The organism is Allobosea sp. 05L423 (genome assembly GCF_056397745.1).
The window spans coordinates 1-54,446 of the sequence record NZ_JBFTOA010000023.1; the positions used below are offsets into that span (position 1 = coordinate 1).

59 protein-coding genes (1 of these 59 running past the window's edge) are annotated in these 54,446 nt (G+C 67.1%); 27 read left to right on the top strand and 32 right to left on the bottom strand.

All coding sequences use genetic code 11. The features are described 5' to 3' along the window. From AC1DNE_RS26930 to tesB, 4 genes are all read right to left on the bottom strand, one after another. Positions 1-1,463, bottom strand: a 1,463-nt coding sequence (locus AC1DNE_RS26930; RefSeq protein ID WP_476841287.1) for a DNA translocase FtsK, incomplete at its 3' end; no start/stop codon positions are given. 225 nt (positions 1,464-1,688) lie between these two features. Next, complete coding sequence (locus tag AC1DNE_RS26935; protein WP_441473454.1) at positions 1,689-3,167, bottom strand: ammonium transporter; 1,479 nt, start codon at positions 3,165-3,167, stop codon at positions 1,689-1,691. 26 nt (positions 3,168-3,193) lie between these two features. Next, the gene (locus tag AC1DNE_RS26940) at positions 3,194-3,532 is read right to left on the bottom strand and encodes a P-II family nitrogen regulator (protein WP_441473455.1); all 339 of its coding nucleotides are present in this window, start codon (positions 3,530-3,532) and stop codon (positions 3,194-3,196) included. A 237-nt stretch (positions 3,533-3,769) separates the two neighbouring features. After that, a complete protein-coding gene (tesB, locus tag AC1DNE_RS26945; protein WP_476766977.1) occupies positions 3,770-4,636 on the bottom strand; it encodes an acyl-CoA thioesterase II in 867 nt (288 codons plus the stop codon). 120 nt (positions 4,637-4,756) lie between these two features. On the opposite strand from tesB, the gene AC1DNE_RS26950 reads away from it, so the two are divergent. Beyond that, positions 4,757-6,001, top strand: a complete 1,245-nt coding sequence (locus tag AC1DNE_RS26950) for a ubiquinone biosynthesis hydroxylase (protein ID WP_476766978.1) — start codon at positions 4,757-4,759, stop codon at positions 5,999-6,001. Between the two features lie 66 nt (positions 6,002-6,067). Here AC1DNE_RS26950 and AC1DNE_RS26955 read toward each other — a convergent pair whose 3' ends face one another. Beyond that, a complete protein-coding gene (locus AC1DNE_RS26955; protein WP_441473458.1) occupies positions 6,068-6,262 on the bottom strand; it encodes a Trm112 family protein in 195 nt (64 codons plus the stop codon). Positions 6,263-6,276: 14 nt separating this feature from the next. After that, positions 6,277-11,034 (bottom strand): NAD-glutamate dehydrogenase, encoded by a 4,758-nt coding sequence (locus AC1DNE_RS26960; protein ID WP_476841288.1) that lies wholly within the window; start codon positions 11,032-11,034, stop codon positions 6,277-6,279. Between the two features lie 258 nt (positions 11,035-11,292). Here AC1DNE_RS26960 and AC1DNE_RS26965 point away from each other — a divergent pair, with 258 nt between their 5' ends. After that, positions 11,293-11,841 carry a peroxidase-related enzyme gene (locus AC1DNE_RS26965; protein ID WP_441473507.1) on the top strand — a complete coding sequence of 183 codons (549 nt, stop codon included), beginning with the start codon at positions 11,293-11,295 and terminating at the stop codon, positions 11,839-11,841. A 354-nt stretch (positions 11,842-12,195) separates the two neighbouring features. Beyond that, a complete protein-coding gene (locus AC1DNE_RS26970) occupies positions 12,196-12,564 on the top strand; it encodes a DUF2794 domain-containing protein (protein WP_441473459.1) in 369 nt (122 codons plus the stop codon). 22 nt (positions 12,565-12,586) lie between these two features. Here AC1DNE_RS26970 and AC1DNE_RS26975 read toward each other — a convergent pair whose 3' ends face one another. From AC1DNE_RS26975 to AC1DNE_RS26990, 4 genes are all read right to left on the bottom strand, one after another. Then, positions 12,587-13,123, bottom strand: coding sequence for a GNAT family N-acetyltransferase (locus AC1DNE_RS26975; RefSeq protein WP_441473460.1), 537 nt, complete (start codon positions 13,121-13,123; stop codon positions 12,587-12,589). Between the two features lie 91 nt (positions 13,124-13,214). Then, a complete protein-coding gene (locus AC1DNE_RS26980) occupies positions 13,215-13,988 on the bottom strand; it encodes a Bax inhibitor-1/YccA family protein (RefSeq protein WP_441473461.1) in 774 nt (257 codons plus the stop codon). 219 nt (positions 13,989-14,207) lie between these two features. Next, on the bottom strand, positions 14,208-16,793 hold the full coding sequence (locus tag AC1DNE_RS26985) for an ABC transporter permease (protein WP_476766979.1): 2,586 nt from the start codon (positions 16,791-16,793) through the stop codon (positions 14,208-14,210). 2 nt (positions 16,794-16,795) lie between these two features. After that, positions 16,796-17,497: an ABC transporter ATP-binding protein gene (locus tag AC1DNE_RS26990; protein WP_441473463.1), complete on the bottom strand. Its 702-nt coding sequence runs from the start codon at positions 17,495-17,497 to the stop codon at positions 16,796-16,798. A 153-nt stretch (positions 17,498-17,650) separates the two neighbouring features. On the opposite strand from AC1DNE_RS26990, the gene AC1DNE_RS26995 reads away from it, so the two are divergent. The 4 genes from AC1DNE_RS26995 to AC1DNE_RS27010 all read left to right on the top strand — a co-directional run bounded on the left by AC1DNE_RS26995 (position 17,651) and on the right by AC1DNE_RS27010 (position 20,503). Next, positions 17,651-18,286, top strand: a complete 636-nt coding sequence (locus AC1DNE_RS26995; RefSeq protein ID WP_441473464.1) for an arylesterase — start codon at positions 17,651-17,653, stop codon at positions 18,284-18,286. A gap of 81 nt (positions 18,287-18,367) precedes the next feature. Beyond that, complete coding sequence (locus AC1DNE_RS27000; protein WP_441473465.1) at positions 18,368-19,423, top strand: aldo/keto reductase; 1,056 nt, start codon at positions 18,368-18,370, stop codon at positions 19,421-19,423. A 214-nt stretch (positions 19,424-19,637) separates the two neighbouring features. Further along, entirely contained in the window at positions 19,638-20,210 is a 573-nt protein-coding gene (thpR, locus tag AC1DNE_RS27005; protein WP_441473466.1) for an RNA 2',3'-cyclic phosphodiesterase, read from the top strand. Further along, a complete protein-coding gene (locus tag AC1DNE_RS27010) occupies positions 20,207-20,503 on the top strand; it encodes a 4a-hydroxytetrahydrobiopterin dehydratase (protein ID WP_441473467.1) in 297 nt (98 codons plus the stop codon). Before thpR ends, AC1DNE_RS27010 begins: the two co-directional genes overlap by 4 nt. A gap of 63 nt (positions 20,504-20,566) precedes the next feature. Here AC1DNE_RS27010 and AC1DNE_RS27015 read toward each other — a convergent pair whose 3' ends face one another. Continuing rightward, on the bottom strand, positions 20,567-21,229 hold the full coding sequence (locus tag AC1DNE_RS27015) for an RluA family pseudouridine synthase (RefSeq protein WP_441473508.1): 663 nt from the start codon (positions 21,227-21,229) through the stop codon (positions 20,567-20,569). Positions 21,230-21,386: 157 nt separating this feature from the next. Here AC1DNE_RS27015 and ftsY point away from each other — a divergent pair, with 157 nt between their 5' ends. The 4 genes from ftsY (at position 21,387) to AC1DNE_RS27035 (ending at position 24,606) form a co-directional block, all read left to right on the top strand. Further along, entirely contained in the window at positions 21,387-22,655 is a 1,269-nt protein-coding gene (gene ftsY / locus AC1DNE_RS27020) for a signal recognition particle-docking protein FtsY (RefSeq protein ID WP_441473468.1), read from the top strand. Positions 22,656-22,663: 8 nt separating this feature from the next. Beyond that, positions 22,664-23,293, top strand: coding sequence for a septation protein A (locus tag AC1DNE_RS27025; RefSeq protein WP_441473509.1), 630 nt, complete (start codon positions 22,664-22,666; stop codon positions 23,291-23,293). A gap of 189 nt (positions 23,294-23,482) precedes the next feature. Beyond that, a complete protein-coding gene (locus tag AC1DNE_RS27030) occupies positions 23,483-23,896 on the top strand; it encodes an MbcA/ParS/Xre antitoxin family protein (RefSeq protein WP_441473469.1) in 414 nt (137 codons plus the stop codon). Beyond that, entirely contained in the window at positions 23,893-24,606 is a 714-nt protein-coding gene (locus AC1DNE_RS27035; RefSeq protein ID WP_441473470.1) for an RES family NAD+ phosphorylase, read from the top strand. The genes AC1DNE_RS27030 and AC1DNE_RS27035 overlap by 4 nt, the downstream gene beginning before the upstream one ends. Before the next feature lie 96 nt (positions 24,607-24,702). Here AC1DNE_RS27035 and AC1DNE_RS27040 read toward each other — a convergent pair whose 3' ends face one another. After that, the gene (locus AC1DNE_RS27040) at positions 24,703-25,488 is read right to left on the bottom strand and encodes an SDR family NAD(P)-dependent oxidoreductase (protein ID WP_441473471.1); all 786 of its coding nucleotides are present in this window, start codon (positions 25,486-25,488) and stop codon (positions 24,703-24,705) included. A 116-nt stretch (positions 25,489-25,604) separates the two neighbouring features. Between AC1DNE_RS27040 and AC1DNE_RS27045 the strand changes: the two genes are divergently transcribed. Further along, on the top strand, positions 25,605-26,042 hold the full coding sequence (locus tag AC1DNE_RS27045; protein ID WP_441473472.1) for a YkvA family protein: 438 nt from the start codon (positions 25,605-25,607) through the stop codon (positions 26,040-26,042). A gap of 160 nt (positions 26,043-26,202) precedes the next feature. On the opposite strand, the gene AC1DNE_RS27050 is transcribed toward AC1DNE_RS27045, so the two are convergent. Then, the gene (locus AC1DNE_RS27050; RefSeq protein ID WP_441473510.1) at positions 26,203-27,177 is read right to left on the bottom strand and encodes an NADPH:quinone oxidoreductase family protein; all 975 of its coding nucleotides are present in this window, start codon (positions 27,175-27,177) and stop codon (positions 26,203-26,205) included. A 189-nt stretch (positions 27,178-27,366) separates the two neighbouring features. On the opposite strand from AC1DNE_RS27050, the gene AC1DNE_RS27055 reads away from it, so the two are divergent. The 4 genes from AC1DNE_RS27055 (at position 27,367) to AC1DNE_RS27070 (ending at position 30,241) form a co-directional block, all read left to right on the top strand. After that, entirely contained in the window at positions 27,367-27,978 is a 612-nt protein-coding gene (locus AC1DNE_RS27055; protein ID WP_441473473.1) for an invasion associated locus B family protein, read from the top strand. A gap of 13 nt (positions 27,979-27,991) precedes the next feature. Beyond that, positions 27,992-28,414, top strand: coding sequence for a GFA family protein (locus AC1DNE_RS27060; RefSeq protein ID WP_441473474.1), 423 nt, complete (start codon positions 27,992-27,994; stop codon positions 28,412-28,414). 102 nt (positions 28,415-28,516) lie between these two features. Beyond that, entirely contained in the window at positions 28,517-29,746 is a 1,230-nt protein-coding gene (rlmN, locus tag AC1DNE_RS27065) for a dual-specificity RNA methyltransferase RlmN (RefSeq protein WP_441473475.1), read from the top strand. A 3-nt stretch (positions 29,747-29,749) separates the two neighbouring features. After that, positions 29,750-30,241, top strand: a complete 492-nt coding sequence (locus AC1DNE_RS27070) for a hypothetical protein (RefSeq protein ID WP_441473476.1) — start codon at positions 29,750-29,752, stop codon at positions 30,239-30,241. A 48-nt stretch (positions 30,242-30,289) separates the two neighbouring features. Here the strand turns inward: AC1DNE_RS27070 and AC1DNE_RS27075 are convergent, their stop codons facing one another. Beyond that, positions 30,290-30,982, bottom strand: coding sequence for an acid phosphatase (locus tag AC1DNE_RS27075; RefSeq protein WP_441473477.1), 693 nt, complete (start codon positions 30,980-30,982; stop codon positions 30,290-30,292). A gap of 64 nt (positions 30,983-31,046) precedes the next feature. Then, positions 31,047-32,783, bottom strand: a complete 1,737-nt coding sequence (ggt, locus tag AC1DNE_RS27080; RefSeq protein WP_441473478.1) for a gamma-glutamyltransferase — start codon at positions 32,781-32,783, stop codon at positions 31,047-31,049. Between the two features lie 127 nt (positions 32,784-32,910). Between ggt and AC1DNE_RS27085 the strand changes: the two genes are divergently transcribed. The 3 genes from AC1DNE_RS27085 to AC1DNE_RS27095 are packed head-to-tail and all read left to right on the top strand — an operon-like array spanning position 32,911 to position 35,016. Then, entirely contained in the window at positions 32,911-33,513 is a 603-nt protein-coding gene (locus AC1DNE_RS27085; RefSeq protein WP_476766984.1) for a LemA family protein, read from the top strand. A gap of 40 nt (positions 33,514-33,553) precedes the next feature. Further along, complete coding sequence (locus tag AC1DNE_RS27090; protein ID WP_441473511.1) at positions 33,554-34,411, top strand: TPM domain-containing protein; 858 nt, start codon at positions 33,554-33,556, stop codon at positions 34,409-34,411. Next, on the top strand, positions 34,411-35,016 hold the full coding sequence (locus AC1DNE_RS27095) for a TPM domain-containing protein (protein WP_441473480.1): 606 nt from the start codon (positions 34,411-34,413) through the stop codon (positions 35,014-35,016). The genes AC1DNE_RS27090 and AC1DNE_RS27095 overlap by 1 nt, the downstream gene beginning before the upstream one ends. 21 nt (positions 35,017-35,037) lie before the next feature. Here the strand turns inward: AC1DNE_RS27095 and AC1DNE_RS27100 are convergent, their stop codons facing one another. The 11 genes from AC1DNE_RS27100 to acnA form a co-directional block, all read right to left on the bottom strand. After that, the gene (locus AC1DNE_RS27100) at positions 35,038-35,805 is read right to left on the bottom strand and encodes a DUF1223 domain-containing protein (protein ID WP_441473481.1); all 768 of its coding nucleotides are present in this window, start codon (positions 35,803-35,805) and stop codon (positions 35,038-35,040) included. 68 nt (positions 35,806-35,873) lie between these two features. Continuing rightward, the gene (locus AC1DNE_RS27105; protein WP_441473482.1) at positions 35,874-36,845 is read right to left on the bottom strand and encodes a lipid A biosynthesis lauroyl acyltransferase; all 972 of its coding nucleotides are present in this window, start codon (positions 36,843-36,845) and stop codon (positions 35,874-35,876) included. A 119-nt stretch (positions 36,846-36,964) separates the two neighbouring features. Further along, the gene (locus tag AC1DNE_RS27110) at positions 36,965-37,987 is read right to left on the bottom strand and encodes a zinc-binding dehydrogenase (RefSeq protein ID WP_441473483.1); all 1,023 of its coding nucleotides are present in this window, start codon (positions 37,985-37,987) and stop codon (positions 36,965-36,967) included. Positions 37,988-38,003: 16 nt separating this feature from the next. Beyond that, positions 38,004-38,288: a type II toxin-antitoxin system RelE/ParE family toxin gene (locus AC1DNE_RS27115; protein ID WP_441473484.1), complete on the bottom strand. Its 285-nt coding sequence runs from the start codon at positions 38,286-38,288 to the stop codon at positions 38,004-38,006. Further along, positions 38,285-38,527: a CopG family ribbon-helix-helix protein gene (locus tag AC1DNE_RS27120; protein ID WP_441473485.1), complete on the bottom strand. Its 243-nt coding sequence runs from the start codon at positions 38,525-38,527 to the stop codon at positions 38,285-38,287. The genes AC1DNE_RS27115 and AC1DNE_RS27120 overlap by 4 nt, the downstream gene beginning before the upstream one ends. 55 nt (positions 38,528-38,582) lie before the next feature. Beyond that, the gene (locus AC1DNE_RS27125) at positions 38,583-39,329 is read right to left on the bottom strand and encodes an SDR family oxidoreductase (protein ID WP_441473486.1); all 747 of its coding nucleotides are present in this window, start codon (positions 39,327-39,329) and stop codon (positions 38,583-38,585) included. Then, positions 39,326-40,606: a beta-ketoacyl-ACP synthase gene (locus AC1DNE_RS27130; protein ID WP_441473487.1), complete on the bottom strand. Its 1,281-nt coding sequence runs from the start codon at positions 40,604-40,606 to the stop codon at positions 39,326-39,328. Before AC1DNE_RS27130 ends, AC1DNE_RS27125 begins: the two co-directional genes overlap by 4 nt. Positions 40,607-40,618: 12 nt before the next feature. Then, positions 40,619-41,764: a beta-ketoacyl-ACP synthase gene (locus AC1DNE_RS27135; protein WP_441473488.1), complete on the bottom strand. Its 1,146-nt coding sequence runs from the start codon at positions 41,762-41,764 to the stop codon at positions 40,619-40,621. Continuing rightward, on the bottom strand, positions 41,761-42,225 hold the full coding sequence (locus AC1DNE_RS27140) for a 3-hydroxyacyl-ACP dehydratase FabZ family protein (protein ID WP_441473489.1): 465 nt from the start codon (positions 42,223-42,225) through the stop codon (positions 41,761-41,763). Before AC1DNE_RS27140 ends, AC1DNE_RS27135 begins: the two co-directional genes overlap by 4 nt. A 153-nt stretch (positions 42,226-42,378) precedes the next feature. Next, a complete protein-coding gene (locus AC1DNE_RS27145) occupies positions 42,379-42,660 on the bottom strand; it encodes an acyl carrier protein (RefSeq protein ID WP_038358122.1) in 282 nt (93 codons plus the stop codon). Between the two features lie 204 nt (positions 42,661-42,864). Next, positions 42,865-45,564 (bottom strand): aconitate hydratase AcnA, encoded by a 2,700-nt coding sequence (gene acnA, locus AC1DNE_RS27150; RefSeq protein WP_441473490.1) that lies wholly within the window; start codon positions 45,562-45,564, stop codon positions 42,865-42,867. Between the two features lie 219 nt (positions 45,565-45,783). Here acnA and ccmA point away from each other — a divergent pair, with 219 nt between their 5' ends. Next, on the top strand, positions 45,784-46,407 hold the full coding sequence (ccmA, locus tag AC1DNE_RS27155) for a heme ABC exporter ATP-binding protein CcmA (protein WP_441473491.1): 624 nt from the start codon (positions 45,784-45,786) through the stop codon (positions 46,405-46,407). 172 nt (positions 46,408-46,579) lie between these two features. Further along, positions 46,580-47,248: a heme exporter protein CcmB gene (gene ccmB / locus AC1DNE_RS27160; RefSeq protein WP_441473492.1), complete on the top strand. Its 669-nt coding sequence runs from the start codon at positions 46,580-46,582 to the stop codon at positions 47,246-47,248. Here ccmB and AC1DNE_RS27165 read toward each other — a convergent pair. Continuing rightward, positions 47,236-47,478, bottom strand: a complete 243-nt coding sequence (locus tag AC1DNE_RS27165; protein WP_441473493.1) for a hypothetical protein — start codon at positions 47,476-47,478, stop codon at positions 47,236-47,238. The two genes, ccmB and AC1DNE_RS27165, sit on opposite strands and share 13 nt — an antisense overlap. A 305-nt stretch (positions 47,479-47,783) precedes the next feature. On the opposite strand from AC1DNE_RS27165, the gene AC1DNE_RS27170 reads away from it, so the two are divergent. Genes AC1DNE_RS27170 through AC1DNE_RS27180 form a run of 3 tightly spaced genes read left to right on the top strand, consistent with a single transcriptional unit; the run spans position 47,784 to position 49,314 of the window. Continuing rightward, complete coding sequence (locus AC1DNE_RS27170; RefSeq protein WP_441473494.1) at positions 47,784-48,542, top strand: heme ABC transporter permease; 759 nt, start codon at positions 47,784-47,786, stop codon at positions 48,540-48,542. Beyond that, the gene (ccmD, locus tag AC1DNE_RS27175) at positions 48,539-48,724 is read left to right on the top strand and encodes a heme exporter protein CcmD (protein ID WP_441473495.1); all 186 of its coding nucleotides are present in this window, start codon (positions 48,539-48,541) and stop codon (positions 48,722-48,724) included. The genes AC1DNE_RS27170 and ccmD overlap by 4 nt, the downstream gene beginning before the upstream one ends. Further along, positions 48,721-49,314: a DsbE family thiol:disulfide interchange protein gene (locus AC1DNE_RS27180; protein WP_441473496.1), complete on the top strand. Its 594-nt coding sequence runs from the start codon at positions 48,721-48,723 to the stop codon at positions 49,312-49,314. The genes ccmD and AC1DNE_RS27180 overlap by 4 nt, the downstream gene beginning before the upstream one ends. A gap of 109 nt (positions 49,315-49,423) precedes the next feature. Here the strand turns inward: AC1DNE_RS27180 and purQ are convergent, their stop codons facing one another. The 4 genes from purQ to purC all read right to left on the bottom strand — a co-directional run bounded on the left by purQ (position 49,424) and on the right by purC (position 51,870). Continuing rightward, positions 49,424-50,119: a phosphoribosylformylglycinamidine synthase subunit PurQ gene (purQ, locus tag AC1DNE_RS27185; protein ID WP_441473497.1), complete on the bottom strand. Its 696-nt coding sequence runs from the start codon at positions 50,117-50,119 to the stop codon at positions 49,424-49,426. 3 nt (positions 50,120-50,122) lie between these two features. Beyond that, positions 50,123-50,365, bottom strand: a complete 243-nt coding sequence (gene purS, locus AC1DNE_RS27190) for a phosphoribosylformylglycinamidine synthase subunit PurS (protein WP_149131903.1) — start codon at positions 50,363-50,365, stop codon at positions 50,123-50,125. A gap of 84 nt (positions 50,366-50,449) precedes the next feature. Then, complete coding sequence (locus tag AC1DNE_RS27195; protein WP_441473498.1) at positions 50,450-51,034, bottom strand: hypothetical protein; 585 nt, start codon at positions 51,032-51,034, stop codon at positions 50,450-50,452. A 41-nt stretch (positions 51,035-51,075) separates the two neighbouring features. Next, positions 51,076-51,870 (bottom strand): phosphoribosylaminoimidazolesuccinocarboxamide synthase, encoded by a 795-nt coding sequence (gene purC, locus AC1DNE_RS27200; protein WP_441473499.1) that lies wholly within the window; start codon positions 51,868-51,870, stop codon positions 51,076-51,078. 321 nt (positions 51,871-52,191) lie between these two features. Between purC and AC1DNE_RS27205 the strand changes: the two genes are divergently transcribed. Together AC1DNE_RS27205 and AC1DNE_RS27210 are read left to right on the top strand one after the other, a co-directional pair. Beyond that, positions 52,192-52,515 (top strand): DUF1476 domain-containing protein, encoded by a 324-nt coding sequence (locus AC1DNE_RS27205; protein ID WP_441473500.1) that lies wholly within the window; start codon positions 52,192-52,194, stop codon positions 52,513-52,515. Positions 52,516-52,649: 134 nt separating this feature from the next. Next, a complete protein-coding gene (locus AC1DNE_RS27210) occupies positions 52,650-53,429 on the top strand; it encodes an HpcH/HpaI aldolase family protein (RefSeq protein WP_441473501.1) in 780 nt (259 codons plus the stop codon). Positions 53,430-53,534: 105 nt separating this feature from the next. Here AC1DNE_RS27210 and AC1DNE_RS27215 read toward each other — a convergent pair whose 3' ends face one another. Next, positions 53,535-54,179: a DNA-3-methyladenine glycosylase family protein gene (locus AC1DNE_RS27215; RefSeq protein ID WP_441473502.1), complete on the bottom strand. Its 645-nt coding sequence runs from the start codon at positions 54,177-54,179 to the stop codon at positions 53,535-53,537. A gap of 87 nt (positions 54,180-54,266) precedes the next feature. Between AC1DNE_RS27215 and gluQRS the strand changes: the two genes are divergently transcribed. Then, positions 54,267-54,446: the 5' portion of a tRNA glutamyl-Q(34) synthetase GluQRS gene (gene gluQRS, locus AC1DNE_RS27220; protein WP_441473503.1), read on the top strand. It continues 717 nt past the right edge of the window; the window shows 180 of its 897 coding nt (coding positions 1-180); its start codon is at positions 54,267-54,269; its stop codon lies beyond the right edge, outside the window.

Consider the following 54,446-nt stretch of genomic DNA (forward strand, 5'->3'; position numbering starts at 1 on the left):
TCGCCGCCGATGGTCTTGCCGAGGCAGAGCGCGAGCTTGTGCTTGGTCGCCTCGAAATCCTGGCTGGCGAGCAATTCGCGCAGGAAGACGGTCTCGCGCTTGCTGTTGGGCAGTTCGATGCCGATGGCGTTCTTGCCCTGCACCACCGCSACGCGGGCCGAGACCGCGCTCATCGAGCGCGCGATGTCGTCGGCAAGYGAAATCACCCGCGAGCTCTTGRTRCCGGGGGCSGGYTCGAGTTCGTACAGCGTCACGACCGGGCCGGGGCGAACTTGCGTGATCTCGCCGCGCACGCCGAAATCTTCGAGCACGCCTTCGAGCAGCGTCGCGTTCTGCTCCAGTGCATCCGTCGAAACGGCATTGGCCGCGGCCTTTTTGGGCTCGGCCAGGTAGGTCAGCGGCGGCAGCTCGAAGCCTTCCCGGTCGAGGAGCGAGGGTTGCGCCTCGCGCTGCATGCGCTTGCCGGGCTTGGGCGCCGCGCGCGGCATGGCCACCCGCGGGGCGTTGAGATCGCGAAGATCCTGCGGGTCGTCATCGAGATCAAAGGGTGCGTCGATGTCATCCTGAGCCCGGCCCTTCGCGATGGCGGCACGCGCGCCCGGAAGCGGTTCGGGATCGAACTCGGGAAGGCCGCGGCGGCCCGTGGGCGTTTCGCCGAACTGCGGCTCACGCCGGACGCGGCTGCTGGTTTCGGCCGGCAGCGTGCCGGTATCGACGGCGGGCTCTGGCGGTTGCGGCAGGCGGCGCAGGATGGCGGCGCGCAGGGCCATGGCGCCGTGGGCCAGCCAGCCGATCAGGATGACGGTGATGCCGGGCTCGTCGTCGCGGCGTTCCTCGCCGTCCGACCAGCTGTCCTCCGCCTCGTCGCCGTCGAGCGCAGGATCGTCGTCGGTGACGAAGCCGAAGCCGGCGGCGGCAGTGACAGCGAGAATGGCGATGCCGGCATAGAGGAAGCCGACGAGACTGCCGACAGCGCCGCCGGCGATGCCGGCGATGTTGCGCGTGCCGAAGAGCAGGCCGTCGCCGATGACGCCGCCCATGCCGGTCGGAAGCGGCCAGCGCGGGGTCGCCGGCAGGGCGCTTGCGACGGCGGCGGTGGCGGCGACGCCGACGACCCAGAGGCCGAGCTTCAGCGCACCGCGGTCAAAGAGATGGAACCGGATCAGCCTGAGCGCCCAGATCATCGGTGGGAACAGCAATGCGATGACGCCGAGGCCGATGAGCTGCATCAGCAGATCGGCGACCATGGCGCCGGGGCGCCCGAGCCAATTGCGGACGGCGCCGCTGGTGGCATTGTTCAGGCTGGGATCATCGACCGACCAGCTCGCGAGCGCGACGGCGATCGCGACCATCAGGGCCAGCACGCCGAGCCCGGTCAGCTCCGAGGCGCGGCGCGACAGGAACTCCCGCACCGGATCGGGCAGGCGGTCCATGAGCGATTGGGAGCGGCGAATGGTGCGCATGCGGCTTCAGGTCGTGTCCGGACTGTCGGGCCGCATCATTCCGGCCATCAGCGAGAGGTTAGGAAGGCGAGGTTAAGACCCGCTTAACCTTGAAACTCGCCCACAGTCTCCTGCCGCCGGATGTCGGGAGGCCGAGGAGCCGGAGCGTGCCGAACCGGCGATAACAAGAGAAAACCCCGGCGGTTGCCCGCCGGGGTCCGGGATTCACGTGAAACCTCTCGAAGGTCACATGTTGTAGGCGCGCTCGCCGTGTTCGGCGATGTCGAGGCCCTCGCGCTCCTGGTCGGTGGTGACGCGCAGGCCGACGATCACGTCGACGATCTTGTAGAGGATCGCCGAGCCGACGCCGCTGAACACCAGCGTGAACAGCACCGCCTTGACCTGCGCCATGACGGCCGGGCCGAACTCGTAGGCGGCGACGACGAGCTCGCCGGGCTTGCTCGAATAGTCCGGGATGCCTCCGCCGCCGAGTGCGGTGTTGACCAGGATGCCGGTCGCGATCGCGCCGATGATGCCGCCGACGCAGTGGATGCCGAAGACATCGAGCGAGTCGTCATAGCCGAGCGCGTTCTTCACAGTCGTGCAGAAGACGAAGCAGACGACACCGACGACGAGTCCGAGGATGATCGAGCCCATCGGACCGGCGAAGCCAGCAGCCGGGGTGACGGCGACGAGGCCGGCGACCGCGCCAGAGACCATGCCGAGCATCGAGGGCTTGCCCTTGATCGCCCATTCGACGAAGAGCCAGCCCAGCGCGGCGGCCGCCGTGGCGACGAAGGTGTTGATCATGGCGAGCGCAGCGGTGCCGTTGGCTTCGAGGTTCGAGCCGGCGTTGAAGCCGAACCAGCCGACCCAGAGCAGCGCGGCGCCGATCAGGGTCATGGTCAGCGAGTGCGGCGCCATCAGCTCCTTGCCGTAGCCGATGCGCTTGCCCATCAGAATGCAGCCGACGAGGCCCGCGATGCCCGCGTTGATGTGGACCACCGTGCCACCGGCGAAGTCGAGCGCGCCCCACTTGAAGAGCATGCCGGCATCGGCATTGACCGCGTCGAGCGCGGACTGTGCCGCAGCCTTGCCGTCCGCGCCGGCCTCGGCGAGCGCCTTGGCGGCGTTGCCGACCGCGTCAGGGCCGCCCCAGTACCAGACCATGTGGGCCATCGGGAAATAGATGAAGGTGACCCAGAGCACGGTGAACAGCAGCAGTGCCGAGAACTTCATGCGCTCCGCGAAGGCGCCGACGATCAGCGCCGGCGTGATGCAGGCGAAGGTCATCTGGAAGCAGATATAGACGAATTCGGGGATATAGACCCCATTCGAGAAGGTCCCCGCCACAGTGGTTGCGTCGACGCCCCTCAGAAAGGCCTTCGAGAAGCCGCCGACGAAGTCGTTCAGCCCGCCGCCATTGGTGAAGGCGAGCGAATAGCCATAGGCGACCCAGAGGATGCAGACGACGCTGACGATGGCGAAGACCTGGGTCAACACCGAGAGCATGTTCTTGGAACGGACGAGACCGCCATAGAAGAGGGCGAGGCCCGGGATTGTCATGAGCAGGACGAGGATCGTCGAACTCATCATGAAGGCGACGTCGCCCTTGTTGGGAACGGGTGGTGCGGCGGCGGGGGTCTGGGCGAGTGCGACGCCGGCCGAAACCGCGGCCAGCGTGAGGCCGATCAATCCGGCCCGCAGGGAAGTCCTCAAATTCATCGTCTAAAACTCCTGGAGGGTCGGGCTCAGAGGGCGTCGGCGTCGGTCTCGCCGGTGCGGATGCGCACGGCTTTCTCGATCGAAGAAACGAAGATCTTGCCGTCGCCGATCTGGCCGGTGCGGGCAGCGGCGGTGATCGCCTCGATCACCTGCGGGACGAGCTCGTCGGAGACCGCGACCTCGATCTTGATCTTCGGCAGGAAGCTCACGGCGTATTCGGCGCCGCGGTAGATCTCCGTATGACCCTTCTGGCGGCCATAGCCCTTGACTTCGGTTACCGTCAGGCCGTGGACGCCGATGGCGGTGAGCCCGTCGCGCACCTCCTCCAGCTTGAACGGCTTGATGATCGCCATCACGATTTTCATATGCTCGGTTTCCCCGTCTGCGCCGCCCGGTCGTCAGCCCTGGCGATCTTGTTGCGCCTCGCGCGCCCTGCGGCTCGCAGTGCGTCGCAACCCGCAATTCAAGGGGCGTGCCAACCCGTTTCCGGAGCGACGAGGGCGCATCCAGAGGGTAAAAACCGAAGAAGCGGTGAGGAGAACGGCAGATGCGCCTAATAAATAGGCATAAACTCGTGCGAGAAGCAGCCGCTCAAATGCGCGTCAACCCAGATCTGGCCGAGGCCGGATAAGCCCTTCCTGCGCCACGGAGGCGACGAGCCGCCCCTGCCGGTCGAAGACGAGGCCGCGCGAGAAGCCGCGGGCACCGGAGGTCGAGGGGCTGTCCTGCGAGTAGAGGAGCCATTCGTCGGCCCGGAACGGACGATGAAACCACAATGCGTGATCGAGGCTGGCGCCCTGGATCTTCTGGTCGAAGACGGTGGTGCCATGCGCGATCAGGCTGGAATCGAGCAGCATCAAATCGGATGCGTAGGCCAGTACGCTCTGATGGAAGGCCGGTTCATCCGGAAGGGGCTCCATTGCCCGGATCCAGACATTGAACTTCGGCTCCATCTTGCCGCCAGTGCGGTAGCGCTCCAGCTCGACGGGACGAATCTCGATCGGCCGCTTGCGCTGATAATAGGCCTGCACCGCGTCCGGCATGTGCGGGAGCACACTCTTCGCCATCTCCTCCCGATCCGGCAGCTCGTCCGGCATCGGTACCTTCGGCATCGGCATCTGATGCTCGAAGCCGGGCTCGTCGACCTGGAAGGAAGCGGACATGGCGAAGATCGCCTCGCCCTTCTGGATGGCGAGCACGCGCCGCGTCGTGAAGGAGCGGCCATCCCGCAGCCGGTCGACTTCATAGACGATCGGAATCTCGGGGTCGCCAGGCAGCAGGAAATAGGCGTGCAGCGAATGCGGCTGCCGATCCTCGACCGTCTTGCAGGCGGCATAAAGCGATTGCGCGATAACCTGTCCGCCGAAGACACGCGGCCAGTTCGACTTCGGGCTGCGACCGCGGAACAGGTTGCGCTCGAGCGGTTCGAGGTCGAGGATCGCCGTCAGGGAGGCGCTGATCTGGGACATGGCGGCGGGTATCGCGGTCAGGTTGACGGAGCGGCCGGCGGCCCGCACAGGAACAGCCGGTTCGTCTCGCATCAGCACCGAGGCGTCCCGAGCCGTCAAGACGTCAGAGGAAGCAGCAGCATGGCCATCGAGCGGGATTCCGACATGCGCATCGTCATCGCGGGTGGCGGGATCGCGGGGCTGACCCTGGCGCTGGCGCTGAAGCAGGCGCTGGGGGGTGATTCTGCGATCACCCTCGCCGATCCGGCGCTGGCTGCGCCGCCGCGCGCGGACAACCGCGCCTACGCCGTCGCAGCCGGTGCCCGCGCCATGCTGGAGACGCTGGGAATCTGGGATGCCGTCGCAGGCTCTGCGCAGGCGATGACGGAGATGATCGTCTCGGACAGCCGGACGAAGGATGCGGTGCGCCCGGTCTTCCTGACCTTCGACGGCGAGGTCGAGCCCGGCCAGCCCTTTGCCCATATGGTCGAGAATGCAGCGCTGGTTGCGGAACTCAAGACGGCCTGCGAGCGCGAAGGCGTCGAGCTGCGCGCGACCGGGGTGCGCCGCTTCACGACCGAGGAAGCCGTTATGGTCACCTTCGGCGACGGCGCGCACGTGCAAGCGAGCCTGCTGGTCGCTGCCGACGGCGCGCGCTCGAAGCTGCGCGATCAGGCCGGCATCGGCTGGGTCGGCTGGGGTTACGCCCAATCCGGCATCGTCGCGACGATCGGCCATGAGCGTCCGCATGGCGGCCGCGCCGTCGAGCATTTCCTGCCCTCAGGGCCCTTCGCCATCCTGCCATTGGCGGATGGCGGCCGGCTCGGCCACCGTTCCTCGATCGTCTGGACCGAGAGGACGGGGAACGTCCCGGCCCTGCTCTCGCTCGATGCGCAGGACCTGCTCGCCGAGATCGAGACGCGCTTCGGGCTCGAGCTTGGCGAGATCGCGCTCGAAAGCGCAGTGAGCGCGCATCCGCTTGGCTTCGGTGTTGCCCGGCGCTTCGTCGCCGAGCGGTTCGCGCTGCTTGGCGACGCCGCGCATCTGATCCACCCCATCGCCGGGCAAGGACTCAACCTGGGCTTGAAGGATGTCGCGGCGCTGGCCGAGACCGTTGTCGACGCGGCCCGGCTCGGGCTCGATCCCGGCTCGCTCGACGTGCTCGAAGGCTATGAGAAGGCGCGCCGCTTCGACGCGGTGGCGATGGGTGCGGTTACGGACGGGTTGAACCGGCTGTTCTCGAACGACGCGACGCCGATCAGGCTGGCGCGCGACTTCGGCCTCGGGGTCGTCGACCGGCTGCCGGGTCTGAAGCGCTTCTTCATTCGCGAGGCGGCGGGCGTTGCGGGCGCGCCGCCGCGGCTGCTCCGGGGCGAGGCGTTGTAGGAAGCGCCATCGGCCCTCGTCATTCCGGGACCGGCCCTGCAGGCCGCCCCGGAATGACGGAGGAGGTCAATCCTCCAGCGGCCGGGCTTCTTCCGGCAGCATGATCGGGATGCCGTCGCGGATCGGATAGGCGAGCTTCGCCGCCCGGCTGATCAGCTCCTGCTTCGCCGCATCGTATTCGAGCGTCGCCTTGGTCAGCGGACAGACCAGGATTTCGAGCAGCTTGGGGTCGATGCGGGTGCTGTGGTCGGCTTCGGTCATTCGGTTCGTCCTGTTCAGCCGCGCTTGTGCGGCAGGTCGGCCAGCATGCCGGCTGCCACCATCAGCTTCGGCAAGGTGAGGCCGGAGCTCGCGATCGCGTTGACGGTGGAGCGGGTCCGTTCCGCCTCCTCGCCGCGCTCCGCAAGCCAGCTGTCCAGTGTGCCTTCGCCGTTTCCAGACGCGGAAGCCTCCTGGGTCAGGCTCGAATGGGCATCGTCGAGCGTTTCAAGCGCGCGCTCGCGGGCAAGGCGCTCGTAATCGTCGGTCGCGGGGACCGCTGACGCCGCCGTCTTCAGGCTCGACAGGCCGAACAGCGCGTCGATGCCGAAGTGGATGCGGGCGACATCGCCGATCTTGCGCTTGCTGCGCTCGGCGATGTCGACGATGTCGGTGGCCTCCGCCAATGCCGGCAGGCTGGCGACGCGGGTCGCAAGCGCCTCCGGCACGCCTTCCGAGGTCAGCACGGCAATGCGGGCGAGACAGGCCTGCGAGGCGGCCTCGGGCAGCAGGCTGCCGAGCTCGGCCGACAATTCCTTCACGCCCTTGGCGTAGTGGGCGATCGTCTGCTCGATCGTGCCGGGCTTGGCGACCCCGCGGCGCAGGAACCAGCCCATCCGGTTGGTGACGAGCTCCTGGGCGGCGCCATAGAGACCGAGCTGGGTCTTGCCGGGGATCCTGGCATCGAGCGCGTCGATCTCGCCGTTGAGCGCGATCAGGTCGAAGGAATCGCGGGCGATGGCGTAGGCGGCGGCGATGGCCGGCGCGTCCGAGCGGGTCAGCGCCGCCAGGACCGGCACCAGTGACGGGCCGCCGCGGTTGACGATGGCGTTGGCGAGCTGCGTCGCCACGATCTCGCGTCGCAGCTTGTGGCTGGCGATGGCGTCCGGATAGGCGTCCCGCAGCGCCTTCGGGAAGTAGCGGACGAGCTCGCTGGCGAGATAGGGATCGTCCGGCACCGAGGATTCCAGCAGCGCGTCGTGCAGCGAGAGCTTGGCATAGGCTAGGAGCACGGCGAGCTCCGGCCGGGTCAGGCCTTCGCTGCGCTTCTCGCGCTCGGCGAGCTGGGCATCGCTCGGCAGGTACTCGACCGAGCGGTCGAGACGGCCGTCCTGCTCCAGCCTCTGCATCAGGAAGCGCAGGCCGGGCGTCGCCGCAGCACCTTGCGCCTCGGTGAGCGAGAGCGCGAGCGTCTGCAGATAGTTGTTGCGCAGAACGAGGTCGCCAACCTCGTCGGTCATCGCAGCGAGCAGGGCGTTGCGCTTGTCCTCCTTGAGGCGGCCGTCCTTCACCGGGCCGGCGAGCGCGATCTTGATGTTGACCTCGACGTCGGAGGTGTTGACGCCGGCGGAGTTGTCGATGGCGTCGGTGTTGAGCTTCACGCCCTTGCGCGCGGCCTCGATGCGGCCGCGCTGCGTCACGCCGAGATTGGCGCCTTCGCCGACGACACGGGCGCGGAGATCGTTGCCGGCGACGCGAATCGCGTCATTGGCGCGGTCGCCGACCTGTGCGTCGGTCTCGTCGCTGGCGCGGATATAGGTGCCGATGCCGCCGAACCAGAGCAGATCGACGCGCGCCTTCAGGATCGCCGTCATCAGCTCGAGCGGCGAGACCTCTGCCTTGTCGAGGTCGAGCAGGGCGCGGACCTCGGCTGAAAGCGGGATGCTCTTGGCCTGACGCGAGAAGATGCCGCCGCCCTTCGAGATCAGCTTCTTGTCGTAATCCTGCCAGGAGGAACGCGGCAGGGCGAAGAGTCGCTGGCGCTCGGCCAGCGACTCGGCCGGGTCCGGGGTGGGATCGAGGAAGATGTCGCGGTGGTCGAAGGCCGCGACGAGCTTGATCGCCGGCGAGAGCAGCATGCCGTTGCCGAAGACGTCGCCGGACATGTCGCCGACGCCGGCGACGGTGAAGGGCGTCGTCTGGATGTCGATATCGACCTCGCGGAAGTGACGCTTCACCGCTTCCCAGGCGCCGCGGGCGGTGATGCCCATGCCCTTGTGGTCGTAGCCCTGCGAACCGCCTGAGGCGAAGGCGTCGCCGAGCCAGTGGTGCTTCTCCAGCGAGATCGCGTTGGCGGTGTCGGAGAAGGTCGCGGTGCCCTTGTCGGCGGCGACGACGAGATAGGGGTCGTCGCCGTCATGGCGCACCGTATCCGGCGGCGGCACGACCGTCTCACCGTCGAGATTGTCGGTGAGCTCGAGCAGGTTGCGGATGAAGATGCGGTAGCTTTCGGTGCCCTCGGCCAGCCAGGCGGCGCGGTCGGAGGCCGGCGGCAGCTGCTTCGGCACGAAGCCGCCCTTGGCGCCGACCGGCACGATCACCGCGTTCTTGACCTGCTGCGCCTTGACGAGGCCGAGCACCTCGGTGCGGAAGTCCTGCGGACGGTCGGACCAGCGCAAGCCGCCGCGCGCGACCTTGCCGAAGCGCATATGAACGCCCTCGACGCGCGGCGAATAGACGAAGATCTCGTAGAGCGGGCGCGGCAGCGGCAGCCCGTCGACCTTGGCGCAGTCGAACTTGAAGGTGATGGTCTGGCGCGGGTGGCCGTCCGGGCCGAGCTGGAAGAAATTGGTGCGCAGGGCGGCGTCGACCAGATTGATCAGGCGACGCAGGATGCGATCCTCGTCGAGGCTGGTGACGGCGTCGAGCGCCTCCTCGATCTCGGCGCGTTTCTGGGCCATGCGCTGCTCGCGCTCGCCCGCCGGAACGCGCGGATCGAACTTCGCATTGAAATAGGCGATCAGGCCCGAGGCGATGTCGGGATGGCGGGTCAGCGCATCCGCGATGTAGCCCTGCGCATAGGGTGCGCCGGCCTGCCGGAGATAGCGGCCGAAGGCGCGCAACAGCGCGGCCTCGCGCCAGGCGAGGCCGGCGGCGAGGACGAGCTGGTCGAAGCGGTCGGATTCCGCGAGGCCGCGGAACTGCGCCATCAGGGCGGCCTCGATCGTCGGATCGAGATGCTCGATGTCGATCTCGCCGTCGTCGGCGCGCTCCAGCGTCATGTCGTGCAGCCAGACGCGCACGTTCTCGCCGGTGCCCTGGGGCATGACGTTGTAGGTCCGCTCGTTGACGACGCGGAAGCCCATGTTCTCCAGCACCGGCACGCGGGCCGAGAGCGAGATCGGCGCGCCGCGCGAGAAGACCTTCAGGTTGGCGCGCTTGGCGTCGTCGCCCTCGCGCCGGTAGAGATTGACGGCCCGAGCACGCTCCGGCGTCAGCTGCTGCAGCATCTCGATGTCGATCAGCGCGTCGGCCGCCGAGAAGCGCTCGCGATAGGCGGCGCCGAAGGCTTCGGCATAACGCTCGGCGAGCGCGCGGGCGGCAGGCCCGGCCTTCTCCTGATCGAGCACGTCCTTGAGGCCGTCGCCCCAGGTGCGGACGATGGCGCTGATGCCGGCTTCGAGCATGGCGCGGTCGATGCGCGGGGTTTTGCCCTCGTCGCGGCCGATGATGTAGTGGGTGCGCGACAGCGGCCCCTCGGGATAGGCCGGGTAGGCCGCCGAGATGCGACCGTTGTAGATCCGGGCCAGGAATTCGCCGACACGCTGGCGCACCGTGGTGTCGTAGCGGTCCTTCGGGATGAAGACGAGGATCGAGACGAAGCGGTCGAACTCGTCGACGCGGGCAAGCGCGCGGATGCGCGGGCGCTCGGTGAGCTGCAGGATGTCGAGAGCGAATTGCTCCAGCGTCGGGGTATCGATCTGGAACAGCTCGTCGCGCGGATAGGCGTCGAGCACGTTCATCAGCGCGCGGCCGGAATAGCTCGCCGGATCGAAGCCGATGTTCTTGGCGACGCGCGCGACCTTCAGCCGCAGATAGGGGATGGCGCGAGCCGAGCCGGTATAGGCGTTCGAGGTCAGCAGACCGACGATGCGCAGCTCGCCGTCGAGCCGGCCATCCGGCGTGAACAGCTTGACGCCGACATAGTCGAGATGGACGCGCCGGTGGACCAGGCTCTTGACGTTGGCCTTGGTGATGATGAGCGCCTGGGGCTTGGCCAGGAAGGAGCGCACCTCCGGCGTGGTCGTCACCAGCTCGCGGCCCTTGCGCAGAACCTTGACGGAAGGGTCGCGCAGGATGCCGAGGCCGGAGCCCTCGATCGGATCGGCCGCGACGTCACCGCCGGGGAAGCGATAGGCGCGGATGCCGAGCAGGGTGAAGTTGTCCCCGGCGATCCATTCGAGGAACTGCAGCGCCTCGGCGATCTCGTCCTCAGGCAGTGGTGGCGGGTTGGCACGATAGGCCTGGATCACCTCGGTGATGCGGCCCCGCATCGCGGCCCAGTCGTCGACCGCCAGCGCGACGTCGGCATAGACATGCTCCAGACCGGCGCGGAGCTTCTCACGCGCTGCGGGCGTGTCGATGCGCGGGACATGGATGTGCAGCAGGCTTTCACGCCGCGTGCCTTCCGGCGCACGGCCGGTGGCTTCGCCGGCGAGCGAGACGAACTTGCCCTTCGCGTCCCGTGCCACGGCCAGAATCGGATGGGCGACCAGGCGGGGTTCGTAACCCCGATCCTGCAGTTCGGCGAGCGTCGAATCGAGCAGGAACGGTTTGTTGTCGTTGACGACTTCCAGGATGGTGACCTGGCGCTTGCGGTCACCTTCGCCGAACTCGTCGTCGCGGAAACGCAGGTTGATTGTCTCGGGCTTGCGGGGCTCTGCCAGGTGCTCGTAGGCGGCGGCCGCGGTGTGGGCCAGCATTTCCGGCGGCAGGGCCTCAAGATCCTCGGCGACCGAACGACCGTAGAGCAGGCGGGGGAATTCGGCCGGCATCGCGCTCTTCAGGCCCGTGGCCGCGGCTTCGATGGCTGCGATCGCTCCGGCGGTCGCGTTCGTCACCCGTTTGCCCATGTGTCACCCCAGTTGTTTTGCAGCAGCGATGGCATAGGCTGCTCAGGCTTTCAACTTTGCCTTGCCTGAAAAAGCGGCAAAATTGCCGCGCAGGATCTAACAGGATGCACCATGGCGACGAAGCATGACAAACCAAAGGTGGGCGAAGAGCCGGCACGGCAGGATGCGCCGCCACGAGTGATGGCACTGGAGCTCAAGCCGGGAAAGCTCTCGCCCGAGAATGACGCCTATTTCGAGAAATGCCGGGAGAAGCTCGGCTTCGTGCCGAACGTGCTGAGCTCCTACGCCCATGACGACGCCAAGCTCTCGGCCTTTGCCGCGTTCTATAACGACCTGATGCTCGCGCCCTCCGGCCTATCCAAGCTGGAGCGCGAGATGATTGCGGTCGCGGTGTCGAGCGTGAACCGCTGCTACTACTGCCTCACTGCGCATGGCGCCGCGGTGCGCCAGCTCTCCGGCGATCCGGTGCTGGGCGAAATCTTGGTGATGAACTACCGGGCGGCGGAGCTGTCGGTGCGTCACCGCGCGATGCTCGACTTCGCTGTGAAGCTGACCGAAACGCCGCATCTCATCGGAGAAGATGACCGGGAAACCCTGCGCAGGGCCGGGTTCGGCGAACGCGACATCTGGGACATCGGCGCAGTCGCGTCCTTCTACAACATGTCGAATCGCATGGCCTCGGCCGTCGATATGCGGCCCAATGCCGAGTATCACACCCAGGCGCGCTAGCTTGCTTTTCTGGTCGTTGCGGCCTTGTGAAGCGGCGCGCCACCCCCAAAAAGAAAACGGCCGGCGCAATGCCAGCCGCTAGTTGGCCCCGACTCGGTGGCCCGGCTCCACCGGAACTCCGGGGGGCTGGGGGGCTGACAAACCGGCGTTCAGCGAAACCGGGCCGTCGAGGCAACGAGGGGAGTTGAGCGGCGCAACTTGGCGCTCGCTTGACGCGTTCGCGGCGAAAATGCGGCATTTGCGACGAATGCTTACCCAGTGCCCGACCCCGGATGAGCGCGATCTCTTGCCAGCGCAGCAGTGCGGGCGCATCATCTCCCGGTCACTTCGAGAGGCTCCGCTCAGGGAGGCGCCATGAGCGAAAGCGAAACGCCGCAATCGCAATCGGCCGGCGCGGTCGTCCATTTTCCGTCGCCGGCCCGGCCGGCGACCGTGACCTTCGACCGGCGCGAACTCAACGAATTGCTCAATCTCTACGGCCGCATGGTCGCGGCCGGCGAGTGGCGCGACTACGCCATCGATTTCCTGAAGGACAAGGCGCAGTTCTCGGTGTTCCGGCGCTCCTCGGAGATGCCGATCTACCGAATCGTTAAGGATCCGGCGCTCGCCCGCCGGCAGGGCGCCTATTCGGTCGTCGCTGCGACCGGGCTGATTCTCAAGCGCGGCTCGGAACTGTCCCGCGTCCTCAAGGTGCTCGACCGCAAGCTCAGCATCGTGAACTGAGTCCCGATAGAGCTGTCGCGCCTCAGAAGGGCGGCGGCGAGCGGTCGCCTTCGCCCAGCTCTTTCTGCATCAGCATCTGATCGAGCCAGCGGCCGTGCTTGAAGCCGACCTTCTCGGCCACCCCGATCAGGCGGAAGCCCGCCTTCTCGTGCAGGCGGCGTGAGCCGACCGAGGCGCCGGTGCCGTCCCCGATGACCGCGATCATCTGGCGGAAGCCGTGTTCGGTGCAGGCCTTCATCAGCGCATCGAGGAGCAGGCCGCCGACGCCAAGCCCCTGCGCGGTGGGGGCGATGTAGATCGAGTTCTCGACCGTGGCGCGATAGGCGGGGCGCGGTCGGTAGGCGCCGGCATAGGCATAGCCCAGCACCTCGCCCTCGCGCTCGGCGACGAGATAGGGATAGCCGCCTGCCAGGATGGTCTCGAAGCGCCGCAGCATCTCCGCTTCCCCCGGGGGATTCAGCTCCCAGGACGCCGTCCCATGCAGGACGGCATGGGTGTAGATCGCGGCGATGGCGGGGATATCGGCGGGAGTGGCCGGGCGGATCGCAGGCTTCGTCATCGCTGCAGAATGAGCAATGCCCGTGCCAAAAGAAAAGCCCCGGCCGTGAGGCCGGGGCTCGCTCCGGGCATGACGCCCGATGAAGGTCGGCTCAGCGGCGGTCGCCGAGCAGGCTGATCAGCATCTGGAACATGTTGATGAAGTTCAGGTAGAGCGACAGCGCGCCGTTCACCGAGAGCTTCGCAGCCGATTCCGGATCCAGATCCGAAGAGAGATACATCTCCTTCAGGCGCTGGGTGTCCCAGGCGGTCAGGCCGGCGAAGATCAGCACGCCGATCACCGAGATGCCGAAGGACAGCGCGCTCGACGCCAGGAACAGGTTCACCACCGAAGCGATGATCAGCCCGATCAGGCCCATGATCAGGAAGGAGCCCATTCCCGAGAGCGACTTCTTCGTCGTGTAGCCGGCGAGGCTCAGCGCGCCGAAGGCAGCGGCCGTGATGAAGAACACGCGCGTCACCGAGGCGCCGGTGAAGACGACGAGGATCGACGACATCGAGACGCCCATCACCGCCGCGAAGGCGAAGAACATGGCGCGCGCCGAAGAGGCGCTCATGTTTTCGGCCTTGAACGAGAAGAGCATGATGAAGGCGAGCGGGGCCAGCATCACGACCCATTTCAGCGGGCTGAGATAGATCGCCTGGCCGAGCGCGGTCAGACCGGTGATCTTGCCGTCGGGCGTGAAGCCGGCGATCGCCAGCATCGAGATGCCGAGCGCGGCGAGGCCGGTGATGCCGAGGCCGATCGCCATGTTGTTGTAGACGCCGAGCATGAACGAGCGCAGGCCCTGATCCATCTCGACGGCGCTGGTCTGCTGTGCGCGGCCGGCACCCCAGACTGGAGCATTGCGGTCGAAGTTGCTCATTAAGAGAGTTTCCCCTGACGTAGTTTCGGACGACGGATGGCAAGCGGGCGCCAGCCGTCCTCGCACACGATCGGCGCGATGGGAGGAATATGAGGGGCTTTRCCGGTTCTTACAAGGGCTGGCCATGATTAGGACCGGCCGAGTGATAGAAGTTCGGCACTGCACAAAGGCAGAATTACAGGATTTTAATGTCTATCGAGAGACGTTCCCAGATAGTCATCATAAATTCCTGAGATGAGAAGCAGGCGCTTTCGCGAGTATTTTTATCGTACCGACGAGCCCGAACAGGACGGTGACACTGACCGCTGCAGTCGCGGCCAGTATGGCGCCGGTCGGATCACTGACGAATTCGATCCGCATCACTTGCGTGACGATGCCCCAGCCCGCCGCTGTACCCGCGACAACGCCGAAGACGGCCGCGACGAGGCCGATGGCGGCGTATTCAAGGGCGTACGACGAAAGTATGAAGCGACGGGTCGCGCCGAGGGTCTTCAGGATCATCGCGTCATAGAGCCGCGCCCTCTGTCCGGCGGCGAGTGCGCCGCCCAGCACCAGCAGGCTCGCGGCGATGGCGAGGCCGGAGGCACCGCGGATCGCCATGGCGAGCTGGGCGACGATGGTGTTGACCGCTTCGAGCGCGTCCTTGACCCGCACTGCCGTGACGGCGGGGAAATCGAGCGCGAGGCGGCGCATCAGGACGGCGTCGGTCGCGCCCTTGCCATCCGGGCTCGTCGCGATGGTCGCGAGGTTGGTGTGCGGCGCGCCGGCGAAGGTGTTGGGCGAGAACACCATGACGAAGTTGATGCCGAAAGAGCGCCAGTCGACGGTGCGGAGATTGGCGACGCGGGCGGTGATGTTGCGGCCGAGCACGTTGACGGTGAGCTTGTCGCCGATCTTCAGGCCGATGCCGGATGCGTTCTGGGCATCGAAGGAGACCAGCGGCTCGCCGCGATAGTCCGCCGGCCACCACGCGCCGGCGGAAACGCGCGAGCCTTCCGGGATTGTCGCCGCATAGGTGATGCCGCGGTCGCCATCCAGCACCCAGGCGGATTGCTCGCTCGCCTTGATGTCCTCGGCGCGGGTCTCGTTCACGGCGACGATGCGGCCGCGCATCATCGGCACGCGTTCGGTCTTCGCGCCCGGCCGCTGCTCGAAGAGGAAGGCATCGAAGCGATCGGAATCCCGGCTGGGCACGTCGAGGAAGAAGAAGCTAGGCGCCTTGTCGGGCAGGGCACCGGTGAGCTGCCGGGTCAGGCTGACGTCGATGAAGGAGAGCGCCGAGAGCAGCGCGACGCCGAGGCCGAGCGAGAGCACGAGCGAGGGCGTCAACGCGCCCGGCCGATGGCTGTTGGCGAGTGCCATCCGCAGGGCCGGGCGGCGCGGGCGCGGGATGCGGCGGGCGAGCGCCATCAGCCCGAGCGAGACGGCGCGCAACAGCACGAAGACGCCGAACATGACGCCGATGTAGATCAGCGCGATGCGGCGGTCATAGGCGAAGCCGATGGCGACGCCGGCGAGCCCGGCCAGCGCCAGCGCGCAGAGGATGAGGTAGATCGCACGCGGGCGGCGCGGGTCGGGCTCGATGCGATCGCGGAAAAGGGCCGAGACCGGGGTGTCGTGCGCCCGGCCGAGCGGAATGATGGCGAAGACGAACGCCGTCAGAAGCCCGTAGAGCGCGGCGATGGCGAGCTCGCCCGGTGCCAAAGTGGGTTCGAACGGAACCGGCAGGATGCTCTGCACGACGGCGCCGAGACCGAAGGGGGCTGCGGCGCCCAGCACGAGGCCGATCGCCGTGCCGATAGCGGCGACGAGCATCACCTCGGTGAGGTGGATGGCGACGACGCGGCCACCGCTGGCGCCGACCGCCTTCATCGTGGCGAAGTCCAGCTTCTTGGCCTCGACGAAGCGGCGCACCGCATTGGCGACGCCGACGCCGCCGACCAGCAGGGCGGTGAGGCCGACCAGCGTCAGAAACTGGGTGAAGCGTTCGAGATTGCGCTGGAAGCTCGGCGCGGCGTTGGCGCGCGAACGGATCTCCCAGCCCGCCTCTCGCTGCTCGCTGCCGACAGCCGCGATCACCTTCTCCAGATCGCCGTCGCCGGAGGCGGTCGGCGGGAGCTGGAGGCGGTAGGTCCAGCGGATCAGGCTGCCCGGCTGGATCAGGCCGGTAGCCCGCAATGCCTCCTGCGACATCAGGAGGCGCGGGCCGAAGCCGATGCCGGCGGCGATCTTGTCGGGTTCGGAGACCAGATTGGCGCGCAGCTGGATCTTGGCGCCGCCGATCGTGACGATGTCGCCGGGCTTGAGGTCGAGCCGGCCGAACAGGACGGGGTCGGCAACTGCGCCGAAAACGCCGTCGCGTTGTTCCAGTAGGCCGGGGAGCGGCGCCTGCGGGTCGGTTTCGACCGCCCCGATGCCCGGATAGGTGGAATCGACCGCCTTGATCTCGACGAGGGCTGCGCCCTTGTCGCCGGCATTGGCCATGCCGCGCATCGTCGCGATGCTGGAGATGGTGCCGCGGGCCGTCAGGAAGGCGAGTTCCGGCGGCGTCGCCTCGCGGTGGATCAGGCTGAAGGCGGCATCGCCACCGAGGATGCGCCGGCCTTCGCGGGCGAGACCCTCGGTCAGGCCGCGCGAGGCGGAGGCGACGGCGGCGATGGTCATGACACCGAGCGCCAGGCTGGCGATGAAGACGCCGAAGCCGCCGAGGCCTGCGCGCAGGTCGCGCAAGGCGAGCCGCAGGACGAGGCCGATGCCGAGCGGTCGAGAAACTGGACTCTGGGGCGGCTTGACGAGGGCGTGCATCGTCAGGCGACCGCCATCGCGTGCTCGGCCTCGATCACGCCGGAGCGCAGGCGGACCGTGCGCTCGCAGAGCGCCGCGAGCGAAAGATCATGGGTGACGAGAACCAGTGTCGCGCCACGCTCGCGCTTCAGCGCGAAGATCAGGTCGACGATCGCGCGCCCGGTCGATTCGTCGAGATTGCCGGTCGGCTCGTCGGCGACGAGGATCGCCGGATCAGGCGCGACGGCGCGCGCGATGGCGACGCGCTGCTGCTCGCCGCCGGAAAGCTGGGCCGGGTAGTGGTCCATGCGGTGGCCGAGACCGACATTGCGCAGTTCGGCCTCGGCGCGGGCGAAGGCGTCGGGATGGCCGGCCAGCTCCAGCGGCAGCGCCACGTTCTCGCGCGCCGTCATGGTCGGCACGAGGTGGAAGGACTGGAAGACGATGCCGATATGCTTGCCCCGGAAGACGGCGAGCCCGTCTTCGTCGAGAGCGCCGAGATCCTGCCCGGCCACGCGGACGAGGCCCGAATCCGGCCGCTCCAGCCCGGCCATGGTCATCAGCAGCGTCGACTTGCCGGAGCCGGAGGGGCCGACGAGACCCGTCGCCTCGCCATCCGTCAGCGACACCGAGACGCCCTTGAGGATATGGACGCGGGCGGCGCCGCGGCCCAAACTCAGGTCGACATCCTGCAACTCAATCGCCGGGGCGGCCTTCTCGCTCATCACGCCATGATCCTGACTTCGCTATCCATCGCCTTCACCGCTGGCACCGGATCACGTCCCCAGCGGGGCGCAATCATGTCGTGGCACGGTTTGCGGCCATATGGGCGCGGTTTCACGCTTATCCAATCGGTTGCGGCGTTTTTCGTCGCCGCCATGCTGCTTTTCATCGGTTCCAGCGAGATGGCCAGCGCCCAGAACTCCCAATCCAATCCAGCCGCTGCGAAGCCGCTGAAGCTCGTCGCCTTCGGCGATTCGCTGTCCGCGGGTTACAACCTGCCCGGCAGTGCCGCCTTTCCCGCCGTGCTGGAGCAGGCGTTGCGCCAGAAGGGCGTCGCTGTCGAAATCGTGAACGCCGGCGTTTCCGGCGACACGACCCAGGGCGGGCTGGAACGGCTCGACTGGTCGGTGCCGGACGGCACAGACGGCGTCATCCTCGAACTCGGCGCCAACGATGCCCTGCGCGGCGTCGACCCGGCGCAGACGCGGCAGGCGCTGGAAGCGATGATCGTGCGACTGAACGAACGGAAGATCCCGGTGATGCTCGCGGGCATGTATGCGCCGCGCAATCTCGGCGAGGATTATGCGAAACGTTTCGACGCAATCTATCGCGAGCTTGCGGAGAAGCACGGGCTGGTGCTTTACCCCTTCTTCCTGGAGGGCATCGCGGGCGACCGGGCTCTGAACCAGGCGGATGGGCTCCACCCCACGGCCGAGGGCGTCACCGTCATCGTCCGGAACATCCTGCCGACGGTCGAGCGCTTCATCGCCACCCTGCCCGCCAGGTCCTGATCCGTCCGCGGATTCTCCGCGCGACGAATCCCCGATTCTTGCATCGCCGCCCGCCGGCCCCGCTTCCGGAGTTGCTTCGCCATGGAATATCGCCGCCTCGGGCGCACCGATCTCAAGGTCTCGGTGATCTGCTTGGGAACCATGACCTGGGGAGAGCAGAACACGGAGGCCGAAGGCCACGCCCAGATGGACTACGCCGTCGAGCAGGGCATCAATTTCTTCGACACCGCCGAACTCTACTCGATCCCGCCGAAGCCGGAGACGCAAGGCTCGACCGAGCGGATCATCGGGAGCTGGTTCAAGGCCCGCGGCAACCGCGACAAGATCATCCTGGCGTCGAAGATCTGCGGGCGCGGCGGCAATACCTGGTTCCGCGACGACAAGAGCCCGACGCGGCTGACGCGCAAGCAGATCCTCGAAGCCGTCGACAAGAGCCTGCAGCGGCTGCAGACGGACTATATCGATCTTTATCAGATCCATTTCCCGGAGCGGCCGATGCCCTGGGGCTCGAACCCGACGCGTTTTTCGAAGGCGGCCTATGAGAAGCCGGCCGACGAGACCTCGATCCCCGAGCAGCTCGACGCCTTCGGCGAACTGGTGAAGGCCGGCAAGATCCGCCATCTCGGCCTCTCAAACGAGAGCGCCTGGGGCACGATGCGCTTCGTGACGGATTCGGAGGCGCGCGGCACACCGCGCGTGCAGTCGATCCAGAACGCCTACAACCTGCTCAACCGCACCTTCGAAACGGCGCTCGCCGAGGTCGCGCTGCGCGACGATGTCGGGCTCCTCGCCTATTCGCCCCTGGCGCAGGGCTATCTCACCGGCAAATATCTCGACGGCGCACGCCCGGCGGGCGCACGCACGACGCTGTTCGATCGTGGCCAGCGCTATGAGGGCGCCGGTGCCGAGGATGCGATCAAGCGCTACATCGCGCTCGCCCGGGAGGCAGGCCTCGATCCGGCGCAGATGGCGCTGGCCTTCGTCAACAGCCGCTCCTTCGTGACGTCGAACATCATCGGCGCGACCTCGATGGAGCAGCTCAAGACCGATATCGCCTCGATCGACGTCAAGCTGTCGCTCGAAATCGAGGCGAAGATCGACGCGATCCATCAGCTCGTCGGCAATCCCTGCCCCTGACGGTGTGACGTCATTCCCGGGCCGAAGCGGAGCTTCGGCCCGGGAAGCTCCGGACGCGACGGCGCCGCGAGCCTCTTCCGGCATGAGATGCCCGGGTCGAGCCCGAGCATGACGATGATGTCGCCGGTGCAATATCCGCAAAAACGGTTCCCTTGAGCCGGCTGCGCGCTTACCGTCTCGCCAGAGTCACAATTGCTTGGCAAGGGATTCACTCATGCCGAGGCTTTTCATCGCTCTGGAAATTCCCGCCGAGGTTGCAAGCGAGCTGACGCTGCATCGCGGCGGCCTGTCGGGGGCCCGCTGGATCGAGCCGTCCGACTACCACATCACCCTGCGCTTCCTGGGCGATGTCGACCGGCGCATGGCGAACGATGTCGACCACATGCTCTCCGATATCGGCGCCTATCCCTTCGAGGTCACGCTCGACGCGCTCGGCAGCTTCGGCGGCGACAAGCCGCGCGCCGTCTTCGCCCGCGCAATGCCGACGAAGGCACTGACCGATCTGCAGGGCGATATCGAGCGGCAGATGCGCCGCATCGGGCTGCCGGCGGAGGGCCGCAAATTCGTGCCCCATGTCACGCTGGCGCGGCTACGCGACACCATGCCGACCGAGGTCGCGCATTATCTCGGCCTGCATCCGATCATCAGGCCGATCAGCTTCACAGCGCGCCGCGTCGCGCTGATGTCATCGCGCGATTCGATCGGCGGTGGGCCCTATGTGCTGGAAGCCGCCTATCCGCTCGGCCCGTCCTACCCGAATCGCCTGCCGCGGGAGATTCGCCGATGACGAGACCGAAGCGGCTCTCTCCGGAGGCACAGGCCGAGGCGCTGGCAACGTTGACCGGCTGGAAACTGGTGCAGGGGCGCGAGGCGATCACCCGGCGCTTCGTCTTCCGCGACTTCAGCGAGGCCTTCGGCTGGATGACGCGGGTCGCATTGCTGGCGGAAGCGATGAACCATCATCCCGAATGGTCGAACGTCTACCGGACGGTGGAAGTGACACTCGCCACCCATGATGCTGGCGGATTGACGGAGTTTGACGTCAAGCTCGCCCGGGCGATCGACGCGCTGGCGAGTTGACGAGGGTTCACCGTCATTCTCGGGGCAAGCCCGAGCATGAAGGCCAAGTCTTTGTCCAGGCCGTCAGGGACTGCTCCACCCGCAAGCCCGCAGCGCCGCCAGCATATGCGGTGGTGGCGGCGCCTCGACCTGGATCGGCTCGCGCTTGCGGTAGAGCGGCACGGTGATGGCGCGGGCATGAAGCTGAAGGCCCGGGCCGCCCTCGCGCGGCGCCGTGCCGTAGATCTCGTCGCCGAGCATCGGCCATCCGGAGGCCTGGCAATGGACGCGTAGCTGATGCGTGCGGCCAGTCAGCGGCTCCATGGCGAGCCAGGCGAGAGGGCCGCTATCGTCCTGCCCGCGCCCGAGCACGCGATAGCGGGTCTGCGAGGGCAGGCCGGCGGGATCGACCTTCATCCACCAGCCGCGCTCGGGCGAGCGGCGCGCCAGCGGCAGGTCGATCAGGCCTTCGTCCTCGGCTGGTTCGCCCTGGACGATCGCCCAGTAGGTCTTGCCGATCCGGCCATCGCGAAACATCTGGTTGAGCTCGGCCATGGCGCGGGGATGGCGGCCGAGCACGAGGCAGCCGGAGGTGTCCTTGTCGAGCCGGTGGGCAGCCTCCGGCCGGCGCGGCAGGCCGAAGCGGAACTGATCGAGATAATCGGTCAGGACGGGAATGATGCGGCGCTTGGCCTGCGGGCCGCGATGCGAGGGCAATCCGGCGGGCTTGTCGATGACGAGCATCATGGCGTCGCGATAAAGCAGCGGCACCGGCAGCTCCTGGTCGATCTGCCCGGGGGATAGCGAATTTTCTGGTCGGTCCGGCGCTGCCATGGCATTGCGCTAGCGAAGCCGGCCCGGCGGCGCAACCAAAGATGCCCGCCGAACCGAAGACAGGATGGCGATGAGCGAGACCGAACCGAAGAAACGCGGCTTCTTTTCGAGGCTGTTCGGGCGCGAGGAAGAGCCGGTGAAGCCGGCACAGGCGCCGGAGGCGGCGACCGAGCTGGCGGTCGAGCCTGTAGAGGAGCTGACGCCGGAAGTCGAAGAGATCGCTGCTCCGCCGGTTGCCGACGCGGAAGTGCCCTCTGTTGAGGTCCCCGCTCCCGAGCCCGCCGCACCACCGGCGCCGGTCGAAAGCGCTGCGCCTCCGATGGAGCCGGAAGGGGAGCCCGAGGTCGCCGTCGTTTCGCCGCCCGAGCCCGTTACGGCTCCTGAGCCTGTTTCAGTCCCCGCGCCGCAGCCGAAGCGGAGCTGGTGGCGGCGCCTGACCGAGGGCTTGTCGCGGACCTCGTCGGCGCTGACGACGGGGATCACAGACCTCTTCACCAAGCGCAAGCTCGATGCCGGCACGCTGGAGGATCTCGAGGACATCCTGATCCAGGCCGATCTCGGCCTCGCCACCTCGGCCCGCATCGCCAAGGCTGTCGGCGACGGGCGCTACGACAAGCAGATCGAGCCGGCCGAGGTGAAGGCGATCCTGGCGCGCGAGGTCGAGACGATCCTCGTGCCCGTGGCGCAGCCGCTGGTGATCGACGCCACGAAAAAGCCGTTCGTGCTATTGATGGTCGGGGTCAATGGCTCCGGCAAGACCACGACGATCGGCAAGCTCGCTGCGAAATTCCGCGCCGAGGGGAAATCGGTGATGCTCGCCGCCGGCGATACCTTCCGCGCGGCCGCGATCGAGCAGCTGCGCGTCTGGGGCGAGCGCACCGGGGCTGAGGTCGTCTTCGGCCAGCAGGGCGCCGATGCCTCGGGCCTTGCCTTCGAGGCGCTGCAGAAGGCCAAGGCTGATGGCACGGACGTGCTGCTGATCGACACCGCCGGGCGGCTGCAGAACAAGCAGGGGCTGATGGACGAGCTCGCCAAGGTCGTGCGCGTCATCCGCAAGCAAGATCCGAGCGCACCCCATGCCGCGCTGCTGGTGCTCGACGCCACCGTCGGCCAGAACGCGATCAGCCAGGTCGAGGCCTTCCGCGAAACGGCAGGCGTGACCGGGCTCGTGATGACCAAGCTCGACGGCACGGCGCGCGGCGGCATCCTGGTGGCGCTGGCGGCTCAGTTTGGCCTGCCCGTGCATTTCATCGGCGTCGGCGAGAGCGTCGAGGATCTGGAGCCGTTCTCGGCGCGCGACTTCGCCCGCGCCGTCGCGGGGTTGGGAGAGGCGGCGTGAGCGAGACGATGAGGCAGGCGGTGGACGCGGCGGGCAAGGGCAAGGCGGTGAATCCGCTGCTGAAACTGGCGCTCGAGTTCGGGCCGCTGGCGATCTTCTTCTTCGCGAATTCCTACGGCGACCGGCTGTTCCACGTTGCTGAGGACCGGCGCATCTTCGTCGCGACCGGCATCTTCATCGTGGCCTCGCTGGTGGCGCTGGCGCTGGCGCGGGTGCTGATGGGCTATCTGCCGCGCATGGCGATCGTGAACGCCATCGTCGTCACCGTCTTCGGCGGGCTGACGCTGGCGCTAGACGATGCCTTCTTCATCAAGGTCAAGCCGACCATCGTGAACGCACTGTTCGGCTGCGTGCTGCTCGGAGGGCTGTTCTTCGGGCGCTCGCTGCTCTCGCTGGTGCTGGAAACGGTGCTTCAGCTCGACGAGGAGGGCTGGCGCAAGCTGACCTTCCGCTGGGGCCTGTTCTTCTTCGTGCTGGCCGCGCTGAACGAGGTGGTCTGGCGCACGCAGACGCAGGATTTCTGGGTGGCCTTCAAGGTCTGGGGCGTGATGCCGCTGACCATGGCCTTCGCCCTGGCGCAGACGCCGCTGATCCTGAAGCACGAGATCAAGCCGACGAAGATCGAGGATAAGGTCTAACCGACCTCCGCGCCGTCATCCCGGGCAAGCGACGATGTCGCCCCGATCCGGGATCAATGCCGGAGCTTCCGATGAAGCTTCAGACATGGATCCTGGGCCTCCCTTCGGTGCCCGTAATGACCGCGCCCTAAGAGGACCTTGCCATTTGGCATCATTGTATCCATTTTATGCCAAATGGAGAGCGATGCCATGGCAACCCTGCTGCGCGTCGAGACGGCCGAGCGCGATTTCGCTCCCGATCCGATCACGGACGAAGAGGCGGCCGCCATGTTCCGGGCTGCCGTGAACCTGTTCCGGCTCTGGCGCGTCACCGACGAGGAAGCGGCGGTGCTGATCGATCTGCCGGTCAGGAGCTACCGGCGCTGGAAAGCCGGCGAGATCGGCCGCATCTCGCGCGACGGCAAGGCACGGCTCTCCAACCTGATGGGCATCCACAAGGCGCTCCGGCTGATCTTCGTCGAACCGCAGCGCGGCTATGACTGGATCAAGCGGCCCAACAGCGATTTCGCCGGCAAATCGGCGCTGGATGCCATGCTCGGCGGCGAATTGACCGACCTGATGCGGGTGCGCCGCCTGCTCGACGCCGAGCGGGGCGCCTGGTGATCGATCCGGCGAGCCTGCCGGTCGTGGAGGTCGAATGGCGCGGGGCGGTGCGGATCATCCGCAGCATCTTCCCGCCGATCGACCTGTTCGAGGATATTGCCGACCCGGCCGACTGGTCGCTCCTGATCGCGGCCGAGCAGAAGACCAATCCGCGCCTGATGGAGACGATCGGCAACCTCGATCTCGTGCCGCCGGAGCGGCGCGTATCGGGGCCGGGCGCGACCTGGCTGATGGCGCCCTTCACCCATGTCAGCCCCGATCGGCCGAGCCGTTTCAGCGACGGCGGCTTCGGCGTGCTCTATGCGGGCGATCGTTTCGAGGTCGCGTTGCTCGAGACGATCCATCACCATACCCGTTTCATGCTGGCCACAGTGCAGCCGCCGGGCTGGACCTCGCAATTCCGCGAGATCGTCCTGGAGATCGATGCCGCGCTGCATGATGTCCGGGCACTCGGGGCCGAAGGTTCCCCTCTGCTCGATCCGGTGGATTATGCCGCAAGTCAGGCTCTCGGCGTCGGATTGCGGGAGATCGGCTCGGCAGGCGTCGTCTATCCCAGCGTGCGCTGTCCCGACGGCGAATGCGCCGGGCTGTTCTATCCCGATGGAGCCAGCCACCCGGTGCAGGGACGGCATCTCGACTATCACTGGAACGGCGAACGGGTGGATCTCTACCGGGACCGCGGTGCCGGCGAGGTCTACCGGATCGTCTGAAGGCGTCATTGCAAGGAGCGTCAGCGACGAAGCAATCCAGGGGCGGAAAAGTTCCACGCGCCCCTAGATTGCTTCGCTGCGCTCGCAATGACGACCCTATTTCGGCGCGAGGCGGATCGCGCCGTCGAGGCGGATCGTCGTGCCGTTCAGCATGTCGTTCTCGATGATGCTGCGGGCCAGCGCGGCGTATTCCGCCGGGCGGCCGAGGCGCGAGGGATGCGGCACCGAGACGGCGAGCGAAGCCTTGGCTTCCTCGGGAAGGCCGGCGAACATCGGGGTCTCGAACAGGCCGGGCATGATCGTGACGATGCGGATACCGACCCCAGCGAGATCGCGAGCAATCGGCAGGGTCATGCCGACGACGCCTGCCTTGGAGGCGCCATAGGCGGCCTGGCCGATCTGGCCGTCCTCAGCCGCCACGGAGGCGGTGCAGATGATGACGCCGCGGCTGCCATCGGCGGTAATCGGATCGAGCCCGGCCAGCGCCGCGGCGGATTTCGCGATGATGCGGAAGGTGCCGGTCAGGTTGATCGCGACCGCCTTCTCGAAGGTGGCGAGGTCGTGTGCGACGAGCTCGCCGGTGTCGCGCTTCTTCGACACGACGCGGCGGCCGGGCGCGATGCCGGCGCAGTTGACGATGATGCGGGCGACGCCATGGGCAGCGCGGGCCCTGGCCAGCGCCTCGTCGACGGAGGTTTCGCTGGTGACGTCGCAGCTGCAGAAGATGCCGCCGATCTCCTCCGCGATCGCCTCGCCGCGCTCGGCGTTGAGGTCGAGCAGCGCCACCTTGACGCCCTGGCCGGCGAGCATGCGTGCCGTCGCTTCGCCGAGGCCGGAGGCGCCGCCGGTGACGATGGCGGCGAGGGAGGAATCGAGTTTCATGGCGCGTTTCCCGTTCGTCTTGGTTTCAAATCCGGTTTAGAGGGCGTCGCAGCCTGCTCCAAGCGGGTTTTCCGGCAGGCCTCTTGTGCAGGATTGCGGCGGGGCCATCTTTCGACATGGCGGGCCCGGACGAGGCGCGCGACCATGAGCGTCACCGGACGCCAAGGAGCAGGACAGGAATGAGCGAAGGGTTCAGCGCAAGCTTCAGCCGCGAGGAGATGGAGGCGATCCGCAAGAGCCTGCGCGACGAGGCGAAGTTCGGCACCGATTTCATGGCCCGACTCAAGCGCGTCGCGAAGCGCATACCGTTTGCCGAGGATCTGCTGGCCGCGTGGTTCTGCGCGCGCGATCCGGCAACGCCGCGGCGCGTGCGCATGACGCTGCTCGCCGCGCTCGGCTATTTCGTGCTGCCGGTGGATGCGATTCCCGACTTCATGCCGCTCATCGGCTTCACCGACGATGCGGCGGTCATCGCGGCCGCCATCGCGGCGGTGGCCGGCTCGATCACACCCGCACATCGCGAGCGGGCGAGGAGCGCGCTGGCGGAGCTTTAGTGAGCTTTCACTGGAAATATGCGGTCATCCCGGACAAGCGGCGCAGCCGCGCTGATCCGGGATCCATGCCTGAACCGTGCCGGAATGGATCCCGGGTCTCCCTGCGGTCGCCCGGGATGACGGCGCTGGGTGTCATCACGGCATTCTTGAAACTCAGCCGTCACAGCGTCAGGACGATCTTGCCCTTGGCCTTGCGGTCGCCGATCAGCGCATAGGCTTCCGTCCAGCGCTCCAGCGGGAAGGTGGCGTGGACATGGGCGCGGATATGGCCGCCTGCCGCCCATTCCAGCAGGCGCTCCATGTTGCGCCGATGCGCGGCCGGCTCGCGGGCGACGAACTCGCCCCAGAACACGCCGCGCAGGTCGCAGCCCTTGAGCAGAAGCAGGTTGAGCGGGATCTTCGGGATCTCGCCCCCGGCGAAGCCGACGACGAGGTAGCGCCCTTCCCAGGCCATCGACCGCAGGGCCGGCTCGGCGAACTCGCCGCCGACCGTATCGTAGAGCACATCGACGCCGCGCCCGTTGGTGAGCTTCTTCAGGGCGGCGCGGATGTCGTTCTGCGCATAGTCGACCTCCTCCTGCGCGCCATGCTCGCGGGCGAGCGCGAGCTTGTCGGGCGAGGAGGCGCAGGCGATGACATGGGCGCCGAGGAGCGCGCCGATCTCGACCGCGGCAAGCCCTGCTCCGCCGGAAGCGCCGAGGATCGCCAGCGTCTCGCCCGCCTTCAGATGCGCGCGCTGGATCAGCCCGTGCATCGCGGTGCCATAGGTGACGAACAGGCTGGCGGCCTGCGCGTCGTCGAGCTTGTCGGGCACGCGAACCAGCGCCTCGGCCGGCACCGCGACCTTCTCGCGCGCTGCGCCATAGCCCATCCAGGCCGCAACGCGCTCACCGACGCGCCAGCCGGTGACACCTTCGCCCAAAGCGGCGATGGTGCCGGCGCATTCGGCCGAGGGAGAAAAGGGGAAGGCCGGCTTGGTCTGATAGCGACCCCGGATGATCAGCGTGTCGAAGAAATTGAGCGCAGCCGCCTTCACGGCGATGACGACCTCGCCGGGGCCCGGTTTCGGCTCCGGCAAGGCGCGGATGACGAGTTCCTCGGCCGGTCCGAGGTGTTCGCAGAGCAAGGCCTTCATCGTCGATCCACCGTTGCCGCCCTGGGCGCCGGACTGTGCCATGGCCGCCCGGCGCGGGGAACCAGCCGGCAACGGAGCCGTTCGCATTTTCGCCAGGATCGTAACACTCTATTCCGCCGTCCAGCGCGATCTGCCCCGTCAGCACGTGGTAAACGCGGTATTAAGTTTTTTAGTGACTGATGGCGGTCCATGATCAAGTCCTTCTTCCGCACCCGCGACGCCGCATTTTTCCGCATCGCCGCCGCGCTCGGCCTGACGGCTGGATTGCTGGCTCTGGCCGGTCTGCCGGCTGAGGCTGCTCCGGCCAAGCCGAAGCCTGCCGCTACCGCCGCCGCCACGCCTGCCGCCAGTCCCGGACAGGGGCAGGCGATGCTGCTGGAGACGGCCGGCAAATGGCAGGCCTTCTCATCGCAGCAGGGCCGTTCCAAGGTCTGCTATGCGCTGGCCAAGCCGGAAAGCCGCTTGCCGGTGAATCTCAAGGATGTCGAGGGCATGCTCTTCGTCTCCAGCCGGCCGGGTGAGGGCGTCCGCAACGAGATCAGCTTCGTGATGAACTTCGACGTCAAGGAAGGCGTCGAGCATCAGGCCCTCATCGGCAATGATCGCTTCGCGCTGGTCGCCAAGGGCCAGAACATGTGGCTGAAGAACCCGGCCGAGGAGCCGCGCATGCTCGACGCGATGCGCCGTGGCTCCGGGCTGGAGATCAAGGCGACCTCGAAGCGCGGCAACGCCACCGCGGACAAGTACTCGCTCGCCGGGATCAGCCAGATCGTGAAGCGCGCCGAAGACGCCTGCAAATAAGGCGATCGGCACCATGACGCCGGCCGCGACCACAATGGAGCGCCGGCTGCGGGGGCGCTGCTATTGCGGGCAGTCGCGCTACGAGGTGGCGGACGCCTTTCGCTACGCCGCCAATTGCCATTGCTCGCAGTGCCGGCGCACCACCGGGTCGGCTTTCAAGCCCTTCGCCGGCATCGAGCGCGACAAGCTCTCCGTCATCGACGGAGCCGAAAGCCTGCTGATCGTCGGAGAGGTCCATAATCACGACGCGCATTGCGGGCGCTGCGGCTCGCTCCTGTTCTCCGTCGTTCGCGATGGAGCCTATGTCCACGTCGCGCTGGGTACGCTCGAGGATGCGCCGGGCGTCCGGCCGGACCGGCATATCTTCGTCGGCTCGAAGGCGCCGTGGTTCGAGATTACCGACGATCTGCCGCAGTTCGGCGGACATTCAAGCTAGGCGCGCGCAGCACATATCTGTGACGATTTCCGGTTTTCCCGCATTTGTGCTAGGGAGCGGCGAAATCCCGCGCCTTCCCAGATGGGCGACGACAGAGCTCCGATGACCGTGTCCGTTTCCGCACCTGCCGCTCCGGCGGCCGAAACCGTTTCTCGACGCCCCTCGCTGGTGGGGCGTACCCGCGCCGGCCTCACCGAGGCGCTTGCCGAGATCGGCGTTCCCGAGAAGGAGCGGCGCATGCGCGTCGGCCAGCTCTGGAACTGGATCTATCATTACGGGGTGCGTGAATTCGACGCGATGACGACGATCGGCAAGGGGCTGCGCGGGCAGCTGGCCGAGCATTTCTCGCTCGACCTGCCGACGGTCACTGCCGAGCAGGTCTCGACCGACGGCACGCGCAAATGGCTGATGCGCATGCCCTCGACCGGCCCGCACGACCGCGGCGCCGAGATCGAATGCGTCTATATCCCCGAGGTCGACCGCGGCACGCTCTGCGTCTCCAGCCAGGTCGGCTGCACGCTGACCTGCACCTTCTGCCATACCGGCACGCAGCGCCTGGTGCGCAATCTCACGACCGAGGAGATCGTCGCGCAGGTGATGGTGGCGCGCGACCGGCTCGGCGATTTCCCGAATCGGGCGGCGCCCGATGGCGCCTTCGTGCCGAATGATGGCGGGCGCTTCGTCTCGAACATCGTCTTCATGGGCATGGGCGAGCCGCTCTACAATTTCGACGGCGTGCGCGATGCGATCGCCGTGATCACCGACGATCAGGGCCTGTCGATCGGGCGCCGTCGCATCACCGTCTCGACCTCCGGCGTGGTGCCGCAGATCGGCCCGCTCGGCGAGGAGATGGGCACGATGCTGGCGATCTCGCTGCATGCGGTGCGCGACGATTTGCGCAACGAGCTGGTGCCGCTGAACAAGAAATACCCGATCAAGGACCTGCTCGAGGCCTGCCGGAACTATCCTGGCCTGTCGAACGCGAAACGGATCACGTTTGAGTACGTCATGCTCAAGGGCGTGAACGACTCCGACGCCGAGGCGCGGGAGCTGGTCCGGTTGCTCAAGGGCATCCCGGCCAAGATCAACCTGATCCCGTTCAACCCCTGGCCCGGCACGAAATACGAGTGCTCGGACTGGGACCGGATCGAGCGCTTCTCCGAGATCGTCTTCCGCGCCGGCTATGCCTCGCCGGTCCGGACGCCGCGCGGGCGGGACATCCTGGCCGCCTGCGGCCAGCTCAAGAGCGAGACCGAGAAGCTCTCGGCCCGCGCCCGGCTGATGCTGGAGCAGGAAGAGGCGCAGTCTGCGCCGGCCGTCGCGGCGGAGTAAGCCTTGCTACGCTGGATTCTGCTGATCCCCTTCGCCTGCCTCGTCGCGATGGGGGCGGGGCTGTTCTTCCTGGCCATGGCGAGCGTAGCTTCGCCAGCGGTGGCGCTGCTGATCGGCGGCGGCATCGAGCGGCTAGTCGACATCCTGTTCGGGCTGGCCGAAAGCGGCATCGACCCGGCACCTGCCGCGCAGGCGGCTTTCGGCCTGATCGGGCGGCTGGGGATGGCGATCATCGTCGCGCCGGTGGTGCTGGTCGCGATCGGCAGCGAGCTGTTCCGGCTGCGGAGTGGCCTGATCCAAGCCGGATTGACCGGGGCGCTGGCGGCGCTGCTGCCGCTCGCCATGCTGAGATTGTCACGCGCGCCGAGCCACGCGGAGATCCAGATCATCTCCGGGCTCTTCCTGGTCGGCGCTGCGACGGGCTTCGTCTACTGGCTGATCGCCGGACGCGGCGCCGGCGGCGAGCGCAATGCGGCCGCCGCCCCGCGTCATTGAGCGACGCTCAGAGCGCGCGCCGATCCAGATTGCAACGCAATCCGGCTCTTAGAGCCCGAGCACCTTCCGCAGTTCAGCCTTGGCGGCGGCGAACTCGGTTTGGAATTCCGGCTGCTCCATGATCCGAGCGGCGATGACCGATCCGGCGATCCGGCCGGCTTCGATATCCGAGCGATAGTGAATCCCGCCGATCACGCGGTTCCAGCCATAGGCCCAGGCCCTGTCCATGATCTCGGTGCGCTTCTCCGGCACCATGTTGGACAACACGATGCCCATGAGTGTTCCGACGGTGGTGTGGCCGGACGGATAGGCGCCGGAATTGGAAATCTTCACCACCGGCTTCACCAGCGCGCTCGCCTGATGCGGGCGCGGGCGCTTCCAGCTGTCCTTGGCCGGATCGACCACCGCGCCTTCGGTCGAGACGACGCGATCGAAGAAGGCCGAGAACACAGGCAAGGATTCGGCCTTGAATGCCGGACCCATGACGCCGGCGAAGCGCCAGATGTCCTCGACGGCATCGGCCTGAGCCTGCGCTTCCATCTCGGCCGAGCGGGTGACCTGGATGGTGAGAACTTCGCCGAGCTCGGCCTTGGTCTGAGCGGAGTCCTGGGCCGGCGGCGGCTTGAGGACGGCGCGCAGATCGATGGAGGCGGCTGTGGCGAAGGGCTTGGCTTCTTCGGCTCTTAGCGGCGGGGCAGAGAGCGCGAGCAGGGTCAGGAAGGCGAGAGCGACGGAGCGCATGAGAGTGGTCCTCGGTGGAGCGCGGGATGCACGCGCTCGCAAGATGACAGTGTCATGACGCAGCTCAGTCCCCGATCGCGACACCCTCCCGCCGTCCATCGGCGCCGCCAAGGAAACCCTCGGGCGTCTTGACGATGGCCTGGGTGCCGGAGGTCATCTCCAGCAGCCGGACCTCGTGGCCCTTCGCTTCCAGCGCGGCCTTCCAGGCCTCGGCCTCCGTCCCCCTTTCCAGCTCGGTCGGGCCGTTGCGGCTGCCGAAATTGCCGAAGTCGACCGCCTGTTGCGGGTCCATCTTCCAGTCGAGCAGTGCGACCAGCGTCTTGGCGACATAGCCGATGATCTGGCTGCCGCCCGGCGAGCCGGTGACGGCGTAGAGCCGGCCGAAGGCATCGAAGACCAGTGTCGGTGCCATCGAGGAGCGCGGCCGCTTGCCGGGCTCGACGCGGTTTGCGACAGGCTTGCCGTCTTCCTCCGGCGCGAAGTTGAAGTCGGTCAGCTCATTGTTGAGCAGGAAGCCGCCCTTGGTCATCAGGCGCGAGCCGAAGCCGTCCTCGATCGTCGTGGTCATGGCGACGGCGTTGCCGTCCGCGTCGACCACCGAGATATGGCTGGTGCCGTTCTCGATGCCATCGGAGGGAGCGAGGAGCTGCGCCCGCTTGTTCGGAGGGTCGCCCGGCCTGGCCTTGCCCATCGATCGTTCCGGGCTGACGAGGCTGGCGCGGGAGCGGATATAGTCGCGGTCGATCAGGCCGCGCACGGGCACGCTGATGAAGGCGGGATCGGCGAGATAGAGCGCCCGGTCGGCGAAGGCGAGCCGGCCGGCTTCGCTGAACCAGTGCGCCGCCTCCGCGCCCGGACCGATCCGGCGCAAATCCTGTTCTTCCAGCACGCCCAGAATCTGCTGGATGGCGACGGCGCCCGAGCTCGGCGGCCCCATGCCGCAAAGGCGCCAGATGCGGTAGCTGCCGCAGACGGGCTCGCGCTCCTCGACCTTGTAGGCTGCGAGGTCGGCGAGCGCCATGTCACCGGGATTGGTGGGGTGACCGGCGACGGTCGCGACGATGTCCTCCGCGATTGCGCCCTCATAGAACGCTTTCGCGCCCTGCGCGGCGATGGCGCGCAGCGTGGCCGCGAAGGCCGGATTCTTCAGGATAGTGCCTACGGCCTTCGGCTTGCCGTCCGGCTCGTAGAAATAAGCGGCGGCGAGAGCGTTCTTCGGCAGATTGGCCTCGCCGGCCAGCAAGCCATTGAGGCGAGGCGAGATGGCAAAGCCCTCCTCTGCCAGCTTCAGCGCCGGCGCCACAACATCGGCCCAGGGCAGCCTGCCCCAGCGGCGATGCACCTCTTCCAGGAGCTTCAGCGTGCCGGGCACGCCGACCGAGCGGCCGCCGATGACGGCATCGGCGAAGCGCATCGGCTTGCCGTCCTTCATGAAGCGATCCGGCTTGGCAGCCGCCGGCGCTGTCTCGCGGCCGTCAAGGGTGGTCACTTTGCGAGTGGTCTCGCCCCAATAGACGAAGAAGGCGCCCCCACCGATGCCGGAGCTCTGCGGCTCGACCAGATTGAGCACGAGCTGGGTGGCGATAGCGGCGTCGGCCGCACTGCCGCCGGCGCGCAGAATGTCGCGCCCGGCTGCAGCGGCGAGCGGATTTGCGGCCGCGACCATGAAGCGCTGGGCGGTGCCAAGTGTCCTGATGCTACGCCCTGTGGCGGCTTCGGGCGCCGGGGCGAGCAACTGGGCGGTCGCGATCTGGGTGGTCAGCAGGGCTGCGGTCAGGGGCAGAAGGAGGGGTAGGCGCATGGCTCAACTCCGAGGATAGCGGGCAGAATAGGCCATTCGCCGCGGTCTGCCAGCTTGGACCGGCGCGTCGCGACAGGTAGAGTTCCGAATCGAGACCGTTGTGACGCTGCCAAAAGGGGTTTTCGGCATGTCGTTTTCCACCCATCTGCGCCGCCCGATCGCGTGGCTCGTGCTCGGCCTAATCGGCGTCGCGCTCGCCGGCTGCGGCTATAACAACGTGCCGACGCTGGAGGAGAAGGCGAAGGCGGCGTGGTCCGAGGTGCAGAATCAGTATCAGCGCCGGGCCGACCTGATTCCTAATCTCGTCGAGACGGTGAAGGGCTATGCCGCGCAGGAGCGCGACGTGTTGACCGCCGTGATCGAGGCCCGCGCCAAGGCGACGCAGGTCAAGGTCGATGCTTCGACCGTCAACGACCCCGTGAAGTTCAAGGAATTCCAGGATGCGCAGAACCAGCTCACCGGCGCGCTGGGGCGGCTGCTCGTCACGGTCGAGCGCTATCCGGATCTGAAGTCGAACCAGAACTTCCTCGCCCTGCAGTCGCAGCTGGAGGGTACAGAAAACCGAGTGGCGGTGGCACGGCGCGACTACATCCAGGCCGTGCAGGCTTTCAACACGGAGATCCGCACCTTCCCGGGCGTGATATGGGCGAAGCTGTTCTGGGGCGCAAAGCCGATGGAGACCTTCACGGCCGCCACTGGTGCGGAGCGGCCGCCCGCGGTGAAGTTCTGAAGCGCATCGCGTGATGCTGGGCATCGCGTCATGCCCGGGCCTGACCCGGGCATCTCCTGCCAGAGATTCTCGGCTCTGCGCTTCGCTGCGCCCGAGAAAGACGCTCTGGCATGTCGCGCTGGCGCTGTCTCTCCTGCTCTGGAGCGGCCTCGCGCACGCCGCCGAGCCGTCCTATCCCAGCCTGACGGGCCGGGTCGTCGACGGCGCCAACCTGCTCGCCCCCGACGTCCGAAAGCGGATCGAGGACAAGCTCAAGGCACATGAGGACAAAACCTCCGATCAGGTCGTCGTCGCGACGGTGCCGTCGCTTCAGGACGTCACGATCGAGGATTTCGCCAACGGCCTCTTCCGGCACTGGAAGCTCGGCGAGAAAGCCAAGAACAACGGCGTGCTGTTGATCGTCGCGCCGAAGGAGCGCAAGGTCCGCATCGAGGTCGGCTACGGTCTCGAAGGGGCGCTGACCGACGCGCTCTCCAAGGTCATCATCACCACCGCCATCGCGCCGAAGTTCAAGACCGGGGATTTCGCCGGGGGGATCGATGCCGGGGTGGATGCCATCCTGACGATCCTGGCCGGCGATGCGGAGGAATGGCAGCGGCGCGCCGAAGTCCGCTCGGACGAGAGCACATTGGGCGAGGACATCGCCGTCATCGTCGCGATGCTCTTCATCTTCCTGTTCATCGTCGCCTTCCTGCGCAGCGTGAGCCAGCAGGGCGGGGCGCGGCGGCATCGCCTGCGCAACGGGCAGTGGGTAATCCTGCCCCCGAGCACAGGCTCCGGATCCGGCTGGAGCAGCGGTTCCGGCTGGGGCGGTGGCGGAGGCGGCTGGAGCTCGGGCGGCGGATTTTCGGGTGGCGGAGGCTCTTCCGGCGGTGGCGGGGCTTCGGGAGACTGGTGATGGATGCCGCTGACAGGGATGCGATCGCGGAGGCCGTGCGCCGGGCCGAATTGCAGACGGCAGGCGAGATCGTGGTCGTGATTGACCGGGCGGCTTCGAGCTACCGCAACGTCCCGGTGGTCATGGCGCTCACGCTCGCGCTGTTCGTGCCGTGGCCGCTGCTGTCACTGACGGCGTTGAGCGCTCAGCGCATATTCATGATCCAGCTTTTCTGCGCCGCGCTGCTGCTGGCAGGGCTCCTTTGGTATGGGCGCGGCGGGCGCTTCGTGCCGGGCTTCGTCAAGCGCCGGCGGGCGCATGAGGCGGCGCTGCGCGAATTCACGGCGCGGGGCCTGACGCGAACCAGGGCGCGCACTGGCGTGCTGCTCTATATCGCGCTGCAGGAGCGCTATGCCGAAATCCTCGCCGACACCGGGATCGACGGGCTTGTGGACCAGGACACCTGGGGTGGCATCATCGAGCCGCTGCTGGCGGCGGCGCGCGAAGACAGGCTCACCGAGGGGCTGATCAAGGCGGTCGATGGCGTCGGCGTGGTGTTGGCACAGCACGCCCCGCCGGTTCCCGGCGATGTCGACGAGCTGTCGAACAAGGTCATCCTGCTCTGAGGCAAGGCCTCGGCAGGGCGTTCAGCGCGTCGCCGGCCCCTTGGCTGCAGCCAGGATGGCGCCCGGCATCATGTAGCCATGCTTGCCCGGCCGGTCGGCCTGAATGACGACGACATAGCCATCGGCCTCCGGCGCCTGCGTCGCGGACAGCGGGGCGGTGACGGTCATCTCCTTGCCGTTCCAGTCGCCGACACGGACCATGCCGCGCACCACATTGGCGTAGGTCAGCGTCTTGCCCTGGTTCTCGCCGCGTATGATCGGCACGGTGGCCTGATGTGTCGTGGGCAATACCCAGATGCCGGCTGCTTCGTCGGTTGCAGCGGCAGTCGGAGCGATATTGATCTGGAGGCTGCCGTTCTCCTCCTTCAGCGCGAGCTTCGCGGCGAAGCCGGTGGCGGCGAACTGGTTGACCGCCTTCTCGATCTCCGCCTTCTCCGAGCCCACAGCATGGGAAGAGCCGCTGATGACGATCTGCGGGGTGTAGACCTGCCCGTCGCCGCGGGCCTTGGCATAGAGCTTCTGGCGCTTCGCGAAGGAGTCCTTGCCGAGCGTGTCCTTCCAGCCGAGATAGTCCCAATAGGTCACCGGCAGCGTCAGCGCGATCAGTGTCGGGTCCTTGGCCAGTTCGACGACCAGCGCATCGGCTGGCGGGCAGGACGAGCAACCCTGGCTGGTAAAGAGCTCGAGCACCGCCCTGGGCGCCTTCCCTGCCGTCTGCGCGAGGGCCGTCGTCACGCCGAACACGAGGACGGCGGCAGTCACAGCGGATTGGCGCAGGACAGGGAGCATGATCTCGACTTTGACGACGACTTATTTTCCGAAGGTTACCAAAGCCAGCAATTCATCGAAGAGGGAAATCACGTTGCCTTGAAAACGGGCATGGTCGCGCGGGCGTGATCGAATTTTGCCAGTGCGGCAGGCGAAATCATGTTGGGGCGCCAGCGGCGATGCATCCAGAGCCATTGTTCAGGGTACTCGCGCACCCAGCCTTCGACCACCGCCGTCATCATCGCCATGGCGCCCTGCACGTCGATCTCGCCCGCGGCGTCGCGCGGCAGGTCGAGCGGCGGCGTCAGCTCCAGCCGGAAGCGGAGGTTCGGCAGCCGGATGACGCGGACGCCATGGACCGGACACTCGAAGCGGCGGGCGAACTTGCCCATGATCGGGTTGGTCAATGCCGGACGTCCGAAGAACGGTACGACGACGCCCCGGGTGAAATGCTGGTCGATCAGCATGCCGAGATGGCCGCCATTCTCGAGCACGCCCTGCATGGCAAAGGCCGCTCCCTGCTTGGCAGCGGCGAGGCCGCCCATGGCGCCGGAGCGGATCTCATGCACGACGGCGGCGATCGCCGGGTCGTTGGGGGCGCGAAAGACGGCCGTCGTCTCGAGATCGTAGGCGGCGGCGCAGATCGCCGGCAGTTCCCAATTGGCGAGATGGGTCGAGAAGATCAGGCCGGGTTTGTCGTCCTCCTTGAGCGCGATGAAGTGCTCGATGCCCTTGACCTCGATGCGCGAAGGCTTGTCCGGATTGTGGTAGTCGTAGTCGAACAGCGTCTTCAGATGGGCATATTCGCCGGCGACGCGGCCGAGATTCTCCCATGCGCCGCGTGCGATGCGCTTCACCTCCGCCTCGTCCTTCTCGGGAAAGGCGGCGCGGATATTGGCGAGGGCGACGCGGTTGACCGGGATGACCGGGCTCGCCGTGCGCAGCAGCCAGCCGCCGAGATTGCTGGCACGTTCTGGCCCGAGCAGGCGCAGGAACGCGAACAGCGTGCGGATCACGCCAATCATCACCGCCGCGCCGATGCGCGCGGCGATTGCTTTCAATCGTCTCAAGGTCGGTCCAGCCTCAATCGCCCGTGCCGAGAGCAAGACCGGGCCTGAAAGGCGCGATCTGGGGCAGGAATGCGCCGACGTCAAGTCTTGCGCCGGAGCAGGCGGCTTGCTCAGAAGGCGATGACGACCTTGCCAAAGACCTTGCGACCCTCGATGCGGGCGAGGCCCTTCTCGAATTCGGCGAGCGGGAACACCGAATCGATCACCGGCTTCATGCCGCCGGCCATCTTCTCCAGCGACTGCGCGATGTTCTCGATGCGGCAGCCGAACGAGCCGGTGATCCGGTATTGCTGCTGGAAGAGCTGCATCAGGTTGATCGTGGCGGAGGGGCCGGAGGTCGCGCCGCAGGTGACCAGCCGGCCGCCGCGCTTGAGGCAGAGCAGCGAACCGTTCCAGGTGTCCGCGCCGACATGCTCGAAGACGACATCGACGCCCTTGCGGCCGGTGAGCTTGCGCACGACCCCCTCGAAGCGGTCCTCGCGATAGTTGATGACGTGGTCGGCGCCGAGGGCCCTGGCCTTGGCACCCTTCTCGTCGTCGCCGACCGTCGTGTAGACCGTGCAGCCGATCGCCTTGGCCATCAGGATCGCGGCCGTGCCGATGCCGGAGCCGCCGGCATGGACCAGCACCGACTCGCCGGGCTCGAGCTTCGCATTGTCGAACAGCATATGCTGGACCGTGCCGAAGCCGATCGGCGCGCAGGCGGCGTCCTCGAAGGAGACGCCCTTCGGTGCCTTGATGGTCAGGCGCGCCGGGCGGTTCAGCAGCTCACGGGCGAAGCCGTCGATATGGAAGCCCATGATGCCGGCGACGTTCTCGCAGAGATTGTCGCGGCCCTCGCGGCAGGCCTTGCACTGGCCGCAGGTGTCGGCACCGTAGGCGGTGACGGTGTCGCCGGGCGCGAAGCCGGTGACGCCCTCGCCGACGCAGACGATCTCGCCAGCGGCCTCGACGCCTGCCGCCTGCGGCATCTTGCGTTTGGCGAAGGCCATGCCGCGGAAGCCCCAGAGGTCGAGATAGTTCAGCCCGACCGCCTTGATGCGGATCTGTACCTCGCCCGGAGCGGGCGGCGGCGGCGGCTCGATCTCCTCGAGACGGAGGTCACGGTCGCCATGAAGCTGGAGGGAACGCATGAGGATTCAACGTCTTTCAGAGCTGGTCCGGCCATTGCCGGGAGGTGTGGAGAACCGCGAGGATTTCGACGCGGCCATCACTGACGCGGTAAGGCAGGATATAGGGCGTGCCGGGCACGACAAGTTCGCGGGTTCCATCGCTCCGGCCCGGCCGCCCGATTTCCGGGTGGCTCACGAGTACGGCGGATCGCTTCTCGACCAGGTCGACCAACGCTGCAGCAGCAGATCGGCTATCCTTCGCGACGAACGCAAATATCTGGTCGAGTTCGCGCAGCGAGCGTTTCGTCCAGACGAGCTTCACTCGGCCGTGGCCTTGTATTTGCGGAACACGGACTCGACTTCTTCCTCAGTCGCGAACTCGCCGCGATCCGCCTCGGCGATGCCTTCCTTGATCCGTTGGATCTGCCAAGCATTCAGCTCGACATAGGATTCGATCGCTTTCGCGGCGATCCAATTGCGCGAGCGGTCGGTGTCGGCGGCAAGCGCGTCGAGCTTGGCCAGCATCTCGTCGTCGAGGCGGATGGTGAAGGCTGCCGTCATGTCGGGTCACTCCGGTTCGAAGTGAACCGTATCACATGCGGCCACCTTGGTCGATTCAGCGGTGCACGCCGAGCTGGGCGGTCAGGCCGCCGTCGATCGGCAGCACGGTGCCGCTGATATAGGCTGCGGGCTCGCTCATCAGGAAGGCGGCGAGGCCGGCAACCTCTTCGGGCTTGGCGAAGCGGCCGGCCGGGATCTGCGACTGCATCTTGTCGCGATAGGCCGCGTAGGGCGCCATCATGTCGGTGTCGACAAAGCCCGGCGCGATCACGTTGACGGTGACGCCCCGCTTGCCGGTCTCGACCGCCAGCGTCTTGGCGTAGGAGATCAGCGCACCCTTGGAGGCGGCATAGGCTGCATTGCCCGGATTACCGCGCAAGGCCGCGACAGAGCCGATGGCAACGATGCGGCCGGCCCTGGCGCGGATCATGTTGCGCATCAGGCTCTTGGCGAGGCGGGCGAAGGCCCAGAAATTGACCTGCATCGCGGCTTCGGCCTTCGCCTGATCCATCATCGCGGCGAGGGAATCATAGGGCTGGCCGGCATTGTGGACGAGGCCGAAATAGCTCTCGCCCTCGCGCGCCTCGCAGAAGGCGTCGAGCGCGTCCTTGTCGGAGAGGTCGAGGGGCAGCGCGGCAACGCTGCGGCCGGGATGGCCCGCGGCGATCTCCTCAGCCAGCGCCTTCGCCTGCTCGGCGGAGGAGCGGAAGGTGAAGTCGACATCGTGCCCGGCCGCGGCGAGCGCGCGCACGATCGCGGCGCCGACGCCCTTGGCGCCGCCGGTGACGAGAACCTTGGTCATGCAGCCTCCGGAGGCGCCGTCAGCACGAGGCAGGTGTTCTGGCCGCCGAAGCCGAAGGAATTGGAAATCACCGTCCGCACCTTCGCCTTGCGTGCCGCGTTCGGCACGACGTCGAGCGCAATGGCAGGGTCGGGGTTCGTGTAGTTGATCGTCGGCGGGATGGTACCGTTGGCAATCGTCAGGAAAGAAATCACTGCCTCGACCGCGCCGGCCGCCGTCAGCGTGTGCCCGATCATCGACTTGTTCGAGGAAATCGGCAGTTTCGCCATGCGCTCGCCGAAGACGGCGGCGCAGCTCATCGCCTCCATCTTGTCGTTCTCCGGCGTCGAGGTGCCGTGGGCGTTGATATAGTCGACATCGTCGGGGGTTAGCCCGGCATCGGCCAGCGCATCCTGCATGGCGAGGATGGCGGGCTTGCCGTCCGGGCTCGAGCGCGTGCGATGGAAACCGTCGCCGCGCTCGCCACAGCCCGCGACGATACCCAGGATGGTCGCGCCGCGCGCGAGCGCGTGGTCGTAGTCCTCCAGCACCAGCGCGCCGGCGCCCTCGCCCATGACGAAGCCGTCGCGGTTCTTCGAGAACGGCTTGGCGGCGCCTTCCGGCGGATCGTTCTGTGTCGAAAGGGCCGACAGCAGAGAAAAGCGGATCAGCGCCTCGGCATGGATCGAGCCGTCGGTGCCGATGCAGAGTGCAGCTTGCGTCTCGCCGCGGCGGATTGCCTCGACGCCCATCTGAATCGCGGTCGCGCCCGAGGAGCAGGCTGTCGAGAGCGAGATGGGCGAGCCCTTGGTGCCGAAGCGGTCGGCGATGTGGTCGGCGACGCCGCCGAAGACGAAGAGCTCGTGCATGGCCGCGAACTTGCGGGTCGCGGCAGCGCGCAGCAGGCCGTCATAATCGACCTCGCCATCGACCGCCTCGGCGAGTTCCTGCTTCTGCGGCCATTCCATCTCGACGGGCGGGACGGCCATGAACAGCTCGCCGGGAAAATCGCCGCGCTGGCCGAGGCCGCTCTGACCGACCGCTTCTTCAGCGGCGAGGGTCGCGAGCTTCTCGGAGAGCTGGGGGGCGGTGAAGGGACCGTCGAAGAGGAAGTCGACCGTGCCGCCGATAGTGGTGCGCAGCCCTTCGGTCGGGAAGCGCTCGATGCGGTGGATGCCGGACTGGCCGGCGGTCAGCGCCTGCCAATTGGCGTCCTTGCCCTGGCCCAGTGAAGTGACGACGCCGAGGCCGGTAACGGCGACGAGCGGACGGCCCTTGGCATCACGATGCGTGGTCATGGCTTCAACCTCTCACGCTTGGACCAGATGTGCGGCGCCCTCGCCACGCCAGTGGCCGGCGCCGGTAACGATCGCTTCCTTCGCCTGCCCGGCTGACAGGGCGATTGCCGCCAACGCCACCGCAACGGGGAAAGCGGCCTCGACACCGTGGCCGACGAGATCGCCGACGGCGATGCGCCTGGCTGAGGGGGCCGTCGCCTGCAACGCAGCCGCCTCCTCGGCGGTGATGCCGGCGCAGCCGGTCGCGGCGGAGATGGCGAGGTTGTCAGGGCCGATCGAGCCGAAGGCACCCACGAGCTTCGTCAAGGCGGCCTCGACGGTGCCCGGCGCGCGGCGGCTGCGGGCGGCGCCGGTATGGCTGAGCCGCGCATGGACCTTGGCACCCCGCGCGGCGGCGCGCTCGGCCGATTCCAGCACGAGGAAGGCGCCGGCGCTTCCGGTGATCAGGCCCGGCGCCTCCCCGCGCTCGAACACGGGCGCAAAGCTGTCGCGGCGCAGATAGCCACCGAGTTCGAAGAGCAGCAGCATGTCGCGGCGCTCGGCATTGTAGGCGCCGCCGACGAGCATCAGGTCGGACTGGCCGGAAGCGATGCGGGCGTGCGCCGTGCGGATCGCGTCGACGCCGGCCTGTTCCTCGCCCATGAAAGTGCGCGACGGACCGGTGATGCCATGGACGATGGCGATGTTGCCGGCGAGCAGGTTGGAGAGCTGGGCCAGGAAGAGCGTGGGTCTCAGATCGCTCATCAGGTGCTCGTTGAGATAAGCGCCCGGCTGGTTCGCGCCGCGCAAACCGCTCAGGATGGCGGCGTCGACCGCGTGGTCGCGCTCGCCGCCGCCGGCCGCGACGATGACCTGCAGGGCGCTCTTGGCCTCGGCATCCTCTTTCAACCCTGCGGAATCGAGGGCGAGCCCGGCGGTATAGACGCCGAGGCGCTGCCAGGGCTCCATCTGGCGCTGGTCGGATTTCTTCGGGATCTGCCGATCCAGCTCCAGCGCCATCAGCGGGTGGACCGGATAGGGCTTGAAGGTCTCGGTGTCGACGACCGGCGGGCCGCCGCCGGCGAGCGCTGCGGCGTGGGTATCGATGCCTTCGCCGAGGCTGGAGGCGATGCCGATGCCGGTGATGACCACATCGCGCTTGGCAGTGGCGTTGGTCATGGCGCGGGCTCCGGCGTCAGGCCGATGGCTTCGATGCGGCTCTGCATCAGCGCGCGCATGTCGGCAGGGAAAGGCATCAGGCGGAAGCGGAGTTCGGCATCGCAGATCGGCTTGCCGCCGCTGGTCAGCTTCGCCTTGGTTGCCGCATAGCCCGAGCCCTCGATGACGAGCTCGGCGCTGGCTTCCAGCTCGGTGTTCGGCTCGACGAAGGTGCGGAAGCGCGCCTTGTCGACCGTCATGAGGAAGGGCATCTGGCTGAGCCCGTTGAGGCCGAGCAGCAGGTAGCCCGAGGCCTGCGCCATGGTCTCGGTCAGCAGGACGCCGGGCACCAGCGGGTGGCCCGGAAAGTGGCCCTCGAAGACCGGGCTTTCCGCGGGGACGGTGGAGCGCGTGACGATGCGCTTCTGCGACGGATCGAAGGTCACGACCCGGTCGATCATGTCGAAATATTCGAGGCGCATGCGATCCTTGGTCTGCTGGGCGCCAGAACGGCGCGAGGCCGCGGCACGGATCAGCTGATCCGCGCGACGGCCCCTATGCTCTATCGGGAGCGACGCTTGGGCTCAAGCCCGGCAAGCCTGCAGGCTTCGACCGAGGCTTTCACGCTTCCGTCGTCACGCCTTCTTGGCGGCGACGAGGTCGTCGATGCGCTTGCAGAGGTTCTCGAGCACGAAATACTGCTCGGCCGGGGCCTTGCCCTCGTTGACTTCCTGCGTCCACTGCTCGAGCGGCAGCTTGATGCCGAACGCCTTGTCGATCGCGAAGGCGATGTCGAGGAAGGCGAGGGAATCGATGCCGAGGTCGTCGATCGCGTGGCTCTGCGGTGTGATCTTCTCGCGCGGAATATCGCAGGTTTCGGAAATAATGCCGGCGACCGTCTCGAACGTGGCGGACATGCTGCGGGTGCTCCCGTCTGTTGTCGGTGATGGCGGACGACATCCGAGCGCCGGATTGTCGCCTGCGCTTGCCCCTAGTCGCCACCGAGGATGACTGAAACGCCCCCTTACACTGCGGCGGGCGCGAGGACAACCGGGGCAGGTCCTCAAAGCATCATGGCCGGCTTGCGCCGGCCATGACACGTTTTGGTGCTGGTATCCGGCTCAGGCGGCGAGGCCGCGCAGGACGTAGTGCAGGATGCCCGCGTTCTTGAAGTAGTCGATCTCGTCCAGCGTATCGATGCGGCAGAGGATCGGAACCTTCTTCACCGAGCCGTCGGCATAGGTGATCTCGGCTTCCATCATCTGGCGCGGCTTGACGTTGGCCAGGCCCTTGATGCTGACGAGCTCGTCGCCCTTGAGGTCCAGCGAGGCCCAGCTGGTGCCCTCCGCCAGGGTGAAGGGAACAACGCCCATGCCGACCAGGTTCGAGCGGTGGATGCGCTCGAAGCTCTGGGCGATCACCGCCTTGACGCCGAGCAGGTTCGTGCCCTTCGCCGCCCAGTCGCGCGAGGAGCCGTTGCCGTATTCGACGCCGGCGAAGATGACGAGCGGGACGTTCTCCTGCTTGTACTTCATTGCCGCGTCGTAGATCGGCAGCTCTTCCTTGCTGGGATAGTGGATGGTGTAACCGCCCTCGCGGCCGTTCGGGCCGAGCATGTGGTTGCGGATGCGGATGTTGGCGAAGGTGCCCCGCATCATCACCTCATGGTTGCCGCGGCGCGTGCCGTACTGGTTGAAGTCGGCGACCGCGACGCCATGCTCGGTCAGATATGCGCCCGCCGGCGAGGCGGCCTTGATCGAACCGGCCGGGGAGATGTGGTCGGTGGTGATCTTGTCGCCGAAGAGGCCGAGGACGCGGGCGCCCTTGATGTCGGTGATCGCATCCGGCTTCTGGTGCATGCCCTGGAAATAGGGCGGGTTCTGCACATAGGTCGAATCATCGTCCCAGGCATAGGTCTCGCTCTGCGGCGCATCGACTGCCTGCCAATGCGCGTCGCCCTTGAAGACGTCGGCGTATTTGGCCTCGAAGATGGCGCGCGTGACGTTCTGCTGGATGAAGCTCTGGATCTCCTTGTTGGAGGGCCAGATGTCCTTGAGATAGACGTCCTTGCCGTCAGAGCCCGTGCCGAGCGGCTGCGTGGTCAGGTCCATCTGGACCGAGCCGGCGAGCGCATAGGCGACGACCAGCGGCGGCGAGGCGAGGTAGTTCGCCTGCACGTCCGGCGAGACGCGGCCTTCGAAGTTGCGGTTGCCGGAGATGACGGCGCCCGCGATCAGGCCCTTCTCGTTGATCGTCTTCGAGATCGGCGCCGGCAGCGGGCCGGAATTGCCGATGCAGGTGGTGCAGCCGAAGCCGACCAGGTTGAAGCCGAGCTTGTCGAGATCGGTCTGCAGGCCGGACTTCGCCAGATATTCCGCGACGACCTGCGAACCGGGCGCCAGCGAGGTCTTCACCCAGGGCTTGACCTTGAGTCCCTTGGCGACGGCGTTGCGGGCAAGCAGGCCAGCCGCCATCAGCACCGAGGGGTTCGAGGTGTTGGTGCAGGAGGTGATGGCGGCGATGACGACGTCGCCATGACCGAGGTCGAAGTCCTCGCCTTCGACCTGAACGCGGCGCGAAAGCTCGGCGCCCTTCTTGTAGTCGGTCTCCATCGCGGCGGCGAAGCCGGCCTTGACACCGGAGAGATCGACGCGGCCTTCAGGGCGCTTCGGGCCGGCCATCGAGGGCTGGACCGTCGAGAGATCGAGCGCGAGCGTGTCGGTGAAGATCGGATCGGCCGTCTCGGGGGTGGCGAAGAGGCCCTGAGCCTTGCTGTAGGCCTCGACCAGCGCGATGCGGTCCGCCTTGCGGCCGGTTGTGGTGAGATAGTCCAGCGTCTCGGTGTCGACCGGGAAGAAGCCGCAGGTCGCGCCGTATTCCGGGCCCATGTTGGCAATGGTCGCGCGATCGGCCAGCGTCAGGTTGTAGAGGCCGGGGCCGAAGAACTCGACGAACTTGCCGACCACGCCCTTCTTGCGCAGCATCTGGGTGACGGTGAGCACGAGGTCGGTGGCGGTGATGCCCTCCTTGAGCGAGCCGGTCAGCTTGAAGCCGATCACCTCCGGCAGCAGCATCGACTGCGGCTGGCCGAGCATGGCGGCCTCGGCCTCGATGCCACCGACGCCCCAGCCGAGAACGGCGAGGCCGTTGACCATGGTGGTGTGCGAGTCGGTGCCGACGACGGTGTCGGGATAGGCGACCTCGACCTCGGCGCCATCGATCGTCTCGTTGCGGGTCCAGACGGTCTGGGCGAGGTATTCGAGATTGACCTGGTGGCAGATGCCGGTGCCGGGCGGGACGACGCGGAAATTGTCGAAGGCGCCCTGGCCCCATTTGAGGAACTTGTAGCGCTCGGCATTGCGCTCGTATTCGAGCTCGACGTTCTGGGCGAGAGCCTTGGGCGTGCCGAACTCGTCGACGATGACCGAGTGGTCGATGACGAGATCAACGGGCACGAGCGGATTGATCTTCTGGGCGTCGCCGCCGAGCGCCTTGACGCCGTCGCGCATCGCGGCGAGGTCGACCACGGCCGGGACGCCGGTGAAGTCCTGCATCAGCACGCGGGCCGGGCGGAAGCCGATTTCCTTGCCGGCTGTGCCCTTGTCGTCGAGCCAGCCGACGAAATTCTCGATGTCCGCCTTGGTGACGGAGCGGCCGTCCTCGAAGCGCAGCAGGTTCTCGAGCAGCACCTTCATCGAGAAGGGCAGCCTCGAGATGCCGGGCAGGCCGTTCTTCTCGGCATCGGGGAGGGAATAATAGGTGTAGGTCTTGCCGCCGGCGGTCAGCGTCTTGCGGGCTTTGAAGGAGTCGAGCGAGGCCATTCGGGCTTGATCCTGATCAAGGGGTTGCGGTCGCGATCGGCTCGCCCTTGCGGACGGCGCCGTTCGAAGGCCTAATGCGCATGACGCGCGCGCCGCCTCGGGAGTGCCCGAGCCCCGCGCCGGATCGGCGTGCGGCGTAGCCGCGGGTTCTATAGAGCAATTCCAAGAAGCGCGCTAGATAAACGAGATGTGGTCGAACCTATCGGCGGCAGCGCTGCCTTGACGCAAGCTCCATTCCCGCCGTCGCGCCTCTTCGCCGAGAATCTCGCCTGCCGCCGCGGTGGCCGGTTGATCTTCGAAGGGCTGAGCTTCGACCTCGGATCCGGCGAGGCGATCGCCCTGACCGGCCGCAACGGCGCCGGCAAGTCGAGCCTCATCGCCATGCTGTGCGGGCGGCTGCAGCCGGATGGCGGCCTGATCCGGCTGGAGGGTGGCGAGGAGGAGGCGCATCTTGCCGAGGTTTCGCATCTCGTCGGCCATCGCGACGGGCTGAAGACGGCGCTGACGGCCCGGGAAAATCTCATCTTTGCGCAGTCTGTCCTCGGCGACGCGGCTCTCACACCGGAAGGGGCGCTGGGCGTGGTCGGGCTTGCCCATGCAGCGGAACTGCCGGTCGGCTATCTCTCGGCCGGGCAGAGGCGGCGGGTGGCGCTGGCGCGCCTTCTGGTTTCGCGCCGTCCTTACTGGCTGCTCGACGAGCCGATGTCGGCCCTCGATACCGCCTCCCAGGCCATGCTCGCCGGCCTGATGCGCGATCACCTGACGGCAGGCGGCGCGATCCTCGCCGCGACGCATGGCCCTCTCGGCCTCGACGGGGCACGCGAACTCAGGATCGGGCCGTGAATCACTTGTCTTCGGATCGCCCGCAAAGCCCAGAGGAGTGCTCGAAGAGTGCGCCTCCGGGGATACTTCGGATGTCCCCGGAGCCTCCTGAAACCTCCTTCGAGACGCCATTCCTGCCGGAATGGCTCCTCGGGATGAGGGTTGAGGAAGACGCGCGGGGAGAGTTGGTCCCATGAGCCGGGCTTTCATCGCGATCCTGAAGCGCGATCTCGCGTTGGCATCGCGCGCCGGTGGCGGCGGAGAACTGGCGCTCGTCTTCTTCCTGACGCTCGTCGTGCTCGTGCCGTTCGCGCTCGGGCCCGATCTCAACCTGCTCTCGCGGATCGGTCCCGCGATCCTCTGGCTCGGTGCGCTGCTCTCGGTGCTGATCGGGCTCGACCGGTTGTTCCAGAGCGACGAGGAGGACGGCTCTCTCGACCTGATCCGGGCATCGAGCTTGCCGCTGGAGCTCGCGGTGCTGGCCAAGGGGCTGGCGCATTGGCTGACGACGGGACTGCCGCTCGCACTGGTCTCGCCGCTGCTCGGGCTGCTCGTCGCGCTGCCGGGCGAGGGCGTACTGCCGCTGGTCGCGACGCTGCTGGTCGGCACGCCGGCGCTGAGCTTCATCGGGGCGGGCGGGGCGGCTCTGGCGGCGAGCCTCAGGCGCGGCGGGCTGATCGTGCCGGTGCTGGTCGCGCCGCTGACGGTGCCGGTGCTGATCTTCGGGGTTTCGGCCGCCAATGCGGCGCTGGGCGGCACGGTGCCGTTCCTGACACCCTTCCTGATCCTGTGCGCGATCTCGCTCGCGGCGGTCGTGGTGGGGACGGTGGCTGCGGCCGCAGCCCTGCGTCAGGCCGACTGAACGCCGCCGCCTTTGGCTCCTCCGAGCTCGACCGCGCAACCGCATTGGGCGGCGAGGCGTGCGACCGTAGCGACGATGGCGTCGAGATCGACCTCGCCGGTATCATGCCGGCCGCGGATCTCTTCGGCAGTGGCGTAGAGATCGATGACGAGGGACTGGCTGGCTTTCGAGCGGATCGTCTGCTCGACTTCGCGCTGGACCTCGTCGGATAGCTGAAGCCGCATCTTCATCCCCCGCATCCAGACGGGCAGGCTAGAGGATCGATCTGGGGCTTGCAAGAAGAGCGAGCAAAAACTGCAACTGCTTCAATGTGATAACTATTAGCCGGCATCCGTTCGCAGGCGCCGATGAAGGCGGAGACCAGCGAGCGATCGGAATTGCGCGGGTCCGACAACGGCTTGGATCGCCTGGCGCCACCGCGCATACGCGCAGGTTCGTGATGTCGCAGCCGGGCTGGGCGCATTGCTTGGAACCGGTCGAGATTGCTAAAGCATGCCGCCATGGCACCTGCGCCCGAGATGATACCGCCAGAACGATGGCCAGCCTGATCGAACTCGCCAATCCCACGCGCTTCATGCGTCTCTCGGCTGCGCTGCTGCCCTGGCTCGCGGCCGCCGCGGCGTTGCTTATCGTCGCCGGGCTCTATCTCGCCTGGTTCGCTCCGGCGGACTACCAGCAGGGTGAGACGATCCGGATCATGTTCATCCATGTCCCGGCAGCCTGGCTCGCCATGATGTTCTACTCGATGATGGCGATCTCGGCGCTTGGCACGCTGGTCTGGCGCCATCCGCTCGCCGATGTCGCGCAGAAGGCTGCGGCACCGGTCGGGGCCTGCTTCGCGCTGGTCTGCCTGATCACCGGAGCGCTCTGGGGCAAGCCGATGTGGGGCACCTACTGGGTCTGGGATGCGCGGCTGACCTCGGTGCTGGTGCTGCTGCTGATCTATCTCGGCATCATCGCGCTCTGGCGCGTGCTGGACGAGCCGTCGCGGGCGGCGCGCGCCGTGGCGATCCTGACGCTGGTGGGCTTCGTCAACGTGCCGATCATCAAGTTCTCGGTCGATTGGTGGAACACGCTGCACCAGCCGGCTTCGGTGCTTCGCATGGGCGGTCCGACGATCCATCCTTCGATGCTCTGGCCGCTGCTGATCCTCGCCGTTGGCTTCACGCTCTTCGCCCTGTCGCTGCACATGCTGGCGATGCGGGCCGAGATCATGCGCCGGCGGGTGCGGACGCTGACGATCCTGGAAGCCGAGCGGCTCGACCGGCTCGCGGCACAGGGATTGCCGGCATGAGCGCGCTCATCGAAGGCATCGGGCCGCATGCCGGCTTCATCATCGCCTCCTACGGGGCGGCCGCGCTCATCCTGATTGGGCTGACGCTGGCGATCCTGCGCGATCACCGCGCCCAGAAGCTGGCGCTCGACGCGCTGGAGCGCCGCGGCGCCGGCCGCCGCTCTGGCCGGGAGACGTCATGAGTCAGACCGAAACTGCGCCGCGGCGGCGCTCGCCGCTGCTTTTCCTGGTGCCGCTGATGATCTTCGGCGCGCTCGCCATCGTCTTCGGCATCGGGCTGTTCTCTGGCGACAAGAGCACGGTGCCGTCCGCGCTGATCGGCCGGGCCGCGCCCGCGATCACGCTCGCGCCGCTGGAAGGGTTGCAGCGCGATGGCCAGCCCGTGCCGGCCTTCGGCAATGCCGATCTCGGTAGGGGACGGGCGACGCTGGTCAATGTCTGGGCGAGCTGGTGCGCGCCCTGCCGGGTCGAGCATCCCGTGCTGATGGGCCTCGCGGAAACCGACGCGGTGAAGCAGGGCAAGGTCGCGCTGGTCGGGATGAACTACAAGGACGAGGCTGAGAATGCCCGCCGGTTCCTCGGCGCGCTCGGCAATCCGTTCTCCGCCGTCGGCGTCGACCGCGCCGGGCGCTCGGCGATCGAGTGGGGCGTCTACGGCGTGCCCGAGACCTTCGTCATCGGGCCGGACGGCCGCATTATCGAGAAACATGTGGGTCCGCTCGACCAGCAGGCTGCGGCCAAGCTCCTGCAGCAGGCGCTGAAGGCGCGGTGACCAGCGCGTCATGCTCGAGCCTGAACCGAGCATCTCCTGCCGAAAAGGGCGTTCTGTCCTGAAAGGGATTCTCGGGTCTGCGCTACGCTTTGCCCGAGAATGACGCGCTTCAGGCCGCGCGCTTCGCCGCGACGAGGCTTTCGAACAGGCCGCGTCCATCGGTGCCGCCGACCAGCGAATCGATCAGATTTTCCGGGTGCGGCATCAGGCCGAGCACGTTGAAGCCCGGCGAATAGATGCCGGCGATGTTGTTGAGCGAGCCGTTGGGGTTCGTTTCCGGCGTGACGTTGCCCTGTGCATCCGCATAGCGGAAGGCGACGAGGCCTTCGCCTTCGAGGCGGGCCAGCGTCTGCGCGTCGGCGATGTAATTGCCCTCGCCATGGGCGATGCAGACGTCGATCGCCTGACCCGGGGCATAGGCGCGGGTATAGGGCGTGTCGTTGCGCTCGACCTTGAGGTGCTGGCGCTTGCACACGAACTTCAGATTGGCGTTGCGCACGAGGATGCCGGGCAGGAGCCCCGCTTCGCAGGCAATCTGGAAACCGTTGCAGATGCCGAGCACATAGCCGCCGCGGGCGGCATGCGCCCGGGTCGCGTCCATGATGTGGGCGCGGCCGGCGATGGCGCCGGTGCGCAGATAGTCGCCATAGGAAAAGCCGCCCGGCAGCACGACGAGGTCGATGCCCTTCGGCAGCTCGGTATCGGCATGCCAGACATGGGTGACTTCGGCGCCGGCCTGGTTCAGCGCCTTGGCGACGTCGCCGTCACGATTGGAGCCCGGAAAGGTGATGACGGCGGCCTTCATGGTTCAGGCTCCGATCTCGACGCGGTAGTTCTCGATCACCGTATTGGCGAGCAGCTTCTCGCAGGCGGCCTTCAGCGACGCCTCGGCCGCGGCCTTGTCCGAGCCCGAGAACTCGATGTCGAAGACCTTGCCCTGGCGCACGGAGTCGACACCGTCGATGCCGAGCGACTTCAGGGCACCTTCGATCGCCTTGCCCTGCGGATCGAGCACGCCGTTCTTCAGGGTGACGGTGACGCGGGCTTTCATGGGGTTCTCCGGACGAACGCTGTTGGGGCGTGCCTTAACGATGAATCGGGGCGGGCTCAACCATTTCCCGCCGTTTCACGTGAATCAGCGACTGCGCCAGGCGGCCTCGGCGTCCCGGCGCGCGGCCTCGGCCGTATCGCTCACGCCGAGCGCGACCACAAGCCGGCTGGCCTCGCGGCCATAGAGAATGGCGGTCACGGCCTGACGCCCGGGCGTGTCGAGCGAACGGATCGTAACGAGGATGCCGCGTCCTTCCGCCGAATCGAACTTGGCGACATCGGTCGCGCTGCGGGCTGCTTTCGGCTCGGTTTTGTTTTTCTGGCTCCGCAGTGCCTTGCGGCGCTCGGCTGCTTTCGCGGCTGCCAGTCGGGCGAAAGCCTGTCCGAGCGAGGCCGGGCTTTCCGACAGAGCCCGTTCCATGTCCCTGGCCTGATCTCCTTCGAGGGCGATCACCGCGGCAAAACCCTGCTGGACGCAGGTCTCGTGCGGGCAGAAGACCATCGCGCGGGCCTCGAGGCCGTCGTTCAGCACCCAGGAGCCGATCGGCAGCCGGTGCCAGCCTTCGGATGCGGGCAGCTCGGCGATCCCGGCGCCGAACTGGTTCGCGCAGCCGGCGAGCAGGAAAACGCCGGCGGCAAAAAAGGCCGTGACATGAAAACGGGAGCGCATGCGCTCCCGTTTCGGTGGCGATAATGGCCGGGCGATGGCGCTCACTGCACCAGGCGCGGGCCGGTCGGGCCGGGGTTCTCGTTCTCGCCGAGGATGCCGAGGCGGCGGGCGACTTCCGAATAGGCTTCGATCAGGCCGCCCATGTCGCGGCGGAAGCGGTCCTTGTCCATCTTGTCCTTCGACTTGATGTCCCAGAGCCGGCAGGAATCCGGGCTGATCTCGTCGGCGACGACGATGCGCATCATCTCGCCTTCCCAGAGGCGGCCCGTCTCCATCTTGAAGTCGACGAGGCGGATGCCGGCGCCGAGGAAGAGACCGGACAGGAAGTCGTTGACACGGATGGCGAGCGCCATGATGTCGTCGATCTCCTGCGGCGTCGCCCAGCCGAAGGCGGTGATGTGCTCTTCCGAGACCATCGGGTCGCCGAGCGCGTCGTTCTTGTAATAGAACTCGATGATCGAGCGCGGCAGCTGCGTGCCTTCCTCGAGACCGAGGCGGGTGGCGAGCGAGCCGGCGGCGACGTTGCGCACGACGACTTCGAGCGGGATGATCTCGACCTCGCGGATCAACTGCTCGCGCATGTTCAGCCGGCGGATGAAATGCGTGGGCACGCCGATGTCGTTCAAGTTCGAGAAGATGTGCTCGGAGATGCGGTTGTTGAGCACGCCCTTGCCGTCGATCACTTCATGCTTCTTGGCATTGAAGGCGGTGGCGTCGTCCTTGAAATGCTGGATGAGCGTACCGGGCTCGGGTCCCTCATAGAGGACCTTCGCCTTGCCTTCGTAGATGCGACGGCGGCGATTCATTGGGATGTACCGTGGCTTGAGGAAATCCAAAGGTCGGCCCTTCTCTGGACGCGATATGGTCGCGGCGGGATCTTGGCCCCTGGTCATGTCGGTCCTGCCGCACGGCCCGGCGATCCGGTCCGGATCGATCTTCGGGCCGGCGCAGACGCCGGTCGTGCACGGGATGCCCGAGGACAACCACGCGCCTGCTATATGGAGCCTCTCGGCCGTAAACGCAACAAAACGCCTTTCGGCAGCGCGGGCAGGCTTAAGCGGGGCTGAATCGGAGCGATCAGGCTGGTTATCGGCGCCCCGGCATCCTATATGGTCAAGCAGTGCTAATTCCCGCCCGTGAGAGGACATGGACGCCGCATGACGACCTTCGATCAGCGCAAGGACGCCTTCGAAAACAAGTTCGCCCATGACGAGGAACTGCGCTTCAAGGCTACCGCCCGGCGCAACAAGCTGCTCGGGTTCTGGGCGGCCGAGAAACTCGGCAAGAGCGGCGCCGATGCCGAGGCCTATGCCAAGTCGGTCGTGGTCGCCGATTTCCAGGAAGCCGGCGACGAGGATGTGGTGCGCAAGGTCAAGAACGATTTCGCGCTGGCCAATATCAACACGTCCGACACCGAGATCCGCACCGTGATGACCGAACTGTTCATCAAGGCGGCTGAGGATATCCAGGCCGGGCGCTGACGTATCCCGGCAGACGCAGGACGTCTCTGAAACGGGCGCATGGGCGCCCGTTTGCATTTCCGGGCCGGCCCGGTCCAACGTGCGCAAGCCGCCGCTCCGACTGAAGGGCGGAGTTTCAAACGGATGAACGCACCATGGCCAAGCCCACCGTCCTCTCCTCCCTCGCCGATCGTTTCGCCAAGGGGGACAGCATCGTCTCGGCCTGGTGCGGCCTGCCCGATCCCTCCATCTCGGCGATCCTGGCGCAGGAGGATTTCGATGCGATCACGCTCGACATGCAGCATGGGCCGATCACGCTGGGCGAGGTCATCCGCGCGATCCCGCTGATCAATGCCGCCGGCAAGCCGGCGATCGCGCGCATTCCGGTCGGCGAATTCCAGAATGTCTCGAAGCTGTTCGATGCCGGCGTCTCCGGCGTCATCGCGCCGATGATCAACACCATGGAGGATGCCCGGCGCTTTGCGGCCTACGCCAAATATCCGCCGATGGGCGAGCGCAGCTGGGGCAGCTATGGCGGCCTCGGGGCTTCCGGACTCGACCAGAACAGCTATCTCAAGGCCGCCAACGGCTTCTCGCTCACCTTCGCGATGATCGAGACGCGCGAAGCGATGGCGATCGTCGACGACATCCTGGCGCTGGACGGGATCGACGCCCTGTTCGTGGGGCCGTCCGACCTGTCGATCGCCTTGTCCGGCGGTGCACGAGTCGATGCGACCGCGCCTGAGGTCGACGAGGCGCTCAAGCATGTCGTCGCCAGGGCGTCCGCCGTCAACAAGCCGGTTGCGCTCTATGCGGCGACGGCCGAGCGCGCCAAGCAAGGCCTCGCCATGGGCGCGCGCATGGTCACGGTGATGAGCGATTCGGCTTTGCTGCGCGCGGGCACGCAGACGGCGCTCAAGATCGTGCGCAGCTAAAGCATAGGACCGAAAAGTGGACTCCACTTTTCGGGTGAAGCCGATGCCCGAACACGGAGGCAGATCGCACTTCGCGTCCGAATGGACGCGCGGCGGTCTGCCCGGTCAGGCGTTGATGCCCTCGCGGCGCTTCAGGATGGCGTAGTAGGCCCAGAGCAGCCGCGCGGCGACGCCGCGCCAAGGCCGCCAAGCCTCGGCCATGGCCTGCAGCTCTGCCGCCTTCGGCCGCTCGCTGAGTTTGAAAGCGTGCCGGGCCGCTTCCTGGATCGCGAGATCGCCGGCGGCGAAGCCGTCACGGTGGCCAAGGCAGAACAGCAGATAGACATCGGCCGTCCAGGGGCCGATGCCGGAGATTGCCGTCATCTGCACATGAACGTCCTCGGGCGTCGCCTGTTCGAGGGCCTCGAAAACCAGGCGCTCCTCAACGAGTGCGGCTGAGAGCGCCAGCAAGGTGCGCTGCTTCGGCCGTGACAGGCCGGAAAGGCGCATGTCGTCATCCGTGGCGGCGAGCATGCGCTCCGGCGTCAGCGGGACAAAGACGCTCTCGAAGCGATTCCAGACCGCGCGAGCGCTGGCGACCGACAATTGCTGCGAGACGATGATCGAGGCGAGGCCAACGAAACCGCCCTCGCGCAACCTGAGCGGCGGCAGCCCGGTGCGCTCGACGATGGCTTGCCAGTGCGGGTGCAGGGCAGCCAGCGCAGCCATGCCTTCTTCGAGATCGCTGTTGCAGGTGATTCGTTCGGTCATCGCATGAGCATTGATGATGCAGGAGCTTGCTTGCGTCAGGAGCGGCGCGCGCTTGGCTGGTAGCAGCGAGCCTCCTAGACAGGAGCGATGGCATTCATACCACCCGATTCCGGCAAACCGGTCTTCCGCTTTGCGCCAAGTCCGAACGGGCGGCTGCATCTCGGCCATGCGCTGTCGGCGTTGGCCAACGAGGCATTGGCCGAAGGGATGGGTGGGCGTCTTCTGCTGCGGATCGAGGATATCGACCTCGCCCGTTCGCGACAGGAG

Coding starts and splice junctions, on each gene's coding strand:
- AC1DNE_RS26935 (WP_441473454.1), bottom strand. CDS start 3,167: ATGAATTTGAGGACTTCCCTGCGGGCCGGATTGATCGGCCTCACGCTG.
- AC1DNE_RS26940 (WP_441473455.1), bottom strand. CDS start 3,532: ATGAAAATCGTGATGGCGATCATCAAGCCGTTCAAGCTGGAGGAGGTG.
- tesB (WP_476766977.1), bottom strand. CDS start 4,636: ATGTCCCAGATCAGCGCCTCCCTGACGGCGATCCTCGACCTCGAACCG.
- AC1DNE_RS26950 (WP_476766978.1), top strand. CDS start 4,757: ATGGCCATCGAGCGGGATTCCGACATGCGCATCGTCATCGCGGGTGGC.
- AC1DNE_RS26955 (WP_441473458.1), bottom strand. CDS start 6,262: ATGACCGAAGCCGACCACAGCACCCGCATCGACCCCAAGCTGCTCGAA.
- AC1DNE_RS26960 (WP_476841288.1), bottom strand. CDS start 11,034: ATGCCGGCCGAATTCCCCCGCCTGCTCTACGGTCGTTCGGTCGCCGAG.
- AC1DNE_RS26965 (WP_441473507.1), top strand. CDS start 11,293: ATGGCACTGGAGCTCAAGCCGGGAAAGCTCTCGCCCGAGAATGACGCC.
- AC1DNE_RS26970 (WP_441473459.1), top strand. CDS start 12,196: ATGAGCGAAAGCGAAACGCCGCAATCGCAATCGGCCGGCGCGGTCGTC.
- AC1DNE_RS26975 (WP_441473460.1), bottom strand. CDS start 13,123: ATGACGAAGCCTGCGATCCGCCCGGCCACTCCCGCCGATATCCCCGCC.
- AC1DNE_RS26980 (WP_441473461.1), bottom strand. CDS start 13,988: ATGAGCAACTTCGACCGCAATGCTCCAGTCTGGGGTGCCGGCCGCGCA.
- AC1DNE_RS26985 (WP_476766979.1), bottom strand. CDS start 16,793: ATGCACGCCCTCGTCAAGCCGCCCCAGAGTCCAGTTTCTCGACCGCTC.
- AC1DNE_RS26990 (WP_441473463.1), bottom strand. CDS start 17,497: ATGAGCGAGAAGGCCGCCCCGGCGATTGAGTTGCAGGATGTCGACCTG.
- AC1DNE_RS26995 (WP_441473464.1), top strand. CDS start 17,651: ATGCTGCTTTTCATCGGTTCCAGCGAGATGGCCAGCGCCCAGAACTCC.
- AC1DNE_RS27000 (WP_441473465.1), top strand. CDS start 18,368: ATGGAATATCGCCGCCTCGGGCGCACCGATCTCAAGGTCTCGGTGATC.
- thpR (WP_441473466.1), top strand. CDS start 19,638: ATGCCGAGGCTTTTCATCGCTCTGGAAATTCCCGCCGAGGTTGCAAGC.
- AC1DNE_RS27010 (WP_441473467.1), top strand. CDS start 20,207: ATGACGAGACCGAAGCGGCTCTCTCCGGAGGCACAGGCCGAGGCGCTG.
- AC1DNE_RS27015 (WP_441473508.1), bottom strand. CDS start 21,229: ATGATGCTCGTCATCGACAAGCCCGCCGGATTGCCCTCGCATCGCGGC.
- ftsY (WP_441473468.1), top strand. CDS start 21,387: ATGAGCGAGACCGAACCGAAGAAACGCGGCTTCTTTTCGAGGCTGTTC.
- AC1DNE_RS27025 (WP_441473509.1), top strand. CDS start 22,664: ATGAGGCAGGCGGTGGACGCGGCGGGCAAGGGCAAGGCGGTGAATCCG.
- AC1DNE_RS27030 (WP_441473469.1), top strand. CDS start 23,483: ATGGCAACCCTGCTGCGCGTCGAGACGGCCGAGCGCGATTTCGCTCCC.
- AC1DNE_RS27040 (WP_441473471.1), bottom strand. CDS start 25,488: ATGAAACTCGATTCCTCCCTCGCCGCCATCGTCACCGGCGGCGCCTCC.
- AC1DNE_RS27045 (WP_441473472.1), top strand. CDS start 25,605: ATGGCGGGCCCGGACGAGGCGCGCGACCATGAGCGTCACCGGACGCCA.
- AC1DNE_RS27050 (WP_441473510.1), bottom strand. CDS start 27,177: ATGAAGGCCTTGCTCTGCGAACACCTCGGACCGGCCGAGGAACTCGTC.
- AC1DNE_RS27055 (WP_441473473.1), top strand. CDS start 27,367: ATGATCAAGTCCTTCTTCCGCACCCGCGACGCCGCATTTTTCCGCATC.
- AC1DNE_RS27060 (WP_441473474.1), top strand. CDS start 27,992: ATGACGCCGGCCGCGACCACAATGGAGCGCCGGCTGCGGGGGCGCTGC.
- rlmN (WP_441473475.1), top strand. CDS start 28,517: ATGACCGTGTCCGTTTCCGCACCTGCCGCTCCGGCGGCCGAAACCGTT.
- AC1DNE_RS27075 (WP_441473477.1), bottom strand. CDS start 30,982: ATGCGCTCCGTCGCTCTCGCCTTCCTGACCCTGCTCGCGCTCTCTGCC.
- ggt (WP_441473478.1), bottom strand. CDS start 32,783: ATGCGCCTACCCCTCCTTCTGCCCCTGACCGCAGCCCTGCTGACCACC.
- AC1DNE_RS27085 (WP_476766984.1), top strand. CDS start 32,911: ATGTCGTTTTCCACCCATCTGCGCCGCCCGATCGCGTGGCTCGTGCTC.
- AC1DNE_RS27095 (WP_441473480.1), top strand. CDS start 34,411: ATGGATGCCGCTGACAGGGATGCGATCGCGGAGGCCGTGCGCCGGGCC.
- AC1DNE_RS27100 (WP_441473481.1), bottom strand. CDS start 35,805: ATGCTCCCTGTCCTGCGCCAATCCGCTGTGACTGCCGCCGTCCTCGTG.
- AC1DNE_RS27110 (WP_441473483.1), bottom strand. CDS start 37,987: ATGCGTTCCCTCCAGCTTCATGGCGACCGTGACCTCCGTCTCGAGGAG.
- AC1DNE_RS27120 (WP_441473485.1), bottom strand. CDS start 38,527: ATGACGGCAGCCTTCACCATCCGCCTCGACGACGAGATGCTGGCCAAG.
- AC1DNE_RS27125 (WP_441473486.1), bottom strand. CDS start 39,329: ATGACCAAGGTTCTCGTCACCGGCGGCGCCAAGGGCGTCGGCGCCGCG.
- AC1DNE_RS27130 (WP_441473487.1), bottom strand. CDS start 40,606: ATGACCACGCATCGTGATGCCAAGGGCCGTCCGCTCGTCGCCGTTACC.
- AC1DNE_RS27135 (WP_441473488.1), bottom strand. CDS start 41,764: ATGACCAACGCCACTGCCAAGCGCGATGTGGTCATCACCGGCATCGGC.
- AC1DNE_RS27140 (WP_441473489.1), bottom strand. CDS start 42,225: ATGCGCCTCGAATATTTCGACATGATCGACCGGGTCGTGACCTTCGAT.
- AC1DNE_RS27145 (WP_038358122.1), bottom strand. CDS start 42,660: ATGTCCGCCACGTTCGAGACGGTCGCCGGCATTATTTCCGAAACCTGC.
- acnA (WP_441473490.1), bottom strand. CDS start 45,564: ATGGCCTCGCTCGACTCCTTCAAAGCCCGCAAGACGCTGACCGCCGGC.
- ccmB (WP_441473492.1), top strand. CDS start 46,580: ATGAGCCGGGCTTTCATCGCGATCCTGAAGCGCGATCTCGCGTTGGCA.
- AC1DNE_RS27165 (WP_441473493.1), bottom strand. CDS start 47,478: ATGAAGATGCGGCTTCAGCTATCCGACGAGGTCCAGCGCGAAGTCGAG.
- AC1DNE_RS27170 (WP_441473494.1), top strand. CDS start 47,784: ATGGCCAGCCTGATCGAACTCGCCAATCCCACGCGCTTCATGCGTCTC.
- ccmD (WP_441473495.1), top strand. CDS start 48,539: ATGAGCGCGCTCATCGAAGGCATCGGGCCGCATGCCGGCTTCATCATC.
- AC1DNE_RS27180 (WP_441473496.1), top strand. CDS start 48,721: ATGAGTCAGACCGAAACTGCGCCGCGGCGGCGCTCGCCGCTGCTTTTC.
- purQ (WP_441473497.1), bottom strand. CDS start 50,119: ATGAAGGCCGCCGTCATCACCTTTCCGGGCTCCAATCGTGACGGCGAC.
- purS (WP_149131903.1), bottom strand. CDS start 50,365: ATGAAAGCCCGCGTCACCGTCACCCTGAAGAACGGCGTGCTCGATCCG.
- AC1DNE_RS27195 (WP_441473498.1), bottom strand. CDS start 51,034: ATGCGCTCCCGTTTTCATGTCACGGCCTTTTTTGCCGCCGGCGTTTTC.
- AC1DNE_RS27205 (WP_441473500.1), top strand. CDS start 52,192: ATGACGACCTTCGATCAGCGCAAGGACGCCTTCGAAAACAAGTTCGCC.
- AC1DNE_RS27210 (WP_441473501.1), top strand. CDS start 52,650: ATGGCCAAGCCCACCGTCCTCTCCTCCCTCGCCGATCGTTTCGCCAAG.
- AC1DNE_RS27215 (WP_441473502.1), bottom strand. CDS start 54,179: ATGACCGAACGAATCACCTGCAACAGCGATCTCGAAGAAGGCATGGCT.